This window comes from Pseudomonas sp. XP2, assembly GCF_053557975.1.
The window spans coordinates 165923-211626 of sequence record NZ_JBNRIK010000007.1 but is presented as its reverse complement, the minus strand read 5'-3'; the positions used below and the strand labels follow the sequence as shown (position 1 = coordinate 211626).

33 protein-coding genes are annotated in these 45704 nt (G+C 65.0%); 22 read left to right on the top strand and 11 right to left on the bottom strand.

The annotated features are described in order from the left end of the window. Positions 1-19: 19 nt before the first annotated feature. The 7 genes from ACK1VC_RS10995 to ACK1VC_RS10965 form a co-directional block, all read right to left on the bottom strand. Positions 20-1342 carry an ATP-binding protein gene (locus tag ACK1VC_RS10995; protein WP_016488314.1) on the bottom strand — a complete coding sequence of 441 codons (1323 nt, stop codon included), beginning with the start codon at positions 1340-1342 and terminating at the stop codon, positions 20-22. Then, entirely contained in the window at positions 1339-2022 is a 684-nt protein-coding gene (locus ACK1VC_RS10990; protein WP_016488315.1) for a response regulator, read from the bottom strand. Before ACK1VC_RS10990 ends, ACK1VC_RS10995 begins: the two co-directional genes overlap by 4 nt. A 119-nt stretch (positions 2023-2141) precedes the next feature. Then, entirely contained in the window at positions 2142-2705 is a 564-nt protein-coding gene (locus ACK1VC_RS10985) for a nucleotidyltransferase family protein (RefSeq protein ID WP_191086823.1), read from the bottom strand. Continuing rightward, positions 2702-3673: an XdhC family protein gene (locus ACK1VC_RS10980; protein WP_016488317.1), complete on the bottom strand. Its 972-nt coding sequence runs from the start codon at positions 3671-3673 to the stop codon at positions 2702-2704. The genes ACK1VC_RS10985 and ACK1VC_RS10980 overlap by 4 nt, the downstream gene beginning before the upstream one ends. A 2-nt stretch (positions 3674-3675) precedes the next feature. Further along, on the bottom strand, positions 3676-4887 hold the full coding sequence (locus ACK1VC_RS10975) for a cytochrome c (protein ID WP_016488318.1): 1212 nt from the start codon (positions 4885-4887) through the stop codon (positions 3676-3678). Positions 4888-4889: 2 nt separating this feature from the next. After that, positions 4890-5426 (bottom strand): (2Fe-2S)-binding protein, encoded by a 537-nt coding sequence (locus ACK1VC_RS10970; RefSeq protein ID WP_016488319.1) that lies wholly within the window; start codon positions 5424-5426, stop codon positions 4890-4892. Then, positions 5419-8250 carry a xanthine dehydrogenase family protein molybdopterin-binding subunit gene (locus ACK1VC_RS10965; protein WP_016488320.1) on the bottom strand — a complete coding sequence of 944 codons (2832 nt, stop codon included), beginning with the start codon at positions 8248-8250 and terminating at the stop codon, positions 5419-5421. Before ACK1VC_RS10965 ends, ACK1VC_RS10970 begins: the two co-directional genes overlap by 8 nt. Before the next feature lie 342 nt (positions 8251-8592). Here ACK1VC_RS10965 and dsbD point away from each other — a divergent pair, with 342 nt between their 5' ends. Genes dsbD through dsbG form a run of 3 tightly spaced genes read left to right on the top strand, consistent with a single transcriptional unit; the run spans position 8593 to position 11904 of the window. Further along, complete coding sequence (gene dsbD, locus ACK1VC_RS10960) at positions 8593-10308, top strand: protein-disulfide reductase DsbD (RefSeq protein WP_191086824.1); 1716 nt, start codon at positions 8593-8595, stop codon at positions 10306-10308. Then, complete coding sequence (locus ACK1VC_RS10955; protein WP_016488322.1) at positions 10308-11144, top strand: TlpA disulfide reductase family protein; 837 nt, start codon at positions 10308-10310, stop codon at positions 11142-11144. Before dsbD ends, ACK1VC_RS10955 begins: the two co-directional genes overlap by 1 nt. 1 nt (position 11145) lies before the next feature. Further along, positions 11146-11904: a thiol:disulfide interchange protein DsbG gene (dsbG, locus tag ACK1VC_RS10950; RefSeq protein WP_016488323.1), complete on the top strand. Its 759-nt coding sequence runs from the start codon at positions 11146-11148 to the stop codon at positions 11902-11904. A 317-nt stretch (positions 11905-12221) separates the two neighbouring features. Here dsbG and ACK1VC_RS10945 read toward each other — a convergent pair whose 3' ends face one another. After that, entirely contained in the window at positions 12222-25175 is a 12954-nt protein-coding gene (locus ACK1VC_RS10945; RefSeq protein WP_191086825.1) for a non-ribosomal peptide synthetase, read from the bottom strand. 305 nt (positions 25176-25480) lie between these two features. On the opposite strand from ACK1VC_RS10945, the gene ACK1VC_RS10940 reads away from it, so the two are divergent. After that, entirely contained in the window at positions 25481-26011 is a 531-nt protein-coding gene (locus ACK1VC_RS10940) for an RNA polymerase factor sigma-70 (RefSeq protein ID WP_023048844.1), read from the top strand. A 53-nt stretch (positions 26012-26064) separates the two neighbouring features. Here ACK1VC_RS10940 and ACK1VC_RS10935 read toward each other — a convergent pair whose 3' ends face one another. Together ACK1VC_RS10935 and ACK1VC_RS10930 are read right to left on the bottom strand one after the other, a co-directional pair. Next, positions 26065-27078 carry a GNAT family N-acetyltransferase gene (locus ACK1VC_RS10935; protein ID WP_449117954.1) on the bottom strand — a complete coding sequence of 338 codons (1014 nt, stop codon included), beginning with the start codon at positions 27076-27078 and terminating at the stop codon, positions 26065-26067. Positions 27079-27141: 63 nt separating this feature from the next. Then, positions 27142-27942 (bottom strand): substrate-binding periplasmic protein, encoded by an 801-nt coding sequence (locus ACK1VC_RS10930; RefSeq protein WP_095116935.1) that lies wholly within the window; start codon positions 27940-27942, stop codon positions 27142-27144. A gap of 171 nt (positions 27943-28113) precedes the next feature. On the opposite strand from ACK1VC_RS10930, the gene ACK1VC_RS10925 reads away from it, so the two are divergent. After that, positions 28114-28665 carry an exonuclease domain-containing protein gene (locus tag ACK1VC_RS10925; protein ID WP_016488332.1) on the top strand — a complete coding sequence of 184 codons (552 nt, stop codon included), beginning with the start codon at positions 28114-28116 and terminating at the stop codon, positions 28663-28665. Between the two features lie 74 nt (positions 28666-28739). Continuing rightward, positions 28740-29024, top strand: a complete 285-nt coding sequence (gene ppnP / locus ACK1VC_RS10920; RefSeq protein ID WP_016488333.1) for a pyrimidine/purine nucleoside phosphorylase — start codon at positions 28740-28742, stop codon at positions 29022-29024. 51 nt (positions 29025-29075) lie between these two features. Here the strand turns inward: ppnP and ACK1VC_RS10915 are convergent, their stop codons facing one another. After that, positions 29076-29768 (bottom strand): alpha/beta family hydrolase, encoded by a 693-nt coding sequence (locus ACK1VC_RS10915; protein WP_224372361.1) that lies wholly within the window; start codon positions 29766-29768, stop codon positions 29076-29078. A gap of 50 nt (positions 29769-29818) precedes the next feature. Between ACK1VC_RS10915 and ccoN (ACK1VC_RS10910) the strand changes: the two genes are divergently transcribed. The 16 genes from ccoN (ACK1VC_RS10910) (at position 29819) to ACK1VC_RS10835 (ending at position 45688) form a co-directional block, all read left to right on the top strand. Continuing rightward, positions 29819-31243 (top strand): cytochrome-c oxidase, cbb3-type subunit I, encoded by a 1425-nt coding sequence (gene ccoN / locus ACK1VC_RS10910; RefSeq protein ID WP_016488335.1) that lies wholly within the window; start codon positions 29819-29821, stop codon positions 31241-31243. Between the two features lie 13 nt (positions 31244-31256). Then, a complete protein-coding gene (ccoO, locus tag ACK1VC_RS10905) occupies positions 31257-31865 on the top strand; it encodes a cytochrome-c oxidase, cbb3-type subunit II (protein ID WP_016488336.1) in 609 nt (202 codons plus the stop codon). Positions 31866-31870: 5 nt separating this feature from the next. After that, complete coding sequence (locus tag ACK1VC_RS10900) at positions 31871-32074, top strand: cbb3-type cytochrome oxidase subunit 3 (protein ID WP_016488337.1); 204 nt, start codon at positions 31871-31873, stop codon at positions 32072-32074. Next, positions 32071-33012, top strand: a complete 942-nt coding sequence (ccoP, locus tag ACK1VC_RS10895) for a cytochrome-c oxidase, cbb3-type subunit III (protein ID WP_023048603.1) — start codon at positions 32071-32073, stop codon at positions 33010-33012. The genes ACK1VC_RS10900 and ccoP (ACK1VC_RS10895) overlap by 4 nt, the downstream gene beginning before the upstream one ends. A 684-nt stretch (positions 33013-33696) precedes the next feature. Further along, on the top strand, positions 33697-35139 hold the full coding sequence (gene ccoN / locus ACK1VC_RS10890; protein WP_016488339.1) for a cytochrome-c oxidase, cbb3-type subunit I: 1443 nt from the start codon (positions 33697-33699) through the stop codon (positions 35137-35139). After that, positions 35139-35747 (top strand): cytochrome-c oxidase, cbb3-type subunit II, encoded by a 609-nt coding sequence (gene ccoO / locus ACK1VC_RS10885; protein WP_016488340.1) that lies wholly within the window; start codon positions 35139-35141, stop codon positions 35745-35747. The genes ccoN (ACK1VC_RS10890) and ccoO (ACK1VC_RS10885) overlap by 1 nt, the downstream gene beginning before the upstream one ends. 5 nt (positions 35748-35752) lie before the next feature. Continuing rightward, positions 35753-35944: a CcoQ/FixQ family Cbb3-type cytochrome c oxidase assembly chaperone gene (locus ACK1VC_RS10880; RefSeq protein ID WP_024718181.1), complete on the top strand. Its 192-nt coding sequence runs from the start codon at positions 35753-35755 to the stop codon at positions 35942-35944. After that, positions 35941-36921, top strand: coding sequence for a cytochrome-c oxidase, cbb3-type subunit III (ccoP, locus tag ACK1VC_RS10875; RefSeq protein WP_096426575.1), 981 nt, complete (start codon positions 35941-35943; stop codon positions 36919-36921). Before ACK1VC_RS10880 ends, ccoP (ACK1VC_RS10875) begins: the two co-directional genes overlap by 4 nt. 309 nt (positions 36922-37230) lie before the next feature. Beyond that, the gene (gene ccoG, locus ACK1VC_RS10870) at positions 37231-38646 is read left to right on the top strand and encodes a cytochrome c oxidase accessory protein CcoG (RefSeq protein WP_060519318.1); all 1416 of its coding nucleotides are present in this window, start codon (positions 37231-37233) and stop codon (positions 38644-38646) included. A 15-nt stretch (positions 38647-38661) separates the two neighbouring features. Further along, a complete protein-coding gene (locus ACK1VC_RS10865; RefSeq protein ID WP_016488344.1) occupies positions 38662-39192 on the top strand; it encodes a FixH family protein in 531 nt (176 codons plus the stop codon). 139 nt (positions 39193-39331) lie between these two features. Next, on the top strand, positions 39332-41806 hold the full coding sequence (locus tag ACK1VC_RS10860; RefSeq protein WP_060519320.1) for a heavy metal translocating P-type ATPase: 2475 nt from the start codon (positions 39332-39334) through the stop codon (positions 41804-41806). Beyond that, complete coding sequence (gene ccoS, locus ACK1VC_RS10855; protein ID WP_016488346.1) at positions 41785-42000, top strand: cbb3-type cytochrome oxidase assembly protein CcoS; 216 nt, start codon at positions 41785-41787, stop codon at positions 41998-42000. Before ACK1VC_RS10860 ends, ccoS begins: the two co-directional genes overlap by 22 nt. Then, complete coding sequence (locus ACK1VC_RS10850) at positions 41993-42676, top strand: sulfite exporter TauE/SafE family protein (RefSeq protein WP_191086826.1); 684 nt, start codon at positions 41993-41995, stop codon at positions 42674-42676. Before ccoS ends, ACK1VC_RS10850 begins: the two co-directional genes overlap by 8 nt. Positions 42677-42781: 105 nt before the next feature. Beyond that, positions 42782-44164, top strand: coding sequence for an oxygen-independent coproporphyrinogen III oxidase (gene hemN, locus ACK1VC_RS10845; protein WP_191086827.1), 1383 nt, complete (start codon positions 42782-42784; stop codon positions 44162-44164). A 186-nt stretch (positions 44165-44350) separates the two neighbouring features. Continuing rightward, positions 44351-45085: a Crp/Fnr family transcriptional regulator FnrA gene (fnrA, locus tag ACK1VC_RS10840; protein ID WP_012273416.1), complete on the top strand. Its 735-nt coding sequence runs from the start codon at positions 44351-44353 to the stop codon at positions 45083-45085. Positions 45086-45139: 54 nt separating this feature from the next. Continuing rightward, entirely contained in the window at positions 45140-45688 is a 549-nt protein-coding gene (locus ACK1VC_RS10835) for an adenine phosphoribosyltransferase (protein ID WP_009683910.1), read from the top strand. Positions 45689-45704 lie beyond the last annotated feature (16 nt).

The window sequence follows — 45704 nt, the reverse complement described above, 5'->3', positions numbered from 1 at the left end:
CCCGCCCAGCCGATAAACATCAATGCCCGGATCGCGCCGGTACTTGCAAGAGCACCCGCAACCCATCGCTACGGCTGTCAAAGCGCAGGCTACCCGCACACCGCTGCACGATCGCCTGGACAATCGCCAACCCCAACCCGCAGCCGCCACTCTGCCCATTGCGCCAGAAGCGCTCGGTCAGGTGCTCAAGGTCGCCTTCGGCAATCCCTGGCCCGTGGTCGCGCACCATGAAGCCCACCTGGCCGTCGGCCATCTGCACCTCCAGCTCCACCGCCTCATCGCCGCCATGGCGCAATGCGTTGTCCAGCAGGTTGCGCAGCGCGGCCACCGCCAACGGTGCGGGCATGCCCAGGTAGATTTGCGTGGCTTCTTCAGGCAGACGCAGCACGATGCGGCGGTTGTCACCCCCACCGGCGTCCTGCACCGCCTGGCGGGCCACCTGCTCGGCGCTGCACTGCACCCCATCCTCGAACGACAGGCTGCCTTCCACCCGCGCCAGCATCAGCAACTGCTCCAGCGTGCGGTGCATGCGGTCGGTGCCCTGCTCGGCATGCTCCAGCGCCTGCTCGCGCACCGCGCCATCGGTCATGCGTGCCACCTGCAGGTGGGTCTTGATGGCGGTCAGCGGGCTGCGCAATTCATGGGCCGCATCGTCGGTCAGGCGCCGCTCGCGCTCAAGGGTCTGGGCTATACGCAGGAACAGCTGGTTCTGGGTTTCCAGCAAGGGCTGCAACTCGCTGGGCATGCCCGCCACCTGCAAGGGTTCGACACTGTCCGCGCGCCTACGGCGCAACGCGTCGCGCATGCGGTTGAGCGGCTCCAGGCCCTTGCCCAGGCCAATCCACAACAGCCCCAGGCTGCCGAGCAGGGCCATCAGCACGGGCGCCGAAGCGGCCAGCAGGATCGACTGGTTCAGCGCCTCGCGCTCCATGTGCCGGTCGGCAGTGGTGATGCGCACATCACCGTGGTTGTAGGTGAAGGTGCGCCACAGGGCATCGTCGATGGTCTGGTCACGGAAGCCACTGCGCTCGTCGTCCATGGCGCCATCGTGCTTATGGTTGCTGGCAAGGATCTCGCCACGCAGCGAACTGACCTGGCAGGCCATGCCGTCCGGCACACTGAACTGGTCGGCGGAAAAGTGCGCCTCCCCGCCCTTGGCAGTCAGGGGTTGCGGCAACTGGTCGATCAGGCCGGCGACCATGCGCGCCGAGGCTACCAGGCGCTGGTCGAGGGAAAACATCATCTGCTGGCGCAGGTCACGCAGCATCCACGCCGCGGCCAGCGCCCAGATGATCACGAAAGCGCTGCCCAGAATCAGGCTCAGGCGTACCCGCAGGCTCATGAGGCGGCCTCCTCCGGGGCCTGCGCAGGGCCCAGCCGATAACCCAGGCCACGCACGGTCTCGACAATGCCGTTGCCCAGCTTGCGCCGCAGGTGGTGGATATGCACGTTCAGGGCGTTGCTTTCGACTTCATCGCTGAAGCCGTATACGCAATCTTTAAGCTGTTCACTGGACAGCACCCGCCCGGGGTTTTGCAGCAACGCCTGGAGCAAGGCCTGCTCACGGCGGGACAGGTCGACCGATTGGCCGGCCAGGGTCGCCTCGCAGCTGCTCGGGTCATAGCGCAACGGCCCGTGCTCGATCACATTCACCGCCCGCCCGGCCACCCGCCGCAGCAGGGTATGCAGGCGAGCGGCCAGCTCGCGCAGGTCGAACGGCTTGAGCAGGTAGTCATCGGCGCCGGCCTGCAGGCCATCGACGCGGTCGGTGACGGCATCGCGGGCCGTGAGTACCAGCACTGGCAGGTCCACACCCTGCTGGCGCAGGCGGCGCAGCAGCTTGAGGCCGTCTTCGTCGGGCAGGCCGAGGTCGAGGATCATCACGTCGAACTGCGCGGCCTGCAACATCGCCCGCGCAGCGGCGGCGTTGCCCACCCGGTCCACGGTCAGGCCCTGGGCGGTGAGGCCGGCGCAGATGCCGGCGGCGATCAGGTCGTCGTCCTCGCAGAGCAGAACGTGCATGGTGGGGCTCCCGGAGTGGTGTGGCTGGCATTGCACCTTGGGCGGATTAAGGGGGCATTATGGACCTTTGTGGGTGGGTCAGGGTGTTCGTCTTGGGTGCAGTGGTGAGCACCAGGGCCCTACATCAACTCCTGTGGCGTATCGACATCCAGCAACACCCCGGCATCTGCCAGTTCGATCACCACACAACTGCCCCGATTGGCCTGCACCACCGAGCGCGCCCCTTCATCGCCGGACAATTGCCCCAGCGCAGGCCAGAAATCACGCCCGAACATCACCGGATGCCCCTGCTGCCCCGCATGGCGTGGCAACACGATGGTCGAAGCCGCGGCCGCTGCGGCCAGTTGGCGCAAGGTTGCCGACTCGATCCACGGCATGTCACCCAGCAAAATCGCCACTGCCTGGGCATGGCTGTCGAGCAAAGACCGAGCGCCGGCCGCCAGGCTGTGCCCCATGCCCGCGGCCGCTTGATGGCTGATGACTACCTGGCAATCGGGGGGCAAGCCAAAATCCTCGGCCCGCTCACCTGCGCGCAATACCACGCGCACATCATCGAACACCGCCCGGGCTCGCTCCACGCTATGCGCCAGCAAGCTGCGGCCATCGGCCAGGGTGGCCCGGCGCTTGTCGGAACCGAAACGCGTACCGCGCCCTGCCGCCAGCACCAGGGCCACCACGCTCACAGCGCCACCCGCGCAATGCCGTTGCGCACCCGCAGGATATCGGCCAACACCGCCAGCGCGATCTCGGCCGGGGTCTTGCTGCCCAGGTTGAGGCCGATCGGGGCATGGATGCGGCCCAATTCCACTTCACCCAGGCCGCCGATGCGCTGCAAGCGCTCACGGCGCTTGTCGGAGGTCACCCGGGAGCCCATCACGCCAATGTAGAAAGCCTCGGTACGCACCGCTTCAAGCATCGCCAGGTCGTCGATCTTCGGGTCGTGGGTCAAAGCCACCACCGCCGTGTCGGCATGGCAACCGCCATGGTGGATAAACTCCGAAGGCAACTCGCGGCGCACTTCAACGCCGTCCAGCCGCACGCCATCCAGCACTTCGTCCCGCGGCTCGCAAAGGATGACTTCAAACCCCATGCCTTTGCCGAACTCGGCACAAAAATGCGCCACGCTGGAATAGCCGGCCAGCAGCAGGCGCTGGGCCGCGCCGACACGCAAGCGAACACAGGCTGCTTCCCGCTCGACGCGTGGTCCCTGGGAAGGGTCATCGGCCAGATGGCGGGTACCTTCGGGCAAGCTCACTTCACGCAGCACCCGGCGCTGGCCCTGCAGCGCGCTTTCCATCTCACGCAGGTGCGCCTGCACCTCGCACTCGGCCGGCAAGTTCTCCACCAGCACTTCAAGCACACCGCCACACGGCAAGCGGACACTCGAACGCGGGTCGCTGCCATCGCCGTAACGCACGATGGCAACCGGCTCCGGGAATTCACCCAGGGCCACGCGTTCGAGAAAGTCGTCTTCGACACAGCCACCGGACAGCGACCCCAGCCACTGGCCACTGGCATTGACAGCCAGCAGCGAGCCCGGCGCACGCGGCGCCGAGCCATAGGTGGCCAGCACCGTGCACAACCACACACGTTGCCCGTTGCACGACCACTGCAAGGCCTGACGAATCACCTGTAGATCGAGATGTTGCACGTTTACTCCGCCTTCAGCTCGGCGAGCTGCTGTACCTTCAGGTCACCGGGCAGTCCACCCCACGCCTGGCGCAGGTAGTTGACCATATCCGTCACCTGCTGGTCATCCAGCTTGTCGGCAAAGCCTGGCATTGGCTGCATGCGTTCAAAGCCGGTGAACTGCTGTTCACGAATACCTTCGAGGATGACCTTGACCAGGTTGCGCGAGTCACCCTGGCGCAGCACGGTGTTGCCCTGCATGGCCACGGCGATGTGCGGCTTGCCCTCGCCGTCGACACCATGGCAGCCGGCGCAGACGTTCAGGTACTGCTGGTGGCCGCGCTTGGCGCTGTCGCTCATCTGCTCCAGGGCAACTGCCTGGATGGCCTTGGCCGGCGGTGGCTGGTCGCCCAGCAGGTAAGTGGCCATGGCCGCCAGGTCTGCGTCTTCCAGGTGTTGGGTGCTGTGGTGCACCACCGGGAACATCTCGTTGAACATGCTGCCCTGGGCACTGATGCCGTGCTTGAGGAAGGTGGTCAGGTCTGGCTGGGTCCAGCCGCGTTCGGCCAGGTCCTGGGCCAGCAGGCTCGGCGCCAGGTAGCCGCCAAGCAAGCCACCGGTCAGGCGCTGGTCCTGCTGCAGCGCGCCGATGGGATTGCGCGGGGTATGGCATTCGCCGCAATGGCCCATGACCTCGACCATGTACTGGCCACGCTGCCAGGCCGGGCTTTTGCCTTCGGTTGGCTGCAACTGCACGCTCTTGCCATACAGCATGTTCCAGCCACTCAGGCCCATCCGCACATTGAACGGGAAGCGCAACGCGGTCTGCGGTGCCGGGCGGTTGATCGGCGGGATGGTCATCAGGTAGGCGAGGATCGCGTCCGAATCTTCACGCTTGATCAGGTGGTACGAGGTGTAAGGCATCGCCGGATACAGATTGGCGCCGTCCTTGCGCTTGCCCTCGGTGACTGCGGCGAAGAACTCGTCGGCGCTGTAGTTGCCGATGCCGTATTGCTTGTCCGGGGTGATGTTGCTGCCGTAAATGGTGCCAAACGGCGAATGAATCGGCAGCCCGCCAGCATACGGCGCGCCGCCTTCGGCAGTATGGCAGGCCATGCAGTCGGCCGCGCGTGCCAGGTATTCACCGCGCTTGACCTGGGCCTCGTCGGCCGCCAGGGCAAACGAACTGACGGCCAGACCCAGTGCCAACGCCCATGCGCTACGTACAAAGCCCATGCTCAACCCTCCTTGACCAGGCCGAGATCGTTGAGCACCTTGCGGGTAGCGTCGTAATAACGCACGTAGCCGGTGCAGCGGCAGATGTGGTGCCCGAGGCTGGCCTCGATGCGGTCTTCCACTTCGCTCTTCTTCAACGGCTGGCGCTGGGCCGTTTCCACCAGCACGGTAGCAGCGTTGACGAACCCCGGCGCGCAGTAGCTGCACTGGAAGGCGAACAGGTCAACGAACTTCTGCTGGATCGGGTTCAGCGTCAGGTTGCCGGCCTCGTCCGGTTTGGCGTGGCCCTCGATGGTGCGCACCTTCTTGCCCTCGAAATAGTGGGCGCCGGTGATGCAGGTGCGCACTTCCTCGCTGGTGCCGTCGGGGTTGTCGACGATCACCACGCAGGCGTGGCAGATGCCCTGGCCACAGCCCAGGCGCGAGCCGGTGAGGTTCTGGTGTTCGTGCAGGTAGTCGATCATCGCCAGGTCAGCGGGGACCTCGACCGGGCCGACCGGTTGACCGTTGAGGGTCAGTTGCAGTGGACGGTTAGCCATTGAGGGCCTCCTTGATACGGGCTGGGGTGATAGGGAGATCGCGCACGCGCTTGCCGATGGCATGGGCAACGGCATTGCCGATGGCCCCCACGACCGGGATCATCACCACTTCGGCGATGCCCTTGGACGGGTCGGTCGGTGACAGCGGCGGGAGAATTTCGCTGGTCTGCTGCCACACCGCCACGTCGCGCGCATGCGGCAGGCGGTAGCGGTTGAAGTTCCAGTCGCCCTCCCCGGGCCCACCCTCGTACAACGGCATTTCTTCGGTCAGCGCGTGGCCGATGCCCATGGCGATACCGCCTTCTAGCTGGCCCTTGACCAGCTCCGGTACCAGCACCCGGCCGCACTCGACCCAGCTGTGATGGTTGAGCACTTGCACTTCATGGGTGCCCTTGTTGACCTTGACTTCAACGAGGGTTGCCACCGGGCTGTAGTAGGTGACCATGGCGTTGTTCAGCTGGGTATCGGGGTAGGCTGCGTTCTGCCGGTCGAGCAGGTGGTAACCGTGGCTGCTCATCTGCGCCTTCTTGGCGCTCACTGCGCCATCGCCGTACTTCACCGCCACGGCGTCGAGCGGGAAGCGCTCGCGCACGCCGTCGATGACGAAGTCAGCCTCGGCCCAGCTCCAACGGTTGAAACCGTGCACACTGGCGCCGGTGACCAGGCCCATGTCGTGGGCCTTCTGTGCCAGCTGGGCGAACGGGATCGGCTGCAGGCCGTTACCGGTCAGCTCACCATTGACCCACACCGCGTTCTCGCGGCGCACCACCAGCGGGTTGGCCTGGCCGCCATGCGGGCCCTGGCTCCAGATGGCCATGGCCGCCGGCCACAGGCCGTGGTTGAACAGCACGCGCGCCGCTTCGCGGGTGGCATGGCTGAAGTAGAAGGCCGAGTTGGTCGCCGACGATGGCGACGCCAGCTTGCCCACCCAGCGCGGGTTGCGCAGCGCGGCATCCTGCTCGGGCTGGCTGATCAGGTACGGGTTGCCACTGGTGCTCAGTTGCAGCTCTGGCCATTCGGTGACCGCAGTCCTGACCTCGTCAGCCGAGCGGCCAAGGAAATCGCTGACCACCAGGGCCTGCGAGGTAGACATGCCGGTGCCCAGCTCGGTGCCGATGTGGCGCAGGCTGATGCGGCCCTCGCGGCTGAACTCGATGCTGGCCATCGGCGCCTCGGAGCCGGTGCCGAAGTCCTTCTGGCAAATTGCAAAGCCCACGCCGTACCAGTGGTCCTGGTCCTGCGCGTCCATCTGCTGCTTGCGCGTATCGCGGTTGCGCCACCCTTCATGCACGGCGGCCTTGTCGAGAATCTCGTACAGACGCAGCGCGCCCGCCGGCACCGCGCCCTGGGTGTTTTTCATGCCCGATTTCAGCGCGTTGGCACGGCGCAGGTCGATGGCATCGACGCCCAGGCGGCCGGCAATTTCATCGACCATCATCTCGGTGGCCGCCATGCTCTGCAAGGTGCCGTAGCCGCGCATGGAGCCGGCCTCGACACCGCGAGAATGGTAGGCGGTGACCGACAGGTCGTTCTGCGGCATGTAATAGATCGACTGCGCTGCCGTAGCCCCCACCGCAGCTACCGACGGGCTGTAGTTGATGCGCCCGCCGCCGTCGCAGCTCATGTCGGCGCGGAAGATCTTGAAGCTGTTGTCCTTTTTGTCCACGGCCAACTGGTAGCGGATATCGAAGGCATGGCGCTTGATGCCACTCTGGAACTGCTCGTAACGGTCGTTGGCCAGGCGGATCGGCACGCCGGCGCCATACAGCGCAGCCACGGCGGCGTAGAAGACGAAGATGTTGTTGTCTTTGGAGCCATAGCCCACGGTGTAACCCGGGTGCATGTTCAGCGTGTTCAGGGCGAAACGCGACGGCTTGATCATGTGCACGCATTCCTGCGCCACTTCGAACGGGCACTGGGTGGCGACCACGAAGTGCAGCGTGCCGCTGGCCGGGTCGTACCAGCCATTGCCGTTGTCCGGCTCCAGCGCGGCGGGTTCGATGGACGGCGTTTTGTAGCGCTCGTCGAACACCAGCCAGTCCTCGGGCGGGTTGTCCAGTTGCTCGGCCATGCGCTTGGCGTAGAACAGCCCCTGCTCGGTCAGGTCGCCATGCTGGTTGGGCTGTTTCGACCACACCGGCTTGCGGTTGAGAATGGTCGGGAACAGCATGGAATTCTTCAGGCTCGAGAATTCATCGTCGTCGAACGGCGTGGCACCGCCGACGCGCACGAAGCGGAAGCTGCCGTAAGGGTCGCGCTGGTACAGCGGTGCCTGGGCGCCGTAACGGATCGCCTGTTCGTTGAACTGCAGCTTGCGTTTGGCCTGGCGGAAGCGCTCGAAGTCGTGCCAGATCAGGATTGCCACCGGGTGGCCAATGAACATCGGCACCTTGCCGGGCGGCAGCAGCGGGTCGGGCGAATGGGCCTCGGGCCAGGCGAGACCGTCTTTCTCAAGGTCGGCAGCGGTAACGATGCGGTCCGGCTGCAACTCGCTTCCGAGCAGGCTAAGGTCATGCCCGGCATAGATACGGTCGGCCTTGGTGGCCTTGAGCAGCAGCGCGTGGCCTTGCTGCGTTGGCCAGCCAGGCATGTCCTTGGCGCGGATATCGCGGGCGAACACCTTGTCGCCACACACCTTGGACAAGGCATCGTTACGGAAACGCGCCTTGCCGTCATGGTTCATCCACTTCTGCGGCGAGGTGGTGACGCGGTCCTCCATCAGTGCGGCGAACGCCTGGCTGCCGAGTGGCGCCATGGTCACACCGACACCAGCTATCAGCCCGCCTTGCAAGAAGGCGCGCCTGGAAATATCACGGTTGGACATGCTTGATCCTCTGGGCAGTGGGGGGCCTGCCCTATTTTTGATTCTAGTGCTAGCGGGGAAAGCTGACTTGCGCGTCAACTTTACAGCAAGTGAGTGGGGATAGGCAAAGTCAAGCCGACAATATGTCGCGGTGTGTCTGGGGTGATGGGGGATTGGGGGTGGGCTGTCAGGTGTTTGCCGGGGGATTCTTGGCGCCTGGGAGATCGAGCGCCGCGCGGGCGGCGCTCGATCTCACAGGCGCTGAAAATCCCCGACAAGCATCTGCCCAAAAACCAGAGTTAACCTTCCTTTAATCAACCCCAGCCAGCATGGCCCCATTCCTAGATCTGCCAAGGCGAAGACATGCGCGTCCTCCTGCTCTTCCTCACACTGCTTCTGGCCGGGCCGTTGCAGGCCAACCCGTTCGATGTAAAACCGGACTTCCTGCCGGTCGACCAGGCCTTCGTGCTCACCCACGACCGCCAGGCCGATGGCCAGATGCGCCTGTATTTCCAGATCAAGCCGGGCTACTACCTGTACCAGAAGCGCTTGAAATTCGACGGCCTGCCTGCCGAGCAGCACCCGCAGTTGCCGCCGGCGCTCAACCACCATGACGAATTCTTTGGTGACAGCGCGGTGTACCGCGACCAGCTCGAACTGCTGCTGCCGGCCAATGCCCAAGGCCAGTTGCGCCTGGGCTGGCAAGGCTGCGCCGACGCCGGCCTGTGCTATCCACCGCAAACCACCCTGATCGAGCTGGGCGGCAGTGTGGCCCCAGCCGCCGAGCAAGCCAGCGACCAGGCCCTGGCCAGTGGCCTGCAACAGGGCCACCTGGCCTGGAGCCTGCTGGCGTTCTTCGGCCTGGGCCTGTTGCTGGCGTTTACCCCCTGCTCGCTCCCGATGCTGCCGATCCTTGCCGGGCTGGTACTGGGCAATGGCGCCAGCGCCCGAGGCGGCTGGCTGCTGGCCGGGGTGTATGTGCTGAGCATGGCACTGGTGTACGCCGCCCTGGGCGTGGTTGCCGCGCTGCTGGGTGCCAGCCTGCAGGCCTGGCTGCAGCAACCCTGGCTGCTGGGCAGCCTCGCGGGACTGTTCGTGCTGCTGGCCCTGCCCATGTTTGGCGCCTTCGAGCTGCAACTGCCCGCCGCCGTGCGGGACCGCCTTGACCGCGCCGGGCAAGGCACCCGTGGCGGCAACCTGTATGGCGCGGCGCTGCTCGGGGCGTTGTCCGGCCTGCTGCTGGGCCCGTGCATGACTGCGCCATTGGCCGGCGCGCTGCTGTACATCGCCCAGAGCGGCGACGTGCTGCAGGGCGCGCTGGTGCTGTTCAGCCTCGGCCTGGGCATGGGCGTACCGCTGCTGTTGCTGGTAACCCTGGGCAACCGTTACCTGCCGCGCCCAGGCGCCTGGATGGACCGGGTCAAGGGCGTGTTCGGCTTCGTGTTCCTGGCCATGGCGCTGTATACCGTGCGCAGCCTGTTGCCCGCCACGCTGCTGCTGGCCCTGAGCGGCGCCTGGCTGATCGCCCTGGCCTGGGCCACCTGGCCGGTCCTGCAGCGCCTGCCAGCGTTGCGCGCCGTACCGTTGCTGGGCGCCCTGTGGGGCGGCCTGTTGCTGGTAGGCGCCGCAGCCGGTGGCGATGACCTGTGGCAGCCGCTGCGCCCGTTCACCGGTGGTGGTGGCGCGCCAGTCGCTGGCCAGCATGCCGAAGACAGCTTCGTCACGGTCAGCCGCCCCGAAGACCTGCAACGTGAACTGGATGCGGCCAAGGCTCGTGGCCAGTGGGTGATGCTCGACTACTATGCCGACTGGTGCGTGTCGTGCAAGGTCATGGAAAAACAGGTGTTCGCCCGCAGCGACGTGCAGGCCGGCCTGGCCGGGGTGCACCTGCTGCGCCTGGACGTGACCGCCGACAGCCCAGCCAGCAAAGCCTTGCTGCAGCGCTACCAGGTACCCGGCCCGCCCAGCATCATCTGGATCGGCCCGGAAGGCGACGAACGCCGCGCGCGGCGCATTACCGGTGAGGTGGATGCCGCCGCGTTCCAGCAACACTGGGCCCAGACCAGGAGCCAAGGCTGATGCTGACCGTAACCCTCGGGCCACTGACGATGGCCCTCAACCACCTGTTGATGCTCACCGCCCTGGTGATCGCCAGCGTGGTCGGCTGGTGGGTCGCCCGGCGTGGCGGCGAAAGCCCGGAATCGGCGCTGTTCAACCTGTTCCTGATCGGCCTGCTGTGCGCCCGTGCCGGCTTCGTGCTGGCCTACTGGCCGATGTACCGCGATGAGCCGTTGCAAATGATCGACATCCGCGATGGCGGGTTCCTGCTCTGGACGGGCCTTGTCGGCATCGTCTTTGGTGCCCTGTGGCAGGGCTGGCGCCACCCAGGCCTGCGCCGCCCGCTGGGCTGGGCGCTGTTCAGCGGCGCGCTGTTCTGGGGCCTGGCCAGCTTCGGCGGACATTTGTACAGCAAAGGTACCGAGCTGCCCGAACTGAGCCTGCGCAACGCTGGCGGCCAGCCGGTGGCGCTGCACAGCTACCGCGGCAAGCCATTGGTAATCAACATCTGGGCCACCTGGTGCCCGCCTTGCCGGCGCGAGATGCCGGTGCTGCAACAGGCGCAAGGCGAATACCCGCATGTGACCTTCCTGTTCGTCAATCAGGGCGAGACCCCGGAAAACGTCAGCACCTTCCTCGCCACTACCGGCCTGAGCCTGACCCACGTGCTGTTCGACGGCACCGGCCTGCTGGCCCAACGGGTCGGTTCCATGGCCCTGCCCACGACCTTGTTCTATGACGCCGACGGGCGGCTGATCGGCAGCCACCTGGGCGAGCTGTCCCGGGCCAGCCTGCGCCACGCCCTGGAACCTTTCGACCGGGCCACTGCGCCCGCCCCTGCCGCACAAGGAAACTGACATGCGACTGACTGCACTGCTGCCCCTGTCCCTGGCCCTGCTGGCCGCCCCGCCCCTGCAGGCCGAAGAGCTGCCCAAGGCGGTTCAGCAACTGCAAGCCAAGGGCGCCGTGATCAAAGGCAGCTTCAACGCGCCTGACGGCCTGCGCGGCTACGCCGCGGAGTACCAGAACAACGCCCTGGCCCTGTACCTGACCCCTGACGGCAAGCACGTAGTGGTCGGCAGCCTGTTCGACGAACAAGGCAAGGACCTTAGCGCCGAGCCGTTGGAAAAGCTGGTGTATGCACCGATGAGCAAAGCAATCTGGGCGAAGCTGGAGAAAACCGCCTGGATCGCCGACGGCAAGGCCGATGCACCGCGCAAGGTGTACCTGTTCAGCGACCCGAACTGCCCTTATTGCAACATGTTCTGGGAACAGGCGCGGCCGTGGGTGGAGTCGGGCAAGGTGCAGTTGCGCCATATCATGGTCGGCATCATCCGCGAGGACAGCCCGGGTAAATCGGCGGCGCTGCTGGCTGCGAAAGACCCGGCCAAGGCACTGCAACAGCATGAAAAAGCCGGCAAGGCCAGCACGCTGAAGGCACTGGAGCAGGTGCCTGAGGCGGTGCAGCAGAAGCTGGCAGCCAACATGGCATTGATGGAAGAGATGGGGTTGCAGGCGACTCCGGCGATTTTCTATCAGGATGAACAGGGCAATCTGCAAAGCCAGCAAGGGGCACCGCGGCCAGAGATGCTGGGCAAGATACTGGGTAAACGCTAGCGGATGTCTTGAGTTTTGCAGTGGGGCGGAGATCGAGCGCCGCCCGCGCGGCGCTTCGCGGGGCAAGCCCGCTCCCACATCTGTTTCGGGCCAATTTCGCCTGTGCCTTCCGCGCGCGCACCCTTGGCGCATGGCTGGAAATGGAAGAGGAGCGAATGCTCACCCTTCGATATCCAATGGGACGAACAGGGGGCGCGCGCCAATGACTCAGGAGTGATTGGCCCGAAACAAATGTGGGAGCGGGCTTGCCCCGCGAAGCGCCGCGCGGGCGGCGCTCGATTTCCGCCGCACCGCAAAACCTAGGGCGAACCCTAATCCTACAACCCCTCAAGCTCGGCCATCAGGTCACTAAGCCGGTCAACCTTGTCGTCATCCAGCGCACCGCCCTGCAACCCCTGCACATACTCGGCCAGCTCCTCCACCGTGCTGCACTCGAACATCGCCCTCAACGGCACGTTCAACTGCAATTGCTTCTGCACCCGCGAAGCGATCTGCGTGGCCAGCAGCGAATGCCCGCCCAGCTCGAAGAAGTTGTCGTGCACCCCCACCCGCTCGGCCTTGAGCACATCGGCCCAAATGCCCGCCAACACTTCCTCCAGCTCGTTGCGCGGCGCCTGATAGGCCTGGCTGTGCTGGCCGCCGATGTCGATGGCCGGCAGGGCCTTGCGGTCGAGTTTGCCGTTGGCGTTGTGCGGCAGGCTGTCGAACCAACCCCAGTGCAGCGGCACCATGTACTCTGGCAACCCAGCCCGCAGGCGCTGCTTGATCTGCTCCAGCAATGCGCCATCGGCGGCGATACCCTGGTGTGCCACCAGGTAACCGACCAGATGTTTGCCGTTGACGCCTTCCTGCACGCCCACTGCAGCATCGCGAATCTCGGCCTGTTCGTGCAGGCGGGCTTCGATCTCGCCAAGCTCGATGCGGTAACCACGGATCTTCACCTGGTGGTCGATGCGCCCGACGTACTCCAGCACACCGTCCGGGCGCTGCCGTGCGAGGTCACCGGTCCGGTACAGCCGCTCTCCAGGTAGCCCGTAAGGGTGAGGCATGAACGCCATTGCCGTGCGCGCCGGGTCACCGACATAGCCACGACCAACACCCGTGCCAGCCACGCACAGCTCGCCCACCGCGCCCAGCGGCACCAGTGCCTGCTCTTCGCCGAACAGGTACAGGCGGTTGTTGTCGGTCGGAGTGCCGATCGGCAAGTAGCTGCCTTGGGTCGACGCGGCATCGACGCGGAAGAACGCCACGTCATCCGAGCACTCTGCCGGCCCGTAGGCGTTGACCAGGCCGATCTGCGGGTAACGCTGCAGCCACTGCGCCGCCAGTTCCGGTGGCATGGCCTCGCCGGTCGGCAGCATCCAGCGCAGGCCGTCGAGGGCCTGATGGTCGTTGGCCAGCATACCCTGGATCAGCGACGGCACGCTTTCCAGCACGGTGATGCCGGTGGCCTGCACATGCGCCAGCAGGCCCTGCGGATCATGGGCGATGGCGTTCGGCACGACCTCGACCTTGGCGCCGAACAGCGGCGCGGCAAGGAACTGCCACACCGAAATATCGAAGCTTTGCGATGCGGTCTGGGCGATCACGTCATGCTCGCTCAGGGCCAGGTACGGCACCTTGCTCAGTTGGTTGTTGAGCATGCCGCGCTGCTCGACCATCACCCCTTTCGGCAGGCCGGTCGACCCTGAGGTGTAGATCACATAGGCGAGGTTGTCCGGGCCACTGTGGATGCCCGGGTTGTGGCTTGCGATCTGGCTGGCCTGGATGTCTTCCCAGACCAGCAATTGCGGCCGCAGTGCAACCGCCAGCTCGCCCAGCAACTGCCGCCCCTGCTCGGCACAAGCGGCGCTGCACACCAGCACTGGCGTACGGCTGAGCTGGATGATGCTTTGCAGGCGCGCCGCCGGCAGGCCCGGGTCCAGCGGCAGGTAGCCCGCGCCGGCCTTGAAGCTGCCAACGATCATGCCCAGCAGCGGCAACCCGCGCTCGGCCAGCAGCGCCACCGGCTGATCCACGCCGACCCCGGCAGCCACCAGGGCATGGCCCAGGCGGTTGGCTGCCAGGTTCAGCCCGGCGTAGTCATAGGACGCCTCCAGGCAGCGGGCCACAGTGCGCTGCGGATGTGCGGCCACTTGTGCTTCGAACTGTGCGATGTAGCTCTGCTCCAGCGGATAGGACCGCTCGGTCCGGTTGCAGTCGTCCAGCAGGAAACGCTGCTCCTCGGCACCCAACAACGGTAGCTCGCTCACCTCCCCTTCAAAGCCTTGTACCAGCGCCAGTAGCAGGCGCTTGAACTCGGCCAGCAGGCGCTCGACGGTCGGGTAGTCGAAGTACCGTTGGTCGAACGACAGGTGCAGGCCCAAGTCGTCGCCCGGGTAGCACACCGCCGTCAACGGGAAGTTGGTATGGGTACGGCCCGAGTCGGAGCTGGCGTTCAGGTGCTGGGCGTGGTCGAGCACGGCGGTTTCCACCGGCGCGTTCTCGAACACGAACAGGCTGTCGAACAGCGGCTGGCCCTTGGGCAGGTCGCTGCACTCCTGGATCGCCACCAGCGGCAGGTATTCGTACTCGCGCAGTTCCATGTTGCTTTGCAGCAGGCCCTGCAACCACTGGCGCACACTGCAACGCTCAGCGGATGCGGGCAACTGCACACGCAAGGCAACGCTGTTGATGAACAGGCCGACGGTGCGCTGCATCTGCGGCATGCTGACCGGGCGCCCGGCCACGGTCACGCCAAAGGCGACGTCGCGGTCGCCGCTGTAGCGTGCCAGCACCAAGGCCCAGGCCGCCTGGGCGAAGGTGTTGACGGTAAGCTGGTGGGCCTGGGCCAGTTCGCGCAGGCGCACGCCGTCACTCACCGCCAGGCGGGTGTAGCAGTCGCCGACGACCATGCCGCTGCCGGCGTGGTCATGCCGCAGCGGGCGGTCGCTGGGGATGGCGGTGGCGCGTTCGAAGCCGGCCAGGTTGGCCTGCCACCAGGCGCGCGCATCCTCCAGGCCCTGGCGCTGCAACCAGCCGATGTAATCGCGGTAACGCGGCGGCACCGGCAACTGGGCCTGGCGGCCTTCGCCGAGGGCCTGGTAAACCTCAAAGAAGTCGTTCATCAGCAGCGAGCGGCACCAGGCATCGATAAGGATGTGGTGGTTGCTCATCATGAACCAGTAGCGCTCGTCGGCCACACGCACCAGGCGCAAGTGGAACGGTGCTTCGCTGAGCAGGGCAAAACCGGCCTCGCGCTCCTGCTTGTGCAGGGCCTGCAGGCGCTGCTCCTGGGCCTCGTCAGCAAGGCCGCGCCAGTCCTGGTAGTCCACCGCCAGGTTGCCCGGTTTGTGGATGATCTGCAGCATCGCCTCGCCGCTGTTCCAGCTGAACGATGCCCGCAACGCTTCGTGACGTGCCACCACGGCCTGCCAGGCCTGGGCAAAACGTTCAGGGTCCAGCGCGCTGTTGATGCGGTAGCGGTCCTGCATGTAGTAGAGGCCGGTGCCTGGCTCCAGCAGGGTGTGCAGCAGCATGCCTTCCTGCATCGGCGTCAGTGGGTAGACGTCCTCGATCTGCGCAGCGGGTACCGGCAACGCGTCGATCTGCTCCTGAGTGAGATGCGCCAGCGGGAAGTCCGACGGGGTGAAGCTGGTGTTGCCATCGGCCAGGCAATGCGCGACCAGCGCCAGCAATTCCTGGCGATAGGCCTCGGCCAGGCGGGCGATGGTTTGCGGGTCATAGCGCTCGGCGCTGAAGGTCCAGCGCAGCTGCAAGGCCCCCCCATATACCTGGCCATCGACGCTCAGCCAGTTAGGCAGTGGTGCATCGAGGTCATGCGCCTGGCCGGCCGGTGCTTCCAGGGGCTGGAACAGCGCCGCGCTGTCGAACTGCTGGTCGAACTGGCCCAGGTAGTTGAAGGTGATACGCGCCTGCGGCAAGGCCGCCATCTGCTCGCGCCCGGCCGTGTCCGCCAGGTAGCGCAATACGCCATAGCCCAGCCCCTTGTGCGGCACCTGGCGCAGTTGCTCCTTGATACGCTTGATCGAGCCGGCCAGCGCCACGTCGCCTTCGCCTGCCAGCGGGCGCAAGCTGAGGGGATAGGCGTTGGTGAACCAGCCAACGCTGCGGGTCAGGTCCATGTCTTCGAACAACCCGTCACGGCCATGGCCTTCAAGCTGTACCAGCACTTCTTCATCGCCGCTCCACCGGCTCAACGCACGCGCCAGTGCAGTCAGCAGCAGGTCGTTGACCTGGGTGTGGTAAGCCGCCGGGGCCTGTTGCAGCAGTTGCCGGGTCTGCTCCACGTCCAGGCCGATGGCCAGGGTCTGCGCATGGCGGTGCAGGTTGCCGCCCTGCGGGTGATCACACGGTAGCTCGCGACGCACGCCGCCCAGCTGGCCTTGCCACCAGCTCAGCTCGTCACGCAACGAATCGCTGCCGGCGTAGCTGGCCAGACGCGCAGCCCAATCGCCCATGGCATGGGTCTTGGCCGGCAGTGGCTGGCCGCGGTAAAGCGCCTGCAGGTCCTCCAGCAGCACCCGCCAGGACACGCCATCGACCACCAGGTGATGGATCGCCAGCAACAGGCGCTGGCTGCCCTGCCCGTCACCCACCAGCAAGGCGCGCAGCAGTGGGCCCTGTTGCAGGTCGAGGCTGCGCTGCAGGTCGGTGTACAGCGCCTGACAATCAGCGAAATCGGCAACGGTGGCGGTCCACAGCAATGGCCTGGTATCAGGCTGGGCGTATTCGGCCTGCCAGCGGCCATGGGCCTGGCTGAAGCGCAGGCGCAGGCTGTCGTGGTGCTGCACCAGCAGCGCCAAGGCCTGCGCCAGTACCGCCTCATCCAGCGGTTGGCGCGCCTCCAGCAACACGGCCTGGTTCCAGTGCTGTGGCTGGGGTACTTCACTGTCGAAGAACCAATGCTGAATCGGTGTCAGCCCGGCCTGGCCCTGGCGCAGCCCCTGTTCCACCGTGCTCGCGGTTTCGCTGTGCTGAACGACAGCCGCCAGGGTCTGGATGGTCTGGTGCTGGAACAGGTCGCGCGGGGTGAATTGCAACCCGGCCTGACGGGCCCGGCTGACCACCTGGATGGACAGGATCGAATCGCCGCCCAGTTCGAAGAAGTTGTCCTGTACACCGACCTGGGCAACGTTGAGCACATCGCGCCAGATCTGCGCCAACTGCCTTTCCACCTCGTTGCCAGGTGCCTGGTAGTGCTGACGCGCTTGTTCCAGGTCCGGCAGCGGCAGCGCACGGCGGTCGAGCTTGCCGTTACCCATCAGCGGCAGGCTGTCGAGCAGTACCAGGTGCGCAGGCACCATGTAGTCCGGCAGGTGCTGGCGGGCATCGGCTTTCACCGCTTCACGCAGCAGGTTTTGCGCCTCGCTACCCGCGTTGGCCTGCTTGCACACCAGGTAACCCACCAACTGCTTGCCGCCCGGCAGGTCGAGGGCCAGCACCACGGCCTCGTCGACATCGGCGTGCGCCTGCAAGCGGCTCTCGATTTCACCCAGCTCAATACGGAAGCCGCGAACCTTCACCTGCTGGTCGGCACGGCCGACGTACTCGACCAGGCCGTCAGTGCCCAGGCGCACCAGGTCGCCAGTGCGATACAAGCGGCCACCTTCGATGCTGAACGGGTCGGCGACGAAGCGCTCGGCGCTGAGGCCCGGGCGGTCGTGATACCCCTGAGCCAGGCCGACGCCGCCAACGTACAGTTCGCCAATGCCGCCTTGCGGCAACAGGGCAAGGTCGTCGTCGAGGATATAGGCCGTGCGGCTACCGATGACGCGGCCGATCGGTACGCTGCCAAGGTCCGCTGGCAACTCGTCTGGCGCCAGGCAGGCCAGCGGCATGACCACGGTTTCGGTCGGGCCGTAGGCGTTGAAGCACTGCTGTGGCGCAAAGGCCTGGCGAATACGCTGCAGGTGCTCGCCGGTCAGCGCTTCGCCGCCGGTGATCACCAGGCGCACCGGCAGTTGCTCGCCCTGCCCGCCCAGGTATTGCGCCAGCTGGCTACCGTAGCTGGGGGTAAAGCCCAAAATGCTCACCTGCTGCTCGCGCACCAGCTGGCAGATGTCCTCGGCGCCCCACTGCCCCTGGGCGCGCAGCACCACGCGGGCACCGCACAGCAACGGCACCCACAGGCGCTCGCTGGCAGCGTCGAAGTTGATCGAATAGAAATGCAGCTCGCAATCATCGCTGCGCATGCCGAACGCGGCGATGACCGCTTGGCAGTGCATGGCAAATTCGCCATGGCTGACCACCACGCCCTTGGGCTTGCCGGTGGAGCCGGAGGTGTAGATCAGGTACGCCTGATGCTGCGGCAGGCTGAGGTTGTCCAGCGGCGCATCGCTGTAGGCCGACAGGCTGGCGGCATCGTCCTCCAGGCTCCAGCGGGCCACGCCCTCAGGCAGCTCGCCCAGGGTTTGCAACAGCTCACGCTGGCTGAGCAGCAGGCCGATGCGGCTGTCTTCGATCATGTAGCGCAAGCGGTCGAGCGGGTACTCGGGGTCGAGCGGCACGTAGGCGCCGCCGGCCTTGAGGATGGCCAGCAGGCCGACGACCATTTCCAGCGAGCGCTCCAGCGCCAGGCCCACACGCACCTGCGGGCCGACGCCACGCTCGCGCAGGGCGCGGGCCAGGCGGTTGGCCCGCTGATCGAGTTCAGCGTAAGTCATGTGCTGGCCAGCGAAGGTCAGCGCGCCAGCCTGTGGTGTGCGCGCCGCCTGGGCGGCGAACAGGCCGTGCAGGGTCTGGTCGAGGTCGAAGTCGTGCTCGCCCTGCAACTGACCCGCCAGCACCTGCTGCTCCGCACCGCTCAGCATCGGCAGCTCGCACAGGCGCTGCTGCGGGTTGTCCAGCAAGCCGACCAGCAGGTGCTGCCAGTGCTCGGCCATGCGCGCTATGCGCGGTTCGTCGAACAGGTCGCGGCTGTAAGTCAGGCAGCAACCCAGGCGGCCGTCGAGGTCGGTGACCTCCAGGTACAGGTCGAACTTGGTGGCACTGGCGTCATTGAGCAGGTAATCCACCTGCATGCCGGCCAGTGTGCGGCTTTGCTGGAAAGCCCAGCGCTGCACGTTGCACATCACCTGGAACAGCGGGTTGTAAGCGCTACTGCGCGGCGGTTGCAACGCCTCCACCAACTGGTCGAACGGCAGGTCCTGGTGCGACTGGCCTTCGATCGCGGCCTGGCGCATCTGCTCCAGCAGTGCGTTGGCGGTCATCTGGCCATCCAGCTCGCAGCGCAGCACCTGGGTATTGAGAAATGCGCCAATCAGGCCTTCGCTTTCCGGGCGGATGCGGTTGGCCACCGGCGCGCCAATGCGCAGGTCACGCTGGCCGCTGTAGCGGTGCAGCAAGGCGGCTAGGGTGGCGGTCATGGTCATGAACAAGGTCAGGCCGCGCTGGCTGTTGAAGGCATGCACGCGGGCGACCAGCGCCGGGTCGAGCTCAAAGCGGTACAGCTCGCCGCGGTGGCTCTGCACTGCCGGGCGCGGGCGGTCGGCAGGCAGCGCCAGCACCGGGTGCTCGTCACCCAGGCGGTCCTTCCAGTAGGCCAGTTGACGAGCGCCCTCGCCGCTTTCCAGCCATTGCCGTTGCCATACGCTGTAGTCCAGGTATTGCACCGGCAGCGGCGCCAGCGGCGACTCGCGGTCATCGACAAAGGCTTCGTACAGTTCGCCTAGCTCGCGGGCGAAAATGTCCATGGCCCAGCCTTCGGTGACGATGTGGTGCAGGGTGAGCACGAAGAAATGCTCGCGCTCGTCAGCCTTGACCAGGCAGGCGCGCAGCAGCGGGCCGCGCTCCAGGTCGAACGGCTGGTGCGCCTGGTCGTCGGCCAGTTGTTGCAGATGTTGCTGGCGGGCCGCGCCGGGCAAGGCGCTCAGGTCTTGCCAGACGAGGTGCAGGCCGCTGTCTTCGGCCACGCACTGATACGGTACGCCGTCGATGCTGGGGAAGGTTGTACGCAGGGTTTCGTGACGCACGATCAGCGCCTGCAACGCACGCTCGAAGGCGTCCACGTGCAGGGTGCCGCGCAGGCGTGCCATGCCGCCGACGTTGTACGCCGGGCTGTCCGGCTCCATTTGCCAGAGGAACCACATACGCTGCTGCGAGTACGACAGCGGCACCGCCTGACGGCGGTCGACCCGGGCGATTGCGCCTTGCAGGTTGCGCTCGCCGGCGGCGCGGATGCGTGCGATTTCGGCACAGAAGGCGCCCAGTTCACTGGCTTCGAACAGGGCCTTGAGCGGCAGCTCGACATCACAGGCCTGGCGGCTGCGCGAGACGATCTGAGTGGCCAGCAGCGAGTGCCCGCCCAGGGCGAAGAAGTCGTCCTGCAGGCCGACGCGCGGCAGGTTCAGCACCTCACGCCAGATGGCGGCGACCTGTTGTTGCAACTCGGTGTGGGGCTCGACATGTTCGCGTTGCTGCCACACCGGGGCCGGCAGCGCCTTGCGGTCGACCTTGCCGCTGGGGCCCAGCGGCAGCTGTGCCAACGGGATGAGCTGCGCCGGCACCATGTACGCGGGCAGTTGCTCAGCCAGCACGGCCAGGAGTTCGGCTGGCTGCGCACTGCCACTGTAGTAACCCACCAGTTGCGCACCAACGGCGTCCTTGTGGATCAGCACCAGCGCCTGTTCCACACCCTGCTGTGCCAACAGGCAGGCCTGTACTTCCTCCGGCTCGACGCGGAAACCACGCACCTTTACCTGCTGGTCGAGGCGACCGAGGTATTCCAGGGCCTGTAGCTGCACCTGCCAGCGCGCGCGGTCACCACTGCGGTACAAGCGCTCGCCGTGGCCGTCGGCCTGGGGCACGAAGCGCTCGGCGGTAAGACCCGGACGGCCCAGGTAGCCACGGGCCAGGCCAGCGCCACCGAGGTACAGCTCGCCCGACACGCCGGGGGCAGTCAGTTCAAGCTCATCGTCCAGCACGCGGCACAGCACATTGCCCAGCGGGCGACCGATTGGCGAGCGCTCGCCGTCCGCCACCTGGCAGTGCCAGTGGGTGACGTTGATGGCGGTTTCGGTCGGGCCGTAGCGGTTGTGCAGCTGCACCTGCGGCAGCACCTGCAGCACGCGGTCACGCAGCGCGGCGGGCAATGCTTCGCCACCGGAGAACACCCGGCGCAGGCTGCTGCAGGCACCCGCCTGCGGCTCCTGGACGAACACCTGCAACAGCGGCGGCACGAAGTGCAGCGTAGTCACGCCATGGGCCTGCACCAGCGAGGCGATGCGCTGCGGGTCGCGGTGTTCGCCGGGGCCGGCGAGTACCAGCTTGCAGCCGGTTACCAGTGGCCAGAAGCACTCCCACACCGACACGTCGAAGCTGATCGGCGCCTTCTGCATCAGCACATCGCTGTCATCCAGCGCATAGGTCGCCTGCATCCACTGCAGGCGCTCGGCCAGCGCTGCATGGGTATTGCCCACGCCCTTGGGCTGGCCGGTGGAGCCGGAGGTGTAGATCACGTAGGCCAGGTTGTCGCCGTGCAGGTGCAGGCCAGGCGCGTGGCTGGGCCAGCTGTCCAGGTGCAACTGGTCGAGGGCAATGGCGCTGACGCCGTCGACCTGTGGCAGCTTGCCCAGCAGGCTGCTGTGGCTCAGCAGCAGGCCGGCGCTGCAGTCGGCCAGCATGTAGGCAAGGCGTTCGGCCGGGTAGTCGACGTCCAGCGGCACGTAAGCGCCGCCGGCCTTGAGGATGGCCAGCAGGCCGACCAGCAACTGTGGCGAACGCTCGATGGCGATGGCGACGCAGGTGTCGGGGCCGACGCCTTTGTCGCGCAGGTAATGGGCCAGGCGGTTGGCCTGCTGGTGCAGTTCGGCGTAGTCGAGGCTGCCGCCGTCCCAGGCCAGCGCGGTGCGTTGCGGGGTCAGGCGGGCCTGTTCGTTGAGCTGTTCGACCAGCAGGCCTGGCGGCGCGGTAGCCGGTGCCCGGCCCCAGCCCAGCAATTGCGCACGGGCAGGCTCGTCCAGCAATTGCACCTCGCCCAGCGCCCGCTGCGGCGCGGCGCACACCTGTTCCAGCAGCGCCAGCAGGTGATGAGCCAGGCGTTTGACGGTGCTGGCTTCGAACAGCTCCGCAGCATAGTCGAAGGCCAGGCTCAGGCGGCCCTGGTGGTCTTCTTCACTGTGCAACTGCAGGTCGAACTTGGCTTCGCGGCTGTGCCATGGCAACTCCTCGGCCAACAGCCCCGGCAGGCGGCGCAGGGCCGACAGGTCGCGTTGCTGGTGGTTGAACATGACCTGGAACAAGCCTTGCTCACGGGCTTGCGGCAGGGCTTCGACCAGCTGTTCGAACGGCAAGTCCTGGTTAGCCTGCGCCGCAAGGGTGGCCTGGCGCACCTGGGCCAGCAACTGCGTGAATGGCAGGCGACCATCGAGCTGTGCACGCAGTACCTGGGTATTGATGAAAAAGCCGACCATGCCTTGGGCTTCCAGGCGCGGGCGGTTGGCGTTGGGCACACCGACACGGATGTCGGCCTGGCCGCTGTAGCGGTGCAGCAGCGCCTGCCAGCCGGCCAGCAGGACCATGAACAGGCTGGCCTGCTGTTCGCGGGCCAGGCCCTTGAGTGCTTCGGCAAGCGTGGCCGGTACCTTGAGGTTGAACCGGGCAGCACTGTGCTCGCGCTGGCTGGCGCGGGGGTGGTCGGTGCACAGGTCGAGCACCGGCAGATCACCGCCCAACTGCGCCTTCCAGTACTGCAGTTGGCGTTCGGCTTCACCGGCGGCCAGCCATTGACGCTGCCAGGTGCCGTAGTCGGCATAGCCCAGGCCCAGCGGCGCCAGGTTGGCCTCCAGGCCCTGACAGCGGGCTGCGTAAAGTTTGGCGAATTCATCCAGCAGGATATTCAGCGACCAGCCATCCGCGACGATGTGGTGCAGGGTCACCCATAACTGATGGTCTTCGTCGTCCAGGCGTGCCAGGGTCACCCGCAGCAAGGGGCCCTGAGTGAGGTCGAACGGCTGACGGGCCTCGGCTTCCCGCTGGGCGCTGACCTGCTCCAGCGTTTGGCCTTCGAGGTCCAGGCGGCGCAGGCTGAACGGCTGTTGCGCCACAATGCGTTGCAGGGGCTGGCCGTTTTCTTCGCTGAATACGGTGCGCAGGGATTCGTGGCGCGCCACCAGCGCCTGGAAGGCGGCTTGCAGGGCGCTTTCGTCCAGCTCACCGCGCAGCTGCAGGCCGGCGGGGATGTTGTAGGCAGCCGATTGTGGCTGCAACTGCCACATCAACCACAAGCGGTTTTGCGCCAACGACTGGGCCAAGGCCTGGGTGCGCTCCAGCGGTGCAATGGTGGCAGTGCCAGCAGCGCCGTCGGCCATGATCGACGCCACAGCGCTGCTGTAATCGGCCAGTACCGGCGCTTCGAACAGGGTGCGCAGGCCCAGGTTGATACCCAGCTCATCGGCCAGCCGTGCGGTGGCCTGGGTGGCGGCGATGGAGTTGCCGCCCAGCAGCAGGAAGTGGTCGTCTGCCGCAACCGCCTCTACTTTGAGAATGTCCCGCCACACTGCGGCGATCTGTGCCTGGAGCTCATTGCCGGCAGCCGCGCTTGCAGCCGTTTCGCTCACATCTGGGAAGCGGGCGTAGCAGTCCAGGCTGCCATCGTCCATACGCAGGCGACAGGCCGAACGTTGCAGCTTGCCACTGGAGGTCTTGGGCAACGCGCCCGGGTTCAGCAGCAGGACCACGGCCGGCGCCTGGCGGCAAGCGTCGGCGATCACCTGGCGCAGGGTCTTGACCAGCGCCTGGGGTTCGATTGCCTTTTGCACGTTGCGGCTGATCTCCACCGCCACGCCGATGCCCTCCTCGCCCTGCTGCTCGACGGCAAACACGGCCACACGGCCTTTGCGCAGCACTTGAACTTCACGTTCGAGGGTTTTTTCCAGGTCCTGCGGGTACAGGTTCTGCCCGCGCACGATCAGCATGTCTTTCAGGCGCCCGGTGACGAACACTTCACCGTTGCGCATGAAGCCCAGGTCGCCGGTGCGCAGCCAGGTCTGGCCGTCCATTTCAACGAAGGTGCGTGCGCTGGCTTCGGGGTTGCGCCAGTAACCCCGGGCGATGCTCGGGCCAGCCGCCCAGATTTCGCCGACCTGGTTGTCGCCCAGCACCTGCAAGTGCTGCGGCTCCACGACACGTACCGCGTGACCGGGCTGCGGGTAGCCGCAGCTCATCAGCACGCTGCCTTTGCCCGGCTCGGCGCGGTTGGCGGCGAAGGCTTCGGCGTCCAGTTCCAGCGCGTCGATGCCCTGGCCACGGCGGCTGCCACTGACGAACAGGGTGGCTTCGGCCAGGCCGTAGCTGGCGAAGAAGCTCTGCGGGTCGAAGCCGCTGGCCTGGAACTTGTCGGCGAAGGTTGCCAGGCTGTCCTGGCGAATCGGCTCGGAGCCAGAATAGGCCACGCGCCAGCGGCTCAGGTCGAGCCCGGCCAGCGAGGCCTCGCTGACCCGCTCGCTGCACAGACGGTAGGCAAAGTCGGGGCCACCGCTGATGGTGCCGCCATATTCGCTGATGGCCTGCAACCAGCGCTGCGGCCGGGCCAGGAAGTAACCCGGCGACATCAGCACGCACGGCACGCCGCTGAAGATCGGCTGCAGCAGACCGCCAATCAGCCCCATGTCGTGGTACAGCGGCAGCCAGCTGACGATCACGTCGTCGGGGTTGAGGTCGATGCCGAAACCACAGCGGATCAACTGCTCGTTGGCCACCAGGTTGCTGTGGCTGACTTGTACACCCTTGGGCAGCGCGGTGGAGCCCGAGGTGTATTGCAGGAAGGCGATGTCATCACCTTTGAGCACGGGCTCGCGCCAGTTTGCGGCCAGCGCCGGGTCCAGGCTGTCCACTGCCAGCAGCTCAGGCCCGTTGTGCGCCGACAGCGCTGGCAAGCCTTGCAGGCCGTCATGCAACGCCGCGACGGTCAGCAGCAGGCGCGGCTCGGCATCGTCGATGATCGACAGCAAACGCTCCTGATGGTGCTGGCGCGCGGATTCTGGCGGGTAAGCCGGTACCGCGATCACTCCGGCATACAGGCAACCGAAGAACGCCGCCACGTAGTCAGGACCACTGGGGAACAACAGCACCGCACGGTCGCCGAAGCTGGCACGGGCCTGTAACGCAGTGGCGATGGTGCGTGCACGCTGGTCGAGGTCCCGGTAGCTGAGCACAGCCTGCTCGCCGGGGGCGTCGGCCAGAAAGCGCAGGGCGATCTTGTCCGGGGTCTGCGTGGCGCGTTGCGCAAGTGCCTGGACCAGCGAGAGCGGGAGTTCGAAGGCGTCCGTCATGGGGGTTCCTGCCAGTGTCTGTTGGGGCGCGCCGGCTGCACCGCGAACGTGTGCGGACAGCAAAGGGCGATCGAAGATGTACACAGGGGAACGGATGGGCGCAGGCAGAAATTAGCGGGGATTACGCAGTGGCAGGCGGGGCCAAAGGTGAACGCTGTCACACGATGGCCTTAGACCTGAAAGATATAGATACTAATTACGTTTCGTATTTGACAATCATTATCATTCTGAATAGCTTGTCGCACGTCGTAGGAAGCTTCCCAGCCTTGGGGGCCTCCTTTCCCCTCTGTGACAAGGTGATTTCCATGGCGGAACAACTATCCACAAGTAAGTGCGATTCACCATTACTGCAGGCCTTCGTCGACAACCGCAGCATCCTGGTCAAGATCGCTGCACGCATCACCGGCTGCCGCTCGCGCGCCGAAGATGTGGTGCAGGATGCCTTCTTCCGGCTCAACGCTGCCCCGCAGATAACCTCGTCGTTCAAGGCGCAGCTCAGCTACCTGTTCCAGATCGTGCGCAACCTTGCGATCGACCACTACCGCAAGCAGGCAATGGAGCTGAAATACTCCGGCAGCGAGGAGGAAGGGCTGAACGTGGTCATCCAGAACGCCTCGCCCGAAGCCACTCACATCAACCTTGCCGCGCTGGATGACATTGCCCAGGCGCTGAACGAACTGCCGCAGCGCACCCGCTATGCGTTCGAGATGTACCGCCTGCATGGCGTGCCGCAGAAAGACATTGCCAAAGAGCTGGGGGTATCGCCGACACTGGTCAACTTCATGATCCGCGATGCGCTGGTGCATTGCCGCAAGACGGCCAACCGGCAGGCCTGACCACACAGGGTTTGCTTCTTCGCGGGCATGCCCGCGAAGAAGCCAACTCGGTATCAAGCCAGCTTGCAGCGCTCGAAAAACCGCTCTCGCCCCAGAATCATCAGCGCCGCACGCTTGTGCGGGAAGTCGAACTCCTTGTCGCAGTGGAAGCACTGGTCGTGCATGTAGCCGATCATCTTGCCGTTGTCGGCACGCGGCTCGGCCACCACCCGCTGGGTACGCGGGTCATCCAGGAACAGGTAGTGCACCAGCGCCGAGAGCCAGCTGGCCACCTTGTGCGGCCCTCGGTGGTTCTCCTCCCCCACCAGCATGTGTATGCCGCGGTCGTAATCATCGGCCGGGTAGAACGGCGCAATGCGGTCTTCCTTGGCCCAGTAAGCCTCGAAGTAGGCAAACGGCTCATCGTCAAAGCAACCGATCAGCGTCAGGGTGTGCGGGTCGGCCTCGAGCTTGTCCAGGTACTCGCGGTGCTGGGCCAGCGTGCCCCCCTCCTGCCAGAACGCCTCCACCCGCGGGTTGTTCTGCCAGCGGTTGAAGCGCTCCAGGTCATCTTCGATCTCCAGCGTGCGCAGCGACACCCAGCTACCCAGCCGCGCATCGAAGCGCCGGTATACCTCACCACGGGGCTTGGGCGCGCGGCATGGGTGGCGCTTGCCGTTGCTGATCTGCATCTGCTGTGGGTACACCGCAGCCTGCGCATCGCCCAGCCAGGGCTGTGGCAGCTGCCAGAACAGCGCCCGCTCGCACAGATACTGGCCCGGCTGCTCAGCCACTCGCAGCAAGCCACTGGCCAGCACCTGCGGCTGCACTTCGGGCAAGTGCCAGACCAGGCGCTGACAGGTGGTATCACGGGACAACAACCAATAGCAGGCCGACCACAAGGCTTGATAAGGGCGCTCGGGACACAGGCGCTCAAGGTGAACGTGCAGGGTAGCGCCCGCCTCCAGGCGCACCTGGATCAGTGGGCGACCTTCGAGGAAGAGGCCTAGCCAGCTGTCACCCTCCTCGGCACTGAGGCTGCGCCAGCGTGGCGGTGACAGGGGCTGCGAAGCGGCATCGAACGGCATGGCTTGTCTCACGAAAAATGAAGAAAAGGCTCACTGCTGAGAACGTTGCGAAAGTGCGTGAATTTAGTCCTTGGGCACCGAGACCGTGATGCGGTAGGGCTCGAAGATTCGGGCCAGTTCACCGCTGGCACGCAGGTCGCGCAGCAGGCGGGCAAACGACTGCTCGTCGATAGGCGCCCCCGGGCGCAGCAGGGCGTAGTGGTGATAGATTTGGTCGATGCGTTGCGAAGGCAGCAGCTGCGCCCTGCTGGCCGGGTTGCGCGCCAGGAAATCGCTGAGGTACGAGCGGGTGACCAGGGCGATGTCGGCGCGCCCAGCCTGCACCATCAGCAGGTTGCTGTCGTGGGAGTAGGTCAGGGTCGCGTTATAGGTTGTGCGCAGGTAGTCCGGGTCGGAATTGAAGCGGGCGAACGCGTAGTGATAGCCGTTGAACAATGCCAAACGTTTGCCGCGCAGGTCATCGAAGTACGACGGGTCGCTGCCATTGGCCTGGCGGGCAACGAACACTTCGGCGTCCTCCAGGCCCATGTCCACGGTCTGGTGGGCAATCTGCTCCCAGCCCCATTGCGGGTTTTCGAAAATCGCCATGTCGGTACGGCCTTGCTGGAAGTCGCCGAAACGCCGCTGGATGGAGGTGGGCACCAGGACGAAGTGGTAACCCTGCTGCAAGCGGTTGAGCGCATCGACCAATTGCGGCAACAGGCCGGTGTCAGCCCCCTGTTCAGGGCGCACCGTGTAGGGCGGGAAATGGGCCGCACCAATCTTCACTTCGACGGCATCGGCAGCCCATGCCGGCACCGCTAGCCAATACACGGCCAGCAACATCAGGGTGGACAAAGCCTTGAGGCCGGGTGCTGGAGTCAAGACGGACGCTCATCACGGTTCATGCCTGGGTCCGCTTAAGCTAGGCGTTTTCCGGAAGCGGCACAACTGCTGGAGCGCGCTCGTTGTGCCAAAGCAGGCGGCAATATGCCACGGGATGCCGTATGCGCGGACTTTGGCTACGCTCTAGCAGGATCTGCAAGGGAGCCTGGTATGGGCCATTGGTTGGTAATCGACCTGGAAGCCACCACCGACGAGGGTGGATGGCCGGTTACAGAGATGGAAGTCATTGAAATCGGCGCTAGCCTGGTCACCCGCGATGGCCGCGAGGTCGACCACTTTCAGTGTTTCGTGCGGCCACGCCGGCGGCCACAGCTGACCCCGTTTTGCCGCGAACTGACGCACATAAGCCAACATGATGTGGATCGCGCTGCACCGTTTCGCGAGGTGTGGGCAAGCTTCGAGCGCTGGCTGGAGCACCACCGTGAGCAGCTTCAGGCCTGGGTCAGCTGGGGCGACTACGACCGCCAGCAACTGCACCAGGAGTGGCAGCTGCACGGGCTCGACAGCCTGCTACGGACGTTGCCGCACATCAACCTCAAGCAACGCTTTGCCAAGGCCCGCCACCTGCAGCGCCCCACCGGCCTGAACGGTGCCCTGCACCTGGCCGGCATGCACTTTTGCGGGCAGCAGCACCGGGCCCTTGAAGATGCGCGCAACACGGCGCGGCTACTACCGTTGACCCTGCCCGCCAACAGCCCCTGAAAGCAGATGACGAGGCCTGTGGGCTTGGGCATACTGGCCAGCCCTTTTTCATCCCCCCTTTTCAGGAGTCGCCCATGTTCCAGGTCAACGAGTACTTCAACGGCACCGTCAAGTCGATCGCATTCGCGGGCGAAGAAGGCCCCGCCACTGTCGGCGTCATGGCCCCGGGCGAATACGAGTTCGGCACTGCCAAGCGCGAGATCATGCACGTGGTATCGGGCGCCCTGACCGTCAAGCTGCCAGGTAGCGACAACTGGGAAACCTTCAATGCGGGCGACAAGTTCAATGTTGCCGCCGACAGCAAGTTCCAGCTGCAGGTGAAGGTGGATACCGCTTACCTGTGCGAGTACCGCGACTAAGCGTCAGCCTGTGCCGGCCTCTTCGCGGGCATGCCCGCGAAGAATCCAGCACTAATCCTTCAGGAAATCAGCAACGCGTTCCGCCGCCGTCTGCATATGCTGCTCATGGCTGAACCCCGAGGCCTTCAACGGCTTCAGGTCATGGTCACCCGCCACTAGCCAGCTCACCTCGATTGCCGGCGACAACGCATACCCCGCCACCGCCTCGCGGTTACCCAGCGCATCCCGTTCGCCCTGCACGATCAACGACGGTGTTTTCAGCCCGGCCAGGTGTTCCACCCGTGGCTTCTCGGGTTTACCCACCGCGTAGAACGGATAGCCCAGGCACACCAGCGCATCCGCGCCCAATTCGTCAGCCAGCAGGCTCGCCATGCGACCGCCCATGGACTTGCCACCCACGGCCAGCTTGCCCGCGACCAAAGGTCGCACCTGCCGGTACACCTCGCGCCAGCATTCAAGCAGCACCTTCTGTGGGTTCGGCGGCCGTTTGCCGCCGGTAACCCTGCGTTCGGCCATGTACGGAAACTCGAAGCGCACCACCGCTACCCCAAGCGCCGCAAGCCTTTGCGCCATTTCGTCCATGAACCCGCTGTCCATCGGCGCACCTGCACCATGGGCCAGGATCAGGCAGCCCCTGTAGCCGTCCTTGCCCTGAACCTGTGGAAGATCGCAGCGCAAGCCTGGGACATTTCCGACCTTCGCCCATTGATCCCCGTCAATACCGGCACTTTGCCCATTAATCATGCTTGCCTCGCTGTAAAGCCTGCCAAATAACCGTGGATGGGAACCCATACATGAACACAACCAGCAGTACCGCCTATAACTACAAGGTGGTCCGCCAATTCGCCATCATGACGGTGGTGTGGGGAATCGTCGGGATGGGGCTCGGCGTCTTCATCGCCGCCCAGCTTGCCTGGCCTTCCCTCAACTTCGACCTCCCCTGGACCAGCTTCGGCCGCCTGCGCCCCCTGCATACCAATGCGGTGATCTTCGCTTTCGGCGGCTGCGCGCTGTTTGCCACCTCCTATTATTCGGTGCAACGCACCTGCCAGACCACCCTGTTCGCACCGGGCCTGGCCGCGTTCACCTTCTGGGGCTGGCAACTGGTGATCCTGCTGGCGGCCATCAGCCTGCCGCTGGGCTATACCAGCTCCAAGGAATACGCCGAACTGGAATGGCCGATCGATATCCTGATCACCATCGTCTGGGTGGCTTACGCCATCGTGTTCTTCGGCACGCTGATGAAGCGCAACACCAAGCATATCTACGTGGGTAACTGGTTCTTCGGTGCCTTCATCCTCACCGTGGCGCTTCTGCACATCGTCAACAACCTGGAATTGCCGGTCAGCCTGACCAAGTCGTACTCGGTGTACGCCGGTGCCACCGACGCCATGGTGCAGTGGTGGTACGGCCACAACGCCGTAGGCTTCTTCCTGACTGCCGGGTTCCTGGGGATGATGTACTACTACGTGCCCAAGCAGGCCGAGCGCCCGGTGTATTCCTATCGCCTGTCGATCGTGCACTTCTGGGCGCTGATCACCCTGTACATCTGGGCCGGCCCGCACCACCTGCACTACACCGCCCTGCCTGACTGGGCGCAGTCGCTGGGCATGGTGATGTCGCTGATCCTGCTGGCACCGAGCTGGGGCGGCATGATCAACGGCATGATGACCCTGTCGGGCGCCTGGCACAAACTGCGCAGCGACCCGATCCTGCGTTTTTTGGTGGTATCGCTGGCGTTCTACGGCATGTCCACGTTCGAAGGCCCGATGATGGCCATCAAGACAGTCAACGCCCTGTCCCACTACACCGACTGGACCATCGGCCACGTGCATGCCGGCGCCCTCGGCTGGGTGGCAATGATCTCGATTGGTGCGCTGTATCACACCATCCCGAAAGTGTTCGGCAAGGAACGCATGTACAGCCTTGGCCTGATCAACGCGCACTTCTGGCTCGCCACCATCGGCACCGTGCTGTACATCGCCTCGATGTGGGTCAACGGCATCGCCCAGGGCCTGATGTGGCGGGCAGTCAACAGCGACGGCACGCTCACCTATTCGTTCGTGGAAACCCTGGTGGCCAGCCACCCAGGCTTTGTCGTGCGCTTCGTCGGCGGCGCGATCTTCCTCAGCGGCATGTTCCTGATGGCCTGGAACACCTGGCGCACCGTGCGTTCGCCAGCGCTTGACGTCGCCCCTGCGAACGCCCAGTTGGCTTGAGGAGAAACGCCTGATGAAACATGAAGTCATCGAGAAAAACGTCGGCCTGATGGCCCTGCTGATGGTGTTCGCCGTCAGTATCGGCGGCCTTACCCAGATCGTCCCGCTGTTCTTTCAGGACGTCACCAACAAGCCGGTGGAAGGCATGAAGCCCTACACCGCGCTGCAACTGGAAGGCCGCGACATCTACATCCGCGAAGGCTGCGTGGGCTGCCACTCGCAGATGATCCGCCCGTTCCGCGCCGAAACCGAGCGCTACGGCCACTACTCGGTGGCCGGCGAGAGCGTGTGGGACCACCCGTTCCTGTGGGGCTCCAAGCGCACCGGGCCGGACCTTGCCCGGGTCGGTGGCCGCTACTCGGACGACTGGCACCGCGCGCACCTGTACAACCCGCGCAACGTGGTGCCGGAGTCGAAGATGCCGTCGTACCCGTGGCTGGTCGCCCAGCAGGTCGACAACAGCCACACCGACGTCAAGATGCGCACCTTGCGCACCCTGGGCGTGCCGTACAGCGACGACGACATTGCCAGCGCCCGTGACGCAGTCAAAGGCAAGACCGAGATGGATGCACTGGTCGCCTACCTGCAGGTGCTCGGCACCGCGATCAAGAACAAGAGGTAAATGCGATGGAACTGGACATCGGCATGATCCGCGGCCTGGGCACCCTGGTGGTGATGATCGCCTTCATCGGCCTCTCCCTGTGGGTATTCAACCGCCGCCGCGACCGTGATTTCGCCGAAGCGCGCCTGCTGCCCTTCGTCGACGACCACCTGCCCACTAGCGGGCAGGAACCTGCTGCCACGACTGCTGCAAGGAGTAACGGGCAATGACCACCTTCTGGAGTACGTACATCAGCGTACTGACCATCGGTAGCCTGATCGGCCTGACCTGGCTGCTGCTCGCCACCCGCAAGGGCGAGAGCAAGAACACCACCGACCAGACCATGGGCCACAGCTTCGACGGCATCGAGGAGTACGACAACCCGCTGCCCAAGTGGTGGTTCTGGCTGTTCGTCGGCACCCTGGTGTTCTCGGTCGGCTACCTGATCCTCTACCCGGGCCTGGGCAACTGGAAAGGCATTTTGCCGGGCTATGAAAATGGCTGGACCGGCGCCAACGAATGGCAAAAAGAGATGGACAAGGCTGACGCCAGGTTCGGGCCGATCTTTGCCAAGTACGCCGCCATGCCGGTGGAGGAAGTCGCCAAGGACCCGCAGGCGCTGAAAATGGGCAGCCGCCTGTTTGCCTCCAACTGCTCGGTGTGCCACGGCTCGGACGCCAAGGGTGCCTTCGGCTTCCCCAACCTCACCGACAAGGATTGGCGCTGGGGCGGCGAAGCAGAAACCATCAAGGCTTCGATCATGAATGGCCGTCACGGCGTGATGCCGGCCTGGGCTGAGGTGATCGGCCAGCAGGGCGTGGCCGATGTGGCCGCATTCGTGCTGACCAACCTGGACGGTCGCAGCCTGCCTGAAGGGAGCAAGGCTGACGTTGCCAAGGGCAAGGAAATCTTCGCGGCCAACTGCGTGGCTTGCCACGGGCCCGAAGGCAAGGGTACCCCTGCCATGGGCGCACCCGACCTGACCCACCCGCAGGCGTTCATCTACGGTTCGAGCTTTGCCCAGCTGCAACAGACCATTCGCTATGGTCGCCAAGGGCAGATGCCGGCGCAGGCCGATATCCAGGGCAATGACAAGGTGCACCTGCTGGCGGCTTATGTGTATAGCCTGTCGCAGGAGAGTGCTGCTGAAACCGTGACTGCCAAATGAGTTCGCCGAGAGAGGTTCGGCGTCTGTGAGATCGAGCGCCGCCCGCGCGGCGCATCGCGACGCAAGGCCGCTCCCACATTTGTTTCAGGCCAATTATTCCTGTGGCGTTTGCGCGCGAACGCCTTGGCGCATGACTCGATATCGCGTCGTACCAACAAGGCGGTCGCGCGCCCCTGACACAGGATGGACTGGCCCGAAACAAATGTGGGAGCGGCCTTGCGTCGCGATGCGCCGCGCGGGCGGCGCTCGATATCCGCCCCACCCTAACCATCAAACCTTACACCCCCGCCCCACCATAACCATCAAACCTTACACCCCCGCCCCACCATCCCCCTCAAACCATACCCACCCCACCGCCGCCCCCCTCCCTTGCACCCCCTCCGAACACAACTAAGCTTGTTGCCTCAGTGGGCTTCGCTCCGAAAGGACTGAAGCAGACGCGGCGCATAGCCTGTCGCCGCCCCTGAAAAAGCTTGACCGATCGATCAGAAAAAGGTGAAAAACGGTACACATTACAAATATTTATTTGTGTACAATCGTCCGGACCCATTCGCTGCGGGACATCAGTGAACGGGCCCGGACACGGGTCGGCGTACCAAAGTTGCGTTGCAGTAGCCTTGCTGGTTATCAATACTGGCGCCGATTTTTCGACCAACAAGAACATCAAAACCGTGGAACCTTAGAATGAGCACAGCAATCAGTCCGACTGCTTATAACTATAAGGTCGTCCGCCAGTTCGCCATCATGACGGTGGTCTGGGGGATCCTTGGCATGGGCCTCGGCGTCTTCATCGCCTCGCAGCTGGTATGGCCGCAACTGAACCTGGACCTGCCCTGGACCAGCTTCGGCCGCCTGCGCCCGCTGCACACCAACCTGGTGATCTTCGCCTTCGGGGGCTGTGCGCTGTTCGGCACCAGCTACTACGTGGTCCAGCGCACCTGCCAGACCCGGCTGATCTCCGACAGCATGGCCGCCTTCACCTTCTGGGGTTGGCAGGCGGTGATCGTCGGCGCGCTGATCACCCTGCCGATGGGCTACACCACCACCAAGGAATACGCCGAGCTCGAGTGGCCGCTGGCGATCCTGCTGGCCATCGTCTGGGTCACCTACGGGCTGGTGTTCTTCGGCACCATCGTCAAGCGCAAGACCAAGCACATCTATGTCGGCAACTGGTTCTACGGTGCCTTCATCGTGGTCACCGCGATGCTGCACATCGTCAACCACATCTCGCTGCCGGTGAGCCTGTTCAAGTCGTACTCGGCCTACGCCGGTGCCACCGACGCAATGATCCAGTGGTGGTACGGCCACAACGCCGTGGGCTTCTTCCTCACCACCGGCTTCCTGGGGATGATGTACTACTTCGTGCCCAAGCAGGCCGAGCGGCCGATCTACTCGTATCGCCTGTCGATCGTGCACTTCTGGGCGCTGATCACCCTGTACATCTGGGCCGGCCCGCACCACTTGCACTACACCGCGCTGCCCGATTGGGCGCAGTCGCTGGGCATGGTGATGTCGATCATCCTGCTGGCGCCAAGCTGGGGCGGCATGATCAACGGCATGATGACCCTATCCGGTGCCTGGCACAAATTGCGCACCGACCCGATCCTGCGCTTCCTGGTCGTGTCCCTGGCGTTCTACGGCATGTCCACCTTCGAAGGCCCGATGATGGCCATCAAGACCGTGAACTCCCTGTCGCACTACACCGACTGGACCATCGGCCACGTCCACGCCGGCGCCCTGGGCTGGGTGGCAATGATCTCGATCGGTGCCGTGTACCACATGATCCCGAAACTTTACGGTCGCGAGCAGATGCACAGCATTGGCCTGATCAACGCGCACTTCTGGCTGGCCACCATCGGCACCGTGCTGTACATCGCCTCGATGTGGGTCAACGGCATCACCCAAGGCCTGATGTGGCGCGCCATCAACGATGACGGCACGCTCACCTACTCGTTCGTCGAAGCCCTGCAGGCCAGCCACCCTGGCTATATCGTCCGCGCCCTGGGCGGTGCGTTCTTCGCCAGCGGCATGCTGCTGATGGCCTACAACGTGTTCCGTACCGTACGTGCCGCCAACCCGGCACAGGCTGAAGAAGCCGCCAAGATCGTCGTTGTGGGAGCGCACTGATGAAGCATGAAGCCGTCGAGAAGAACATAGGCCTGCTGGCCTTCTTCATGGTCATCGCCGTCAGCGTCGGTGGCCTGACCCAGATCGTCCCGCTGTTTTTCCAGGACGTCACCAACAAACCGGTTGAAGGCATGAAGCCGCGCACCGCGCTGGAGGTAGAAGGCCGCGACATCTACATCCGCGAGGGCTGCGTAGGCTGCCATTCGCAGATGATCCGCCCGTTCCGCGCCGAAACCGAGCGCTACGGCCACTACTCGGTGGCCGGCGAGAGCGTGTGGGACCACCCGTTCCTGTGGGGCTCCAAGCGCACCGGGCCGGACCTGGCCCGGGTGGGTGGCCGCTACTCCGATGACTGGCACCGCGCGCACCTGTACAACCCGCGCAACGTGGTACCGGAGTCGAAGATGCCGTCCTACCCGTGGCTGGTCGAGAACAAGCTCGACGGCAAGGACACCGCGAAGAAGCTGGAAGTGCTGCGCACACTCGGTACCCCGTACACCGATGCCGACATCGCCGGCGCGCGTGACGCGGTCAAGGGCAAGACCGAAATGGACGCCATCGTCGCGTACCTGCAGGGTCTTGGCACCATCATCAAGAGCAAACGGTGACGCTGATGGATATCGGGATGATTCGCGGCCTGGGCACCGTCGTGGTGATGGTGGCCTTCGTGGGCCTGGCGCTGTGGGTGTTCAACCCACGGCGTAAAAAGGACTTCGACGAAGCGACCCAACTGCCCTTCGCGGATGACCCCGAGGCCACCCGGCACGTCGAGCAAGCAAAAGCTTCTGGGAGCAAAAAACAATGACAACCTTCTGGAGTCTGTACGTTACCGTCCTGACCCTGGGCACCATCTTCTCGTTGACCTGGCTGTTGCTGTCGACCCGCAAGGGCCAGCGCGAAGAGGTGACCGACGAAACCGTCGGGCATGCCTTCGATGGCATCGAGGAATATGACAACCCGCTGCCAAAATGGTGGTTCTGGCTGTTCGTCGGCACCATCATCTTTGCCCTCGGCTACCTGGTGCTGTACCCCGGCCTGGGCAACTGGAAAGGCATCCTGCCGGGCTACTCGTACCTGGATAACGACAAGCAGACCGAGTTTTCCAACGGCCAGGCGGGGTGGACCGGCGTGCACGAGTGGGAAAAGGAAATGGCCAAGGCCGACGCTCGCTTCGGGCCGATCTTCGCCAAGTTCGCCGCCATGCCCATCGAGGAGGTGGCAAAGGACCCTCAGGCGCTGAAAATGGGCGCGCGGCTGTTCGCCTCCAACTGCTCGGTGTGCCACGGCTCCGATGCCAAGGGTGCCTTCGGCTTCCCTAACCTGACCGACAACGACTGGCGCTGGGGCGGCGAGCCGGAAACCATCAAGACCACCATCATGGGCGGCCGCCACGGCGTAATGCCAGCCTGGGCTGAAGTGATCGGTGATCAGGGCGTGGCCGACGTAGCTGCATTCGTGATCAGCAAACTCGATGGCCGCACACTGCCTGAGGGCGCGAAGGCCGATGCCGAGAACGGGCAGAAGATCTTCGCCGCCAACTGCGTGGCCTGCCACGGGCCAGAAGGCAAAGGTACCCCAGCCATGGGTGCCCCGAACCTGACCCACCCACAGGCGTTCATTTACGGCTCGAGCTTTGCCCAGTTGCAGCAGACCATTCGCTATGGTCGCCAAGGGCAGATGCCGGCGCAAGAACAGCTGCAGGGTAACGACAAGGTGCATTTGCTGGCCGCTTATGTCTATAGCCTGTCGCAACGGGATCAGGCGCAGGCCAAGGCCGAGTAAGCAGGCCTGGCCTCTTCGCGGGGCAAGCCCGCTCCCACAGGTACACCACCGAATCCGGAACAACGGGTGACTTATGGGAACGGGCTTGCCCCGCGAAAGGGCCGGCAAATGCCACCCAGGATGACCTGGATCAATTGACACCCGCCATAACACGATTCATACCACGAACCCAACGCGACTAAAGGTCGCAGTGCGGCCCCATACTGCCATCAGCGGCGTATCATGGACCGCAGAGCGCTAGCAGATTGCGCGAGACTGCGGCCGGCACGCACTGGCTGCGGCGTTTCTCCACTGCCGTGGGACTTGATGATGAGCAAGCAAATTCCGGTACATGATGTGACCCCGCCTGCCAGCAAAGGGAAGGATTCCGTCGACCTCTACGCCTCCCGGGAAAAGATCTACACCCGCGCCTTCACTGGCCTGTTCCGCCGCCTGCGCATGGTCGGCGGTGCAGTGCTGTTTCTGCTGTACTTCGGCACCGTGTGGCTGAACTGGGGCGGCCACCAGGCCGTATGGTGGAACCTGCCCGAACGCAAGTTCTACATCTTCGGCGCCACCATCTGGCCGCAGGACTTCATCCTGCTGTCGGGCATTTTGATCGTCGCCGCTTTCGGCCTGTTCTTCGTCACCGTGTACGCAGGCCGTGTGTGGTGCGGCTACACCTGCCCGCAAAGCGTGTGGACGTGGATTTTCATGTGGTGCGAAAAGGTCACCGAAGGCGACCGCAACCAGCGCATGAAGCTCGACAAAGCCCCCATGAGCGGCAACAAGTTCCTGCGCAAGTTCGCCAAGCACAGCCTGTGGCTGCTAATCGGCTTTGTCACCGGCATGACCTTTGTCGGCTACTTCTCGCCCATCCGCGAGCTGGTCATCGAATTCTTTACAGGCCAGGCCGATGGCTGGGCCTACTTCTGGGTCGGTTTCTTCACCCTCGCCACCTACGGCAACGCCGGCTGGCTGCGCGAACAAGTGTGCGTGTACATGTGCCCCTACGCCCGCTTCCAGAGCGTGATGTTCGACAAGGACACGCTGATCGTGTCCTACGACCCGCGCCGTGGCGAAACCCGCGGGCCACGTAAAAAAGACGCCGACTACAAGGCCCAGGGCCTGGGCGACTGCATCGACTGCACCATGTGCGTGCAGGTCTGCCCTACCGGCATCGACATCCGTGACGGCCTGCAGATCGAGTGCATCGGCTGCGCGGCGTGCATCGACGCCTGCGACAGCATCATGGACAAGATGAACTACCCCAAAGGGCTGATCAGCTACACCACCGAGCACAACCTGTCCGGGCAGAAAACCCACATGCTGCGCCCGCGCCTGATCGGCTATGCCGCGGTGCTGCTGGTGATGATTGTCGGCCTGGCGACCGCCTTTGCCACCCGTTCGCTGGTTGGCTTCGACGTCAGCAAGGACCGCGTGCTGTACCGCGAGAACGCCCAGGGCCGGATCGAGAACGTGTATAGCCTGAAGGTAATGAACAAGGACCAGCGCGACCATGTGTACGTGCTGGATGCCGTCGGCCTGCCGGACCTCAAGCTCGAAGGCCAGCGCGAAATCCGCGTGGCTGCCGGTGATATCGTCAGCCTCCCGGTGCAGCTGTCGGTCGCCCCCGAGAAACTGCCATCGACCACCAATGAAATCACCTTCACCCTCAAGAGCGCCGACGACAGCGACGCCCAGGTTGAAGCCAAGAGCCGCTTCATCGGCCCACAGATCCGCTAAGAGAGATAACGCACAATGCCTGCCGCCACTGCCGCCAGCCCCTGGTACAAGCACCTCTGGCCCTGGATCATCATTGGTATCCTCACCACCTCGGTGTGCCTGAGCCTGACCATGGTCAGCATTGCCGTACGCAACCCGGACAATCTGGTGAACGACAACTACTACGAGGCAGGCAAAGGCATCAACCGCTCGCTGGACCGCGAGCTGCTGGCGCAGCAGCTGGGCCTGAAAGCCAGCGTGCACCTGGACGAGCTGACCGGCGAAGTGGACCTGCGCCTGACCGGCAGCAGCGGCCCGCAAAACCTGGAGCTGAACCTGATTTCGCCCACGCAGCCGGAGAAGGACCGCAGGGTGCTGCTGAGCAGGGTCGACGCGGGGCGCTATGTGGGGCAGTTGGAGGACAAGGTCGACGGGCGGCGCTTTGTGGAACTGCTGGGCAGCGAAGGGGGCCAGGTGTGGCGCTTGTTCGAAGAGGAAAAAGTGGAACATGGTGTGACCTTGCAGCTGGGTGACGAAGCCCTGCAAGGTGCCGAGCACCAACAGTAGCATCATCGCAAATCCCTGTGGGAGCGGGCATGCCCGCGAATGCGGTAGCTCAGGCAAAGGTGTTTTCAGGCCTGACGCTTTCGCGGGCACGCCCGCTCCCACAGGGTTTCATATCTGCCTGAGCAGTCGTGCTTACCTTATGACCCAGCCCACCCCCTGCTACCACTGCGCCCTGCCCGTCCCCGCCGGCAGCCGCTTCACCGCCGTGGTCCTCGGCCAGCCGCGGCAGTTCTGCTGCCCCGGCTGCCAGGCGGTGGCCGAGTCGATCGTCGCCGGTGGCCTGGAGCACTACTACCAGCACCGCAGTGACAACAGCGCCAACCCCGAGGCCCTGCCCAGGCAGTTGCAAGACGAACTGGCCCTGTACGACCGCAGCGACGTGCAGCAAAGCTTCGTGCGCCACCTGGGCGAGCTGGCCGAAACCACCTTGCTGGTCGAAGGCATCAGCTGCGCCGCCTGCGGCTGGCTGATCGAAAAGCACCTGCGCAACCTGCCCGGTGTCGCCGAGGCGCGCCTGAACCTCTCCAACCACCGCCTGCTGCTGAGCTGGGACGACAAGCAACTGCCACTTTCACGCCTGCTCGCCGAGTTGCGCCAGATCGGCTATGCCGCCCACCCCTACCAGCCCGACCAGGCCGCCGAGCAGCTGGCCCGCGAGAACCGCAGCGCCCTGCGCCGCCTGGGCGTGGCAGGGCTGCTGTGGTTCCAGGCAATGATGGCGACCATGGCCACCTGGCCAGAATTCAACATCGACCTGTCCCCCGAGTTGCACACCATCCTGCGCTGGGTGGCGCTGTTCCTGACCATTCCCATTGTGTTCTATAGCTGCGCGCCCTTTTTCAAGGGCGCGGCGCGCGACCTGCGCACCCGCCACCTGACCATGGACGTTTCGGTGTCGCTGGCCATCGCCCTGGCCTTCGGCGCCGGCATCTGGACGGCCATCACCGGCAGCGGCGAGCTGTATTTCGACACAGTGGGCATGTTCGCCCTGTTCCTGCTCACCGGCCGCTACCTGGAGCGCCGCGCCCGCGAACGCACGGCTGCGGCCACCGCTCAGCTGGTCAACCTGCTGCCGGCCTCGTGCCTGCGCCTGGACGCCATCGGCCGCAGCGAGCGCATCCTGCTCAGCGAATTGCACTGCGGTGACACGGTGCAAGTGCTGCCCGGCGCGGTGATCCCCGCCGACGGGCGCATTGTCGAAGGCCGCTCCAGCGTGGACGAATCACTGCTCACCGGCGAATACCTGCCGCAACCACGCCGGGTGGGCGAACGGGTCACCGGCGGTACGCTGAATGTCGAAAGCACCTTGAACGTGGAAGTCGAAGCACTCGGCCACGATTCGCGGCTCTCGGCCATCGTCCGCCTGCTGGAACGCGCTCAGACCGAAAAGCCGCGCCTGGCCGAAATCGCCGACCGGGCTTCGCAATGGTTCCTGCTGTTGTCGCTGCTGGCTGCCGTGGCCATCGGCCTGTGGTGGTGGTACCTGGACCCTGCACGGGCCTTCTGGATCGTGCTGGCCATGCTGGTGGCCACCTGCCCTTGTGCACTGTCGCTGGCCACGCCAACGGCGCTGACCGCGGCCACCGGCACCTTGCACAAGCTGGGCCTGCTGGTAACCCGCGGCCATGTACTGGAGGGCCTGAACCAGATCGACACGGTGATTTTCGACAAGACCGGCACCCTGACCGAAGGCCGCCTCACGTTGCGCAGCATTCGCCCGCTCGGCAACCTGCCCGCTGACCGCTGCCTGGCCCTGGCCGCCGCCCTGGAAAACCGCTCCGAACACCCGATCGCCCGCGCCTTCGGCCGCACCGCCATACCGGCCGAAAACGTGCAGACCGTGCCAGGTCTGGGCCTGGAAGGGCAAGTAGACGGCCAACGCCTGCGTATCGGCCAGGCCACCTTCGTCTGCGCCCTGAGCGCTGCGCAAATCCCCGCCGTGCCGGAACCACGCGGCCAGTGGCTGCTGCTGGGTGACCGCCACGGGCCTCTGGCGTGGTTTGGCCTGGACGACCGGCTGCGCGACGACGCACCGGCGCTGCTCGCCGCCTGCAAGGCCCGAGGCTGGCGCACGCTGCTGCTGTCGGGCGACAGTTCGCCGATGGTCGCCGAGGTGGCCGCGCAACTGGGCATCGACCAGGCCATTGGTGGCCTGCGCCCGGACGACAAGCTGGATCGGCTGAAGGCGCTGCAGGCGGCCGGGCGCAAGGTGCTGATGCTCGGCGACGGGGTCAACGACGTGCCGGTGCTGGCCGCCGCCGACATCAGCATTGCCATGGGCAGCGCCACCGACCTTGCCAAGACCAGCGCCGACGCTGTGCTACTGTCCAACCGCCTGCAGGCACTGGTGCAGGCCTTGGACCTGGCCCGCCGCACACGTCGCAACATCCTCGAGAACCTGCTGTGGGCCACCCTGTATAATGGCCTGATGTTGCCGTTTGCCGCGCTTGGCTGGATCACCCCGGTGTGGGCCGCCATCGGCATGTCGGTCAGCTCGCTGATCGTGGTGCTCAATGCCCTGCGCCTGACCCGCATGCCGTTGGCATCGAACCTGCCGAAAACCGAAGCACCCCTGCCCGGGAGGAAGACACCATGCCCGCCCTCTATGTCATGATCCCCGCAGCCTTGCTGCTGGTCGGCGTGGCCGTGTACATCTTCTTCTGGGCAGTGGACAGCGGCCAGTACGACGACCTCGAAGGCCCTGCCCACAGCATCCTGTTCGACGACCAGGACCCGCGCCACCAGGCCGCGGTGAAGCCTGACGACACACCGGGCGATACCGACAAGGAACCACCACCCCGTGCCTGACCTGCTTCCCCTGCTGGGCTCGGCACTGGTCCTGGGCCTGCTTGGCGGCGGCCACTGCCTGGGCATGTGCGGCGGCCTGATGGGCGCGCTGACCCTGGCCATCCCACCGGAACAACGTAGCCGGCGCTTGCGCCTGCTGCTGGCGTACAACCTTGGGCGCATTTTCAGTTATGCCAGCGCCGGCCTGTTGCTAGGCCTGGCCGGCTGGGCGGTGGCCCGCAGCCCCGCCGCCCTGGGGCTGCGGGTGGTGGCAGCGCTGTTGTTGATTGCCATGGGGCTGTACCTGGCCGGCTGGTGGAGCGGGCTGACCCGCATCGAAGCCCTGGGGCGCGGGCTGTGGCTGCATATCCAGCCGGTGGCGTCGCGCTTGTTGCCGGTGTCCAGCCTGCCCCGGGCGTTGCTGCTGGGTGCCTTGTGGGGGTGGCTGCCGTGCGGGTTGGTCTACAGCACCCTGCTGTGGGCCGCCAGCCAGGGCAACGCCGGGTACAGCGCGGCGTTGATGCTCGCGTTCGGCCTGGGAACCTGGCCGGTGTTGCTGGCCACCGGGCTGGCTGCCGAACGGGTAAACGCCTTGTTGAGGCGCCGCAGCGTGCGTGTGGCGGGCGGTGTGCTGGTGATGCTGTTTGGGGTCTGGACCCTGCCGGGCCCACACCAGCACTGGCTGATGGGGCATTGACGGGGGCTGCTGTGCAGCCCCAACGCCCTTGATACAAATCAACACACACCCCTACAGACAGCCATATAGTCCGGTGCACTGCTGCTCTTTCCGGGGACCGCCCTCATGCTCGACGACCTACGTTGGGATACCGACCTGATCCGCCGCTACGATCTGGCCGGGCCACGCTACACCTCCTACCCGACCGCCGTGCAACTGCACAGCGAGGTGGGCTCGTTCGACCTGCTCCACGCCCTGCGCGAGAGCCGTCGAGCCGTGCGCCCCCTGTCGCTGTACGTGCATGTGCCGTTTTGCGCCAACATCTGCTACTACTGCGCCTGCAACAAGGTCATCACCAAGGACCGCGCGCGCGCCGCACCCTACCTGCAGCGCCTGGAGCAGGAAATCCAGCTGATCGCCTGCCACCTGGGCCCGCAGCAGCGTGTTGAACAGCTGCATTTTGGCGGCGGCACGCCGACGTTCCTCAGCCATGTGGAACTGCGCCAACTGATGGCCACCCTGCGTCAGCACTTCCACCTGCTGGACGACGATTCCGGCGACTACGGCATCGAGATCGACCCGCGCGAGGCCGACTGGTCGACCATGGGCCTGCTCCGCGAACTGGGCTTCAACCGCGTCAGCCTGGGCGTACAAGACCTCGACCCAGCCGTGCAGCGCGCGATCAACCGCCTGCAGAGTCTGGAGCAGACCCGCACCCTGATCGAGGCTGCGCGCACCCTGCAGTTCCGTTCGGTCAACCTGGACCTGATCTACGGTCTGCCCAAACAAACACCCGAAGGTTTTGCCCGCACGGTCGAAGAAGTGATCCGCCTGCAGCCAGACCGCCTGTCGGTGTTCAACTATGCCCACCTGCCCGAGCGCTTCATGCCCCAACGGCGCATCGACAACAACGACCTGCCCAGCCCGGCCGCCAAGCTGGAGATGCTGCACACCACCATTGACCAGTTGACCGCCGCCGGCTACCGCTACATCGGCATGGATCACTTCGCCCTGCCGGACGACGAACTGGCCATCGCCCAGGAAGAAGGCACCCTGCAGCGCAACTTCCAGGGCTACACCACCCACGGGCACTGCGACCTGATCGGCCTAGGCGTGTCGGCCATCAGCCAGATCGGCGACCTGTACTGCCAGAACAGCAGCGACCTCAACACCTACCAGGACAGCCTGTCCAACGCCCAGCTGGCCACCCAGCGCGGCCTGGTATGCAACCACGACGACCGCATACGGCGGGCGGTGATCCAGCAACTGATCTGCCATTTCGAGCTGGACTTCGAGCCGATCGAACGGGCCTTCACCATCGATTTTCGCGGTTATTTCAACGAGCTCTGGCCCGAACTGCTGACCTTGCAGCGCGACGGCCTGATCAGCCTGGACGCCAAGGGCATTCGCATCCTGCCGGCTGGCCGCCTGCTGGCGCGCTCGGTGTGCATGGTGTTCGACGCCTACCTGGCGATGCACAACCGCCAGCGTTTCTCGCGGGTTATCTGAAAACCGAGTCGTTCAACCGCATGGACAAGCCTCCTTGCCAGGCACACTATGGGCACACAAGGACTCCCGGCAGGACGGCTGCCGGGGTTTCGCCAGGGCGCACCATCAACGCGCACGCTGGCCTACACCCTGTGTCGTGGGTTACCCTTACGACTTATGTGTGCTTTCCCACAAGGATCGATTCAAATGTCCGAGCCAGTCAAACTGCGCCCACACAACCAGGCCCATTGCAAGGATTGCAGCCTGGCCCCCCTGTGCCTGCCTCTTTCGCTGAACCTGGAAGACATGGATGCACTGGATGAAATCGTCAAACGCGGCCGCCCGCTGAAGAAAGGCGAGTTCCTGTTCCGCCAGGGTGACAATTTCGGCTCGGTCTACGCCGTACGTTCCGGTGCCCTGAAAACTTTCAGCCTCAGCGACAGCGGCGAAGAACAGATCACCGGCTTCCACCTGCCCAGCGAGCTGGTCGGCCTGTCAGGCATGGACACCGAAGCCTACCCGGTGTCGGCCCAGGCGCAGGAAACCACTTCGGTGTGCGAAATCCCCTTCGAGCGGCTTGACGAGCTGTCGGTGCAACTGCCGCAGCTGCGTCGCCAGCTGATGCGGGTCATGAGCCGGGAAATCCGCGACGACCAGCAAATGATGCTGCTGCTGTCGAAAAAGACCGCCGACGAGCGTATTGCCACCTTCCTGGTCAACCTGTCGGCACGCTTCCGCGCCCGCGGCTATTCGGCCAACCAGTTCCGCCTGAGCATGTCGCGCAACGAAATCGGCAACTACCTGGGCCTGGCAGTAGAAACCGTGTCGCGGGTGTTCACGCGCTTCCAGCAGAACGGCCTGCTGCGCGCCGAGGGCAAGGAAGTGCACATCCTCGACCCGATCCAGCTGTGTGCGCTGGCCGGTGGTGCAATCGAGGCCTGAGGCCGGCGTTTAGCGGGTATACTTTGGCATTCGTTTTCCAGGATACCCGCAACAATGCACAGCGACGCTTTCGACCTCAAAGCCCTGATCCGCCCGGTAGTGGACTTCCCCAAACCGGGCGTGATCTTTCGCGACATCACCCCGCTGTTCCAATCGCCGCGCGGGCTGCGCTATGTAGCTGACCAGTTCATCGAGCGTTATGTCGAGGCTGAGTTCAGCCACATTGGTGCCATGGACGCGCGGGGCTTCCTGATTGGCTCAATCATCGCCCACCAGTTGAACAAGCCGCTGATCCTGTTCCGCAAGCAAGGCAAGCTGCCGGCTGACGTGCTGAGCGAGGGTTACCAGACCGAATACGGCGAAGCCTTCCTGGAAGTGCATGCCGACAGCCTGTGCGAGGGGGATTCGGTGTTGATCTTCGATGACCTGATTGCCACCGGCGGTACGCTGCTGGCTGCAGCCAACCTGGTACGCCGTACCGGGGCGCAGGTGTTCGAGGCGGCGGCGATTATCGACCTGCCGGAATTGGACGGGTCGCGTCGGTTGCAGGCGGCCGGGGTGCCTACCTTCTGCCTGACCGAGTTTTCCCTCAGCGAGTACTGAGTTGGCTTTTGGGGCT

Bases quoted from the DNA above. Each gene is read 5' to 3' on its own strand.
- ACK1VC_RS10995 (WP_016488314.1), bottom strand. From the start codon at position 1,342: ATGAGCCTGCGGGTACGCCTGAGCCTGATTCTGGGCAGCGCTTTCGTG.
- ACK1VC_RS10990 (WP_016488315.1), bottom strand. From the start codon at position 2,022: ATGCACGTTCTGCTCTGCGAGGACGACGACCTGATCGCCGCCGGCATC.
- ACK1VC_RS10975 (WP_016488318.1), bottom strand. From the start codon at position 4,887: ATGGGCTTTGTACGTAGCGCATGGGCGTTGGCACTGGGTCTGGCCGTC.
- ACK1VC_RS10970 (WP_016488319.1), bottom strand. From the start codon at position 5,426: ATGGCTAACCGTCCACTGCAACTGACCCTCAACGGTCAACCGGTCGGC.
- ACK1VC_RS10965 (WP_016488320.1), bottom strand. From the start codon at position 8,250: ATGTCCAACCGTGATATTTCCAGGCGCGCCTTCTTGCAAGGCGGGCTG.
- dsbD (WP_191086824.1), top strand. From the start codon at position 8,593: ATGCGCGTCCTCCTGCTCTTCCTCACACTGCTTCTGGCCGGGCCGTTG.
- ACK1VC_RS10955 (WP_016488322.1), top strand. From the start codon at position 10,308: ATGCTGACCGTAACCCTCGGGCCACTGACGATGGCCCTCAACCACCTG.
- dsbG (WP_016488323.1), top strand. From the start codon at position 11,146: ATGCGACTGACTGCACTGCTGCCCCTGTCCCTGGCCCTGCTGGCCGCC.
- ACK1VC_RS10945 (WP_191086825.1), bottom strand. From the start codon at position 25,175: ATGACGGACGCCTTCGAACTCCCGCTCTCGCTGGTCCAGGCACTTGCG.
- ACK1VC_RS10940 (WP_023048844.1), top strand. From the start codon at position 25,481: ATGGCGGAACAACTATCCACAAGTAAGTGCGATTCACCATTACTGCAG.
- ACK1VC_RS10935 (WP_449117954.1), bottom strand. From the start codon at position 27,078: ATGCCGTTCGATGCCGCTTCGCAGCCCCTGTCACCGCCACGCTGGCGC.
- ACK1VC_RS10925 (WP_016488332.1), top strand. From the start codon at position 28,114: ATGGGCCATTGGTTGGTAATCGACCTGGAAGCCACCACCGACGAGGGT.
- ppnP (WP_016488333.1), top strand. From the start codon at position 28,740: ATGTTCCAGGTCAACGAGTACTTCAACGGCACCGTCAAGTCGATCGCA.
- ACK1VC_RS10915 (WP_224372361.1), bottom strand. From the start codon at position 29,768: ATGATTAATGGGCAAAGTGCCGGTATTGACGGGGATCAATGGGCGAAG.
- ccoN (WP_016488335.1), top strand. From the start codon at position 29,819: ATGAACACAACCAGCAGTACCGCCTATAACTACAAGGTGGTCCGCCAA.
- ccoO (WP_016488336.1), top strand. From the start codon at position 31,257: ATGAAACATGAAGTCATCGAGAAAAACGTCGGCCTGATGGCCCTGCTG.
- ACK1VC_RS10900 (WP_016488337.1), top strand. From the start codon at position 31,871: ATGGAACTGGACATCGGCATGATCCGCGGCCTGGGCACCCTGGTGGTG.
- ccoP (WP_023048603.1), top strand. From the start codon at position 32,071: ATGACCACCTTCTGGAGTACGTACATCAGCGTACTGACCATCGGTAGC.
- ccoN (WP_016488339.1), top strand. From the start codon at position 33,697: ATGAGCACAGCAATCAGTCCGACTGCTTATAACTATAAGGTCGTCCGC.
- ccoO (WP_016488340.1), top strand. From the start codon at position 35,139: ATGAAGCATGAAGCCGTCGAGAAGAACATAGGCCTGCTGGCCTTCTTC.
- ACK1VC_RS10880 (WP_024718181.1), top strand. From the start codon at position 35,753: ATGGATATCGGGATGATTCGCGGCCTGGGCACCGTCGTGGTGATGGTG.
- ccoP (WP_096426575.1), top strand. From the start codon at position 35,941: ATGACAACCTTCTGGAGTCTGTACGTTACCGTCCTGACCCTGGGCACC.
- ccoG (WP_060519318.1), top strand. From the start codon at position 37,231: ATGAGCAAGCAAATTCCGGTACATGATGTGACCCCGCCTGCCAGCAAA.
- ACK1VC_RS10865 (WP_016488344.1), top strand. From the start codon at position 38,662: ATGCCTGCCGCCACTGCCGCCAGCCCCTGGTACAAGCACCTCTGGCCC.
- ACK1VC_RS10860 (WP_060519320.1), top strand. From the start codon at position 39,332: ATGACCCAGCCCACCCCCTGCTACCACTGCGCCCTGCCCGTCCCCGCC.
- ccoS (WP_016488346.1), top strand. From the start codon at position 41,785: ATGCCCGCCCTCTATGTCATGATCCCCGCAGCCTTGCTGCTGGTCGGC.
- hemN (WP_191086827.1), top strand. From the start codon at position 42,782: ATGCTCGACGACCTACGTTGGGATACCGACCTGATCCGCCGCTACGAT.
- fnrA (WP_012273416.1), top strand. From the start codon at position 44,351: ATGTCCGAGCCAGTCAAACTGCGCCCACACAACCAGGCCCATTGCAAG.
- ACK1VC_RS10835 (WP_009683910.1), top strand. From the start codon at position 45,140: ATGCACAGCGACGCTTTCGACCTCAAAGCCCTGATCCGCCCGGTAGTG.